At 66.8% G+C, this 57,671-nt stretch carries 50 protein-coding genes and 1 pseudogene (1 of these 51 running past the window's edge); 20 read left to right on the forward strand and 31 right to left on the reverse strand.

Going from position 1 to position 57,671, the window contains the following annotated elements; genetic code table 11:
* Window positions 1–59: 59 nt before the first annotated feature.
* Entirely contained in the window at window positions 60–1,595 is a 1,536-nt protein-coding gene (locus tag IEW22_RS10920; protein ID WP_188586644.1) for a CoA-acylating methylmalonate-semialdehyde dehydrogenase, read from the reverse strand.
* A gap of 137 nt (window positions 1,596–1,732) precedes the next feature.
* Between IEW22_RS10920 and IEW22_RS10925 the strand changes: the two genes are divergently transcribed.
* Window positions 1,733–3,442, forward strand: coding sequence for an AMP-binding protein (locus IEW22_RS10925; protein ID WP_188586645.1), 1,710 nt, complete (start codon window positions 1,733–1,735; stop codon window positions 3,440–3,442).
* 16 nt (window positions 3,443–3,458) lie between these two features.
* Here the strand turns inward: IEW22_RS10925 and IEW22_RS10930 are convergent, their stop codons facing one another.
* The 5 genes from IEW22_RS10930 to IEW22_RS20395 form a co-directional block, all read right to left on the reverse strand.
* The gene (locus tag IEW22_RS10930) at window positions 3,459–4,001 is read right to left on the reverse strand and encodes a DUF3558 domain-containing protein (protein ID WP_188586646.1); all 543 of its coding nucleotides are present in this window, start codon (window positions 3,999–4,001) and stop codon (window positions 3,459–3,461) included.
* A 16-nt stretch (window positions 4,002–4,017) separates the two neighbouring features.
* Window positions 4,018–4,632, reverse strand: coding sequence for a DUF3558 family protein (locus IEW22_RS20475; RefSeq protein ID WP_308421386.1), 615 nt, complete (start codon window positions 4,630–4,632; stop codon window positions 4,018–4,020).
* Window positions 4,633–4,642: 10 nt separating this feature from the next.
* Window positions 4,643–5,014 carry an RNA-binding S4 domain-containing protein gene (locus IEW22_RS20480; RefSeq protein WP_188586647.1) on the reverse strand — a complete coding sequence of 124 codons (372 nt, stop codon included), beginning with the start codon at window positions 5,012–5,014 and terminating at the stop codon, window positions 4,643–4,645.
* 69 nt (window positions 5,015–5,083) lie between these two features.
* Window positions 5,084–5,794 carry a citrate/2-methylcitrate synthase gene (locus IEW22_RS20390; RefSeq protein WP_268235479.1) on the reverse strand — a complete coding sequence of 237 codons (711 nt, stop codon included), beginning with the start codon at window positions 5,792–5,794 and terminating at the stop codon, window positions 5,084–5,086.
* Window positions 5,680–6,528, reverse strand: coding sequence for a citrate synthase (locus IEW22_RS20395; RefSeq protein WP_308421387.1), 849 nt, complete (start codon window positions 6,526–6,528; stop codon window positions 5,680–5,682). The genes IEW22_RS20390 and IEW22_RS20395 overlap by 115 nt, the downstream gene beginning before the upstream one ends.
* Before the next feature lie 26 nt (window positions 6,529–6,554).
* On the opposite strand from IEW22_RS20395, the gene IEW22_RS20485 reads away from it, so the two are divergent.
* Window positions 6,555–6,950 carry a citrate/2-methylcitrate synthase gene (locus IEW22_RS20485; protein ID WP_308421388.1) on the forward strand — a complete coding sequence of 132 codons (396 nt, stop codon included), beginning with the start codon at window positions 6,555–6,557 and terminating at the stop codon, window positions 6,948–6,950.
* The gene (locus tag IEW22_RS10950; RefSeq protein ID WP_308421389.1) at window positions 6,872–7,684 is read left to right on the forward strand and encodes a citrate/2-methylcitrate synthase; all 813 of its coding nucleotides are present in this window, start codon (window positions 6,872–6,874) and stop codon (window positions 7,682–7,684) included. Before IEW22_RS20485 ends, IEW22_RS10950 begins: the two co-directional genes overlap by 79 nt.
* Before the next feature lie 18 nt (window positions 7,685–7,702).
* Here IEW22_RS10950 and IEW22_RS10955 read toward each other — a convergent pair whose 3' ends face one another.
* Window positions 7,703–8,359: a TetR/AcrR family transcriptional regulator gene (locus IEW22_RS10955; RefSeq protein WP_188586648.1), complete on the reverse strand. Its 657-nt coding sequence runs from the start codon at window positions 8,357–8,359 to the stop codon at window positions 7,703–7,705.
* 142 nt (window positions 8,360–8,501) lie between these two features.
* Between IEW22_RS10955 and IEW22_RS10960 the strand changes: the two genes are divergently transcribed.
* The 4 genes and pseudogenes from IEW22_RS10960 (at window position 8,502) to IEW22_RS10970 (ending at window position 11,078) form a co-directional block, all read left to right on the forward strand.
* Window positions 8,502–9,017 carry an SDR family NAD(P)-dependent oxidoreductase gene (locus IEW22_RS10960; protein WP_188586649.1) on the forward strand — a complete coding sequence of 172 codons (516 nt, stop codon included), beginning with the start codon at window positions 8,502–8,504 and terminating at the stop codon, window positions 9,015–9,017.
* A gap of 124 nt (window positions 9,018–9,141) precedes the next feature.
* Window positions 9,142–9,729, forward strand: a pseudogene (locus tag IEW22_RS20090) (oxidoreductase).
* Window positions 9,726–10,292: a beta/alpha barrel domain-containing protein gene (locus tag IEW22_RS20095; protein ID WP_229742475.1), complete on the forward strand. Its 567-nt coding sequence runs from the start codon at window positions 9,726–9,728 to the stop codon at window positions 10,290–10,292. Before IEW22_RS20090 ends, IEW22_RS20095 begins: the two are co-directional and overlap by 4 nt.
* A 39-nt stretch (window positions 10,293–10,331) precedes the next feature.
* Window positions 10,332–11,078 carry a uracil-DNA glycosylase gene (locus IEW22_RS10970; RefSeq protein ID WP_188586650.1) on the forward strand — a complete coding sequence of 249 codons (747 nt, stop codon included), beginning with the start codon at window positions 10,332–10,334 and terminating at the stop codon, window positions 11,076–11,078.
* A 26-nt stretch (window positions 11,079–11,104) separates the two neighbouring features.
* On the opposite strand, the gene IEW22_RS10975 is transcribed toward IEW22_RS10970, so the two are convergent.
* On the reverse strand, window positions 11,105–11,902 hold the full coding sequence (locus IEW22_RS10975) for a carbon-nitrogen hydrolase family protein (protein ID WP_188586651.1): 798 nt from the start codon (window positions 11,900–11,902) through the stop codon (window positions 11,105–11,107).
* A gap of 44 nt (window positions 11,903–11,946) precedes the next feature.
* Window positions 11,947–13,632 carry a flavin monoamine oxidase family protein gene (locus IEW22_RS10980; protein ID WP_188586652.1) on the reverse strand — a complete coding sequence of 562 codons (1,686 nt, stop codon included), beginning with the start codon at window positions 13,630–13,632 and terminating at the stop codon, window positions 11,947–11,949.
* 149 nt (window positions 13,633–13,781) lie between these two features.
* Here IEW22_RS10980 and IEW22_RS10985 point away from each other — a divergent pair, with 149 nt between their 5' ends.
* The gene (locus IEW22_RS10985) at window positions 13,782–14,228 is read left to right on the forward strand and encodes a flavodoxin domain-containing protein (RefSeq protein ID WP_188586653.1); all 447 of its coding nucleotides are present in this window, start codon (window positions 13,782–13,784) and stop codon (window positions 14,226–14,228) included.
* A 27-nt stretch (window positions 14,229–14,255) separates the two neighbouring features.
* Complete coding sequence (locus IEW22_RS10990) at window positions 14,256–15,626, forward strand: FAD-binding oxidoreductase (RefSeq protein ID WP_188586654.1); 1,371 nt, start codon at window positions 14,256–14,258, stop codon at window positions 15,624–15,626.
* Here the strand turns inward: IEW22_RS10990 and IEW22_RS10995 are convergent.
* Both IEW22_RS10995 and IEW22_RS11000 read right to left on the reverse strand, forming a co-directional pair.
* Complete coding sequence (locus IEW22_RS10995) at window positions 15,604–17,040, reverse strand: dihydrolipoyl dehydrogenase family protein (RefSeq protein WP_188586655.1); 1,437 nt, start codon at window positions 17,038–17,040, stop codon at window positions 15,604–15,606. The genes IEW22_RS10990 and IEW22_RS10995 overlap by 23 nt on opposite strands.
* A 103-nt stretch (window positions 17,041–17,143) precedes the next feature.
* Complete coding sequence (locus IEW22_RS11000; protein WP_188586656.1) at window positions 17,144–18,016, reverse strand: DMT family transporter; 873 nt, start codon at window positions 18,014–18,016, stop codon at window positions 17,144–17,146.
* A gap of 277 nt (window positions 18,017–18,293) precedes the next feature.
* Here IEW22_RS11000 and IEW22_RS11005 point away from each other — a divergent pair, with 277 nt between their 5' ends.
* Both IEW22_RS11005 and IEW22_RS11010 read left to right on the forward strand, forming a co-directional pair.
* Window positions 18,294–20,690, forward strand: a complete 2,397-nt coding sequence (locus IEW22_RS11005) for a phosphoketolase family protein (protein WP_188586657.1) — start codon at window positions 18,294–18,296, stop codon at window positions 20,688–20,690.
* A gap of 211 nt (window positions 20,691–20,901) precedes the next feature.
* On the forward strand, window positions 20,902–21,381 hold the full coding sequence (locus tag IEW22_RS11010; protein WP_188586658.1) for an ArsR/SmtB family transcription factor: 480 nt from the start codon (window positions 20,902–20,904) through the stop codon (window positions 21,379–21,381).
* A 2-nt stretch (window positions 21,382–21,383) separates the two neighbouring features.
* Here IEW22_RS11010 and IEW22_RS11015 read toward each other — a convergent pair whose 3' ends face one another.
* The gene (locus tag IEW22_RS11015; protein WP_188586659.1) at window positions 21,384–22,478 is read right to left on the reverse strand and encodes an NAD(P)/FAD-dependent oxidoreductase; all 1,095 of its coding nucleotides are present in this window, start codon (window positions 22,476–22,478) and stop codon (window positions 21,384–21,386) included.
* 85 nt (window positions 22,479–22,563) lie between these two features.
* Here IEW22_RS11015 and IEW22_RS11020 point away from each other — a divergent pair, with 85 nt between their 5' ends.
* From IEW22_RS11020 to IEW22_RS11045, 6 genes are all read left to right on the forward strand, one after another.
* Complete coding sequence (locus IEW22_RS11020; RefSeq protein WP_188586660.1) at window positions 22,564–22,872, forward strand: hypothetical protein; 309 nt, start codon at window positions 22,564–22,566, stop codon at window positions 22,870–22,872.
* An 80-nt stretch (window positions 22,873–22,952) separates the two neighbouring features.
* Window positions 22,953–23,420, forward strand: coding sequence for a SixA phosphatase family protein (locus IEW22_RS11025; protein WP_229742477.1), 468 nt, complete (start codon window positions 22,953–22,955; stop codon window positions 23,418–23,420).
* Between the two features lie 256 nt (window positions 23,421–23,676).
* The gene (locus IEW22_RS11030; protein ID WP_188586662.1) at window positions 23,677–24,714 is read left to right on the forward strand and encodes an alpha/beta hydrolase family protein; all 1,038 of its coding nucleotides are present in this window, start codon (window positions 23,677–23,679) and stop codon (window positions 24,712–24,714) included.
* 90 nt (window positions 24,715–24,804) lie between these two features.
* Window positions 24,805–26,040, forward strand: coding sequence for a low temperature requirement protein A (locus IEW22_RS11035; RefSeq protein WP_188586663.1), 1,236 nt, complete (start codon window positions 24,805–24,807; stop codon window positions 26,038–26,040).
* Between the two features lie 82 nt (window positions 26,041–26,122).
* On the forward strand, window positions 26,123–26,854 hold the full coding sequence (locus IEW22_RS11040; protein ID WP_188586664.1) for a TetR/AcrR family transcriptional regulator: 732 nt from the start codon (window positions 26,123–26,125) through the stop codon (window positions 26,852–26,854).
* Between the two features lie 299 nt (window positions 26,855–27,153).
* Complete coding sequence (locus IEW22_RS11045) at window positions 27,154–28,134, forward strand: alpha/beta hydrolase (protein WP_229742479.1); 981 nt, start codon at window positions 27,154–27,156, stop codon at window positions 28,132–28,134.
* A 333-nt stretch (window positions 28,135–28,467) separates the two neighbouring features.
* Here IEW22_RS11045 and IEW22_RS11050 read toward each other — a convergent pair whose 3' ends face one another.
* The 13 genes from IEW22_RS11050 to IEW22_RS11110 all read right to left on the reverse strand — a co-directional run bounded on the left by IEW22_RS11050 (window position 28,468) and on the right by IEW22_RS11110 (window position 48,655).
* Window positions 28,468–32,424: a DNA-directed RNA polymerase subunit beta' gene (locus IEW22_RS11050; protein WP_188586665.1), complete on the reverse strand. Its 3,957-nt coding sequence runs from the start codon at window positions 32,422–32,424 to the stop codon at window positions 28,468–28,470.
* Between the two features lie 99 nt (window positions 32,425–32,523).
* Window positions 32,524–36,036, reverse strand: coding sequence for a DNA-directed RNA polymerase subunit beta (gene rpoB, locus IEW22_RS11055; RefSeq protein ID WP_188586666.1), 3,513 nt, complete (start codon window positions 36,034–36,036; stop codon window positions 32,524–32,526).
* 357 nt (window positions 36,037–36,393) lie between these two features.
* Window positions 36,394–37,272, reverse strand: a complete 879-nt coding sequence (locus IEW22_RS11060) for a hypothetical protein (RefSeq protein ID WP_188586667.1) — start codon at window positions 37,270–37,272, stop codon at window positions 36,394–36,396.
* 173 nt (window positions 37,273–37,445) lie between these two features.
* On the reverse strand, window positions 37,446–38,201 hold the full coding sequence (locus tag IEW22_RS11065; protein ID WP_188586668.1) for a hypothetical protein: 756 nt from the start codon (window positions 38,199–38,201) through the stop codon (window positions 37,446–37,448).
* 96 nt (window positions 38,202–38,297) lie between these two features.
* Window positions 38,298–39,542: an MCE family protein gene (locus IEW22_RS11070; RefSeq protein ID WP_188586669.1), complete on the reverse strand. Its 1,245-nt coding sequence runs from the start codon at window positions 39,540–39,542 to the stop codon at window positions 38,298–38,300.
* On the reverse strand, window positions 39,539–40,867 hold the full coding sequence (locus IEW22_RS11075; RefSeq protein WP_188586670.1) for an MCE family protein: 1,329 nt from the start codon (window positions 40,865–40,867) through the stop codon (window positions 39,539–39,541). The genes IEW22_RS11070 and IEW22_RS11075 overlap by 4 nt, the downstream gene beginning before the upstream one ends.
* On the reverse strand, window positions 40,864–42,135 hold the full coding sequence (locus IEW22_RS11080; RefSeq protein ID WP_188586671.1) for an MCE family protein: 1,272 nt from the start codon (window positions 42,133–42,135) through the stop codon (window positions 40,864–40,866). The genes IEW22_RS11075 and IEW22_RS11080 overlap by 4 nt, the downstream gene beginning before the upstream one ends.
* Complete coding sequence (locus tag IEW22_RS11085) at window positions 42,132–43,163, reverse strand: MCE family protein (RefSeq protein ID WP_188586672.1); 1,032 nt, start codon at window positions 43,161–43,163, stop codon at window positions 42,132–42,134. Before IEW22_RS11085 ends, IEW22_RS11080 begins: the two co-directional genes overlap by 4 nt.
* 16 nt (window positions 43,164–43,179) lie before the next feature.
* Window positions 43,180–44,250: an MCE family protein gene (locus IEW22_RS11090; RefSeq protein ID WP_188586673.1), complete on the reverse strand. Its 1,071-nt coding sequence runs from the start codon at window positions 44,248–44,250 to the stop codon at window positions 43,180–43,182.
* Window positions 44,247–45,587 (reverse strand): MCE family protein, encoded by a 1,341-nt coding sequence (locus IEW22_RS11095; RefSeq protein WP_188586674.1) that lies wholly within the window; start codon window positions 45,585–45,587, stop codon window positions 44,247–44,249. The genes IEW22_RS11090 and IEW22_RS11095 overlap by 4 nt, the downstream gene beginning before the upstream one ends.
* A gap of 6 nt (window positions 45,588–45,593) precedes the next feature.
* On the reverse strand, window positions 45,594–46,454 hold the full coding sequence (locus IEW22_RS11100; protein WP_188586675.1) for an MlaE family ABC transporter permease: 861 nt from the start codon (window positions 46,452–46,454) through the stop codon (window positions 45,594–45,596).
* A gap of 12 nt (window positions 46,455–46,466) precedes the next feature.
* On the reverse strand, window positions 46,467–47,273 hold the full coding sequence (locus tag IEW22_RS11105) for an MlaE family ABC transporter permease (RefSeq protein ID WP_188586676.1): 807 nt from the start codon (window positions 47,271–47,273) through the stop codon (window positions 46,467–46,469).
* A 92-nt stretch (window positions 47,274–47,365) separates the two neighbouring features.
* Window positions 47,366–48,655: an ABC transporter ATP-binding protein gene (locus IEW22_RS11110; protein ID WP_188586677.1), complete on the reverse strand. Its 1,290-nt coding sequence runs from the start codon at window positions 48,653–48,655 to the stop codon at window positions 47,366–47,368.
* A gap of 296 nt (window positions 48,656–48,951) precedes the next feature.
* On the opposite strand from IEW22_RS11110, the gene IEW22_RS11115 reads away from it, so the two are divergent.
* Complete coding sequence (locus IEW22_RS11115) at window positions 48,952–50,415, forward strand: amidase (RefSeq protein ID WP_188586678.1); 1,464 nt, start codon at window positions 48,952–48,954, stop codon at window positions 50,413–50,415.
* A 58-nt stretch (window positions 50,416–50,473) separates the two neighbouring features.
* Here the strand turns inward: IEW22_RS11115 and rplL are convergent, their stop codons facing one another.
* Window positions 50,474–50,863: a 50S ribosomal protein L7/L12 gene (rplL, locus tag IEW22_RS11120; protein ID WP_188586679.1), complete on the reverse strand. Its 390-nt coding sequence runs from the start codon at window positions 50,861–50,863 to the stop codon at window positions 50,474–50,476.
* Window positions 50,864–50,968: 105 nt separating this feature from the next.
* Window positions 50,969–51,496 carry a 50S ribosomal protein L10 gene (gene rplJ / locus IEW22_RS11125; RefSeq protein ID WP_188586680.1) on the reverse strand — a complete coding sequence of 176 codons (528 nt, stop codon included), beginning with the start codon at window positions 51,494–51,496 and terminating at the stop codon, window positions 50,969–50,971.
* A gap of 610 nt (window positions 51,497–52,106) precedes the next feature.
* On the opposite strand from rplJ, the gene IEW22_RS11130 reads away from it, so the two are divergent.
* Window positions 52,107–54,107 (forward strand): CocE/NonD family hydrolase, encoded by a 2,001-nt coding sequence (locus tag IEW22_RS11130; protein ID WP_188586681.1) that lies wholly within the window; start codon window positions 52,107–52,109, stop codon window positions 54,105–54,107.
* Window positions 54,108–54,135: 28 nt separating this feature from the next.
* On the opposite strand, the gene IEW22_RS11135 is transcribed toward IEW22_RS11130, so the two are convergent.
* Together IEW22_RS11135 and IEW22_RS11140 are read right to left on the reverse strand one after the other, a co-directional pair.
* The gene (locus tag IEW22_RS11135) at window positions 54,136–54,594 is read right to left on the reverse strand and encodes a TIGR04338 family metallohydrolase (RefSeq protein WP_188586710.1); all 459 of its coding nucleotides are present in this window, start codon (window positions 54,592–54,594) and stop codon (window positions 54,136–54,138) included.
* Between the two features lie 47 nt (window positions 54,595–54,641).
* Window positions 54,642–55,472, reverse strand: a complete 831-nt coding sequence (locus IEW22_RS11140; protein ID WP_188586682.1) for a DUF2786 domain-containing protein — start codon at window positions 55,470–55,472, stop codon at window positions 54,642–54,644.
* A 181-nt stretch (window positions 55,473–55,653) separates the two neighbouring features.
* On the opposite strand from IEW22_RS11140, the gene IEW22_RS11145 reads away from it, so the two are divergent.
* Complete coding sequence (locus tag IEW22_RS11145) at window positions 55,654–56,175, forward strand: hypothetical protein (protein WP_188586683.1); 522 nt, start codon at window positions 55,654–55,656, stop codon at window positions 56,173–56,175.
* Window positions 56,176–56,184: 9 nt separating this feature from the next.
* Here the strand turns inward: IEW22_RS11145 and IEW22_RS11150 are convergent, their stop codons facing one another.
* Window positions 56,185–57,066: a 3-hydroxyacyl-CoA dehydrogenase NAD-binding domain-containing protein gene (locus IEW22_RS11150; protein WP_188586684.1), complete on the reverse strand. Its 882-nt coding sequence runs from the start codon at window positions 57,064–57,066 to the stop codon at window positions 56,185–56,187.
* Window positions 57,067–57,075: 9 nt separating this feature from the next.
* Window positions 57,076–57,671 carry the 3' portion of an L-lactate dehydrogenase gene (locus IEW22_RS11155; RefSeq protein WP_188586685.1) on the reverse strand. It continues 364 nt past the right edge of the window, so 596 of the gene's 960 nt are visible here — the last part of the coding sequence; the start codon falls outside the window, past its right edge — the gene reads right to left on this strand; its stop codon occupies window positions 57,076–57,078.

Raw genomic sequence — 57,671 nt, forward strand, 5'->3', positions numbered from 1 at the left:
CCGATGGAACCCTGAGCAAGTCCCATTCTGTCACTCAGACAGGGCATTTCGTCTATCCCTCATCCCCCGGACAGGTACAAATCGGTGGATCGAGGCTTAGTGTAGAACTCGATCGACGACGGGCCGTGCTGGTTGAGATCACCGAAACCTGAACGCTTCCAACCGCCGAAGGTGTGATAGGCCACCGGCACCGGGATGGGTACGTTGACCCCGACCATCCCGACCTGCACGCGTGCGGTGAAGTCGCGTGCGGCGTCACCGTCGCGGGTGAAGATCGCCACGCCGTTGCCGTATTCGTGTGTCGACGGCAACGACAGGGCTTCCTCATAGTCGTCGGCGCGCACGATACACACCACCGGCCCGAAGATCTCGTCGGTGTAGATCGACATGTCGGTGGTCACGTGGTCGAACAGGGTGGGCCCGATGAAGTAGCCCTCGGCCAGGCTCTCGTCGGCGAAAGACAGATCGTCGGCGCCGCGCTCGCGCCCGTCGATCACCAGCTCGGCTCCCGAATCCTGCCCGGCGGCAATGTAGTCGCGAACGCGCTCCAACGCAGCGGAGCTGACCAGCGGACCGTAGTCGGCCTTGGGGTCCAGGCTGTGTCCCACTCGCAGTGCGGCGATCTTGTCCACCAGACGAGCACGCAGGCGCTCGGCAGTGTCCGCACCGACGGGCACCGCGACGCTGATCGCCATGCATCGTTCGCCCGCACTGCCGTATCCGGCCCCCACGAGCGCATCAGCGGCCTGGTCGAGATCGGCGTCGGGCATGATGATCATGTGATTCTTCGCTCCGCCGAAGCACTGCGCGCGTTTGCCGTTCGCCGCCGAGCGGGCGTAGATGTACTGCGCGATATCCGATGATCCGACGAAGCCGACCGCTTCGATCTGCGGGTGGTCGAGGATCGCGTCCACGGCCTCTTTGTCACCGTGCACCACCTGGAAGAGGCCCGCGGGCAGTCCGGCCTCCTCGAACAGCTCGGCGAGCCGAACCGGCACCGACGGGTCACGTTCGGACGGCTTGAGGATGAACGCATTGCCGGAGGCGATCGCCGGGCCCGCCTTCCACAGCGGGATCATGGCCGGGAAGTTGAACGGCGTGATGCCCGCGACCACACCGAGTGGCTGACGGAGTGAATAGACGTCGATGCCTGCACCGGCACCCTCGGTGTACTCACCTTTGAGCAGGTGCGGGATGCCGATCGCGAATTCGATGACCTCGACCCCGCGTTGGATGTCGCCGTGCGCATCGGCCACGGTCTTGCCGTGTTCGATGGCCAGCAACTCGGCGAGGTCGTCGGCGTCACGGTTGACCAGGTCGACGAACCGCATGAGCACCCGCGCACGTCGCTGGGGATTCCAGGCGGCCCACTCCCGTTGTGCGCGTGCGGCGATCTGTACCGCGGTGTCCACCTCACCGGCGTCGGCCAGCGGCACGCGCGCACCGACCGCGCCGGTACTCGGGTTCATCACGTCGGCGAACCGCCCCGATGTACCGGGCACCGCCTCACCGCCGATGTGGTGGGAGATCGTCCTGATGTCAGACGATGCGGCACCGGTCGCCTCGACACCGGTCCCGTTGGCAGACTTGGGCATTTCCCGTTCCTCTTCTGATCGAACCATGTTCTGATCGAACCACGCCGATTGTGTCCTGGGTCACTCTATACTTGGATATCCTAGCAAGATAGTTGGATATGCAAGCAAGTTCCGCACACGACCACAGGAGCACGACCATGGGAGCCGCCGAGACCACCGCCGCCGGGACCAACACCGCCGGGATCAACACCGAGCGGTTCCGCGCTGCGCGCGACTCCCTGCTCACTCACGCCGAGGACTACGAGAAGGCGGTCAGCGGCTTCTCCTGGCCACAGTTCGACGAGTGGAACTGGGCACTGGACTGGTTCGACGCGATCGCCGAGGACAACGACTCGCCGGCGTTGTGGATTGTCGAAGAGGACGGCTCCGAACAGATCCTCAGCTATGCACAGCTGGCGCAGCGGTCGTCGCAAGCGGCGAACTGGTTGACCGACAGCGGGATCGGGCCGGGTGAACGCATCCTGCTGATGCTCTCGAATCAAGTGGAGCTGTGGGAGATCATGCTCGCTGCCTGCAAGATCGGCGCCGTGGTGATCCCGGCGACCACATTGCTCAGTGCCGCCGATATCGACGATCGGCTCACCAGGGGCGAGGTCTCGCATGTGATCGTACGCAGCGAACTCGCCGCGACGGTCGACCAACTGGGCGCCGAGCACACCCGTATCGCGGTCGGCGCATCGGTGCCCGGCTGGCTCGACTACGCCGACTCATCTTCTGCACCAACAATTTTTATACCGTCACGAGCAACCCATGCCGACGACACGCTGCTGCTCTACTTCACCTCGGGCACCACGTCGAAACCCAAACTCGTCGAACACACCCACGTCTCCTATCCGGTGGGGCATCTGTCCACGATGTACTGGATCGGCATCCGACCCGGCGACATCCACCTCAACGTCTCCTCACCCGGGTGGGCCAAACACGCCTGGTCGAACTTCTTCGCCCCGTTCAATGCCCAGGCCTGTGTGTTCATCTACAACTACACGCGCTTCGATGCCCAGGCACTGATGACACAGATGCAGCGCTGCGGCGTGACCAGCTTCTGTGCACCACCGACGGTGTGGCGCATGCTGATCCAATCCGATCTGACGACTCTGACCAACCCGCCGCGCACTGTGGTCGGGGCCGGTGAACCACTCAACCCCGAGGTGATCGAGCGCGTCGAGCGCGCATGGGGTGTGACGATCCGCGATGGTTTCGGTCAGACCGAGACCACCGTACAGATCGCCAACAGCCCCGGGCAGCCCGTCAAGGCCGGTTCGATGGGTCGACCGATGCCCGGCTACCGCATCGAATTGGTGGACCCGGCCACCGGTACAGCCGGCGTCGACGAGGGCGAGATCTGCATCGACCTGCGCGAACGGCCGATCGGACTGATGGTGGGCTACCACGGCGATCCGGACAAGACCGCCAGCGCCATGTCGGGCGGGTATTACCACACCGGCGACGTGGGATCGCGTGACGCCGACGGCTACATCACCTACGTGGGCCGCACCGACGACGTGTTCAAATCCAGCGACTACCGGATCAGTCCGTTCGAGCTCGAGTCGGTGCTCATCGAACACGAGGCGGTGGTCGAGGCGGCCGTGGTACCCGCCCCCGATCCGCTGCGTCTGTCGGTCCCCAAGGCCTATATCGTTCTGGCCGAGGGCTTCTCGCCGGACGCGCAGACCGCGCGTTCGATCTTCGCGCACAGCCGCGCGAATCTCGCCGGTTACAAGCGCATCCGGCGGCTGAGCTTCGCGGAGCTGCCCAAGACGATCAGCGGCAAGATCCGTCGCGTACAGCTACGCGCAGCCGAGAACTCTGGCGACATCAGCGAGGAATTCACCGAAGACGGTGTGTGAGCACCGACCGCGGCGGTCACTGTCCGCCGCGCAGCATCAGCTCCATCAGCTTGGTGGGCGCCTGGCACGGGTCGGCGGGTGCGGCACCGCGCGGCTCGACCCACCAGCTGATGATGCCGCGGCTCGGCGAATTCGCCGTCACACCACAGACTCCCGGGCGCTTGGGGTCGCGCTGGGTGAACGCTGCCGCACCGGCGATGGTGACGTTGTCGGTGGTGTAGCCCAGTCGCTGTGAGGTGCGCTTCTCCACCTCCATCGTCCCCCACTCGAACCAGGTGAGGGTGACGTCGGCGGTCACGTCTCCGCTGACGAGCCACCGGCAGATCGCACCGTTGAACGTGGTCTGCGCGGTCACTCCGCCGACGATGGTCGCGATCTGCTGCGCGGGCACCACCTGACACTCCAACAGCAGCCGGTCGTACTTGTCGGTGTCGACATTTCCCGAGCTCCCGGGGGTGGTGGCCGTCCCGGAGATCTCCTGCGAGCAGCCGGCCAGCGCGATCATCGCGGCCGCCGGCAGGGCAGCGATCGCGGCGAGTCGTCGAACCCTGGTGGTCATTGTCGGGCTCCGTAGGTCATTTCTGGCTCCGCGAGATGGTCAGTGTGCCCAGCTGTTTCACGGCATCGCACATCTTCTCGGTGGCGGCATCGGGCGCTTGCCCCTGCCCGGGTGCGGGCGCCCCGGGCGATGGCTGGCCGGAGCCACCGCCCGCGGTGGCGCCGACACTGGCCGACCACTCGAAGAAGTCAGCACCGAAGGCGATACCGAGTTCGCACAATCCGGTGGTCGAGGCGAGAAAGCCTTTGCCGCCGGAGATCTCGATGTCGGTGACGGAGTCGCGGGTGAGCTGTTCGGTGGCCCGTTCGCGACCGATCGGGCTGCCCCGGTACCAGTTGAACGACACCTGTGGGCCGATGTCACCCTCCGGGGTGACCCATTCGCAGACCGACGGATTGCGCACCGTGTTGGTCAGGCCGTCGAAACCGGTGGCCTTCGACACCTCGGCCACCTCCACCCCGCCGCAGTTGCCGAAGAACGGACCGGCACCGGCCGCACCGGGGGCCGCCTCCCCCTGCGTGGTCTGTGGAGACGAATCCTTCGAGTCGTCGCCACACGAGGCGACGAGCGACAACGCGGCCACCGCCGCGACGACGGCGATCGATCGGCGATGGATCACGCGGGTGAACACGGTCGCGAGTCTAGATGCCCGATCCGCGGCCTCGCAGTCGGTCGATCTCGCGACGCTCACGCTTCGTGGGCCGGCCGGCTCCCCGATCGCGGACGGGCACCGCCACGAACAGCTCTTTCGGCGGCGGCGGTGGACTGCGGTCGATCAGACATTCGGCAGCGACCGACGCGCCGACCCGCTTGGCGATCGGCCGAGTCACCTCGACGATCCGTTCACGTCCGTCGAGTCGTAGGCGTACCTCATCGCCCACCGACACCTGCTGGGCGGGTTTGGCGGTGACCCCATTGACCCGCACATGGCCTGCGCGGCATGCGGCCGCCCCCGCTGATCGCGTCTTGACCAGCCGCACCGCCCAGATCCAGGCGTCCACGCGCACACTCATGACGTGCTCCTCAGCATGACAATCCACTGTAGGCGTGCGGGGCAGCCTGTGGGCCGGGGCCGTTGCCGTTCAGCTGCGAGCGCCCACATAGATGCCCTGGGGCCGGAAGCGCAGCGGCGCCTCACCGTACTCTTCGATCGCATGGGCGGCCCACCCGGAGATCCTCGCGACCGCGAAGATCGTCTCCGCGGCGTGCGGAACCATCGAGAACCGCAGCGCGATGCCGGCGAGCAGCATGTCGGAGTTCACGAAGTCGCGCTGTTCGGCCACCATGTCGGCGATGTCGTCGATCGCGGGGAGAACACGGCGATCGCCTCCGCCGATCTGACCCATCGCCGACCGCAACACCTCGGCTCGCGGGTCTCGGCGTTGATACACCCGATGACCGGTACCTGGAACACGGCGACCGTCCGCCCGGGTGGCCAGCACTGCCGACCGAGGGTCGTCGAGCGCCGAACGCAGGAACTCCTGCGCCAGGGTGGCCGCACCACCGTGCACCGGTCCGTCGAGTGCACCCAGGCCCGCGCCGATCACGGCATACGGACCGCCGCGGGCACTGGCCGCCACTCGCGCGGCCACCGCACCGGCGCTCATGTCGTGGTCGGCCAGGCACACCAGTGCGCTGTTGAGCAGGCGCAGCCGTGGGCGGGTGGCGGGCAGCGTCGTCAGTCGCGGCCACAGACTTGCCGCGATCGAGGAGGTCGTCGGTGAGCGGGGTGCAGCAGCGGTCGAGGGCACTGCGGCGGTCGAGGGCACTGCGGCACCGCCGAGTATCGGCAGTGTCTGCACGGCATTGACGATGACGGCGGCAGCCGTATCTGCACCTGTGCGGGCCGGGTCTCGTGTCGTCCCGGGTCGCGGGCACCGAGGGTGTCGGTGACCATCCGGATGACGTCGACTCCCCGCGCACCGGCCACGAGACGCCGAATGGCCCGGCGGTCGCGTTCAGTGAGCGAACGCCGACCCCGCACCGCCCACTGCGCGGGGACACCCCACAACAGTTCGGCGACGTCCTCGAAGGCCTTCTCACCGGCGAGTTCGGCGACGTCGACGCCCCGATAGTACTGAGAGTCGTTCTCCAGCAAGGTGATATGAGTGCGAATCCGCTCCACCACACCGAGCGGAGGTCGTGGTGCGCCGCGGCCGGCGAATGCCTCGATGTCCGCGAGTGCGAACACACTGCCGTTGATGCCCTCGATGCGCGTGCTCTGGATCCGGCCTCGACTGACGTAGGCATACAGGGACGCCGGCTTGACTCCGAGCACCCGCGCCGCCTGTGCAGTGGTGAGGAACTCCCGGCCGTCATGCCGGATGGGCGTCGGCCACCGGCGCCGGTGACGCCGGTGGCCGGCACCCTGCTCTCCGGGACCCGGGTCTTCCGACCGTGGACTCGCAGACCGCGGTTGCCGTGACGCCACATTCGCCTCCTCGGACTCGTCCCCCCGGACTCCCTTACGTGACCGGACCGCTGGCCGACTCCACCTCGATATTGATCCGATCAACATTGACAGCATGTCATGGCAGCTCAAAAGTGACTGGCATGACTGTGATTGCACCCCGTGGTCTGCGCGATGTGGTGGTCGCCGACACCGAGATCGGGCGCGTCGACGGCGACGCCGGCTTCTACCAATATCGCCAGTACTCCGCGATCGACCTCGCCGAACACGCCACATTCGAGCAGGTGTGGTTCCTGTTCGCCCGTGGGCATCTCCCCGACGACGACGAGTTGTCCGAGTTCGTCGCCACCATCACACCATTGCGCGAGGTGCCCCCGGCCACGATGAGCCTGCTGCACCAGGTGGGACAGTCGCTGACCAGCCGTGGGATGCTCGGTGGTTTGCGGACAGTCTGTCCGCGTTGGGCACCGGCGCGACGCCGCTGTGGGATGCCACCGAGGCGGACAGGCAGGCCGATGCACTGCGGGTCTCCGCGGTGACCCCGACCATCCTGGCTGCCCTGCACCGCATCTCCCGCGGCGTGAATCCGGTGGCACCGCGGCCGGATCTGGGTGTCGCGGCGAACTGGCTCTACATGGTGACCGGCGAGGTCGCCGACGCGGCGCTGGTGCGTGCGGTGGAGAAGTATCTGATCGCCACGATCGACCACGGCTTCAACGCGTCGACGTTCACCGCCCGCGTGATCGCCTCCACCGGGGCCGATGTGTTCTCAGCGGTGTGCGGGGCAATCGGCGCGTTCAGCGGACCATTACACGGCGGTGCACCCGATCGCGCACTCGAGGCGCTCGACGAGATCCGGTCGACCGGACGCGACCCGGCCGAGTGGGCCCGCGATGAGATCGCTCATGGCCGACGGATCATGTGCTTCGGACATGCGGTGTACCGCACTCGCGATCCCCGTTCGGAGATGCTCAAAGGCGTGGCGCTCGAACTGGGCGGGGCCACTGTGGAATTCGCCGTCGATGCCGAGGAGAAGATCGTCTCGGCACTACGCGAAGCGCACCCGGACCGGCCGCGCTATGCGAATGTCGAATTCTATGCCGGCGTCGTGATGGACCGGTGCGGACTGCCTCGCGAAATGTTCACCCCCACCTTCGCGGTCAGCCGGGTGGTGGGATGGTCGGCGAACATCGTCGAACAGTCTGCGATCCGCACGATCATCCGACCCGACGCCCGCTACGTCGGCCGGCCGCTCACACCGGCCACGCCGTGACCTCGTTGCGACGCCACCTCATCTGCCCGAACGGATCCGCGGCGCGAACGCCGCGGTGACCGCGGCGCGCAGCCGCTGTGCAGGGAATCGCTGGGGATCTGCGATCATCACACGCGCGAACTCCCAGAGGGTGGCGACGTAGCTGTGCGCGATCATCTCGACGTCGGTGTCGGCGTCGAATACGCCCGCCTGGGTCAGCGCCTCAGCCATCCCCGCCACCAGTCCGGCGCGAGCCCGGTCGATGCGGGCGTGCAACTGGGGAGTCGAACTGTCGGCGACGAGCAGGATCGCCCGCCACCGGTCGGGGTGATCGGTCACCGCCTCCAGGAAGGCCTGTGTGAGACGGTCCAGCGCCTGGGTCAGCGCATCGCGGCGGGTATCGGCGTCACCGTGTGCGGTGTCGATTCGCAGGTCGAGCGCGGTTCCCAGTTGCGCATAGGCTCGCTGCTCCTCGCGGCGCAGCGAATGGCGCAGCAGGTCGTTCGCATCGGCGAACTGCCCGTAGACCACCGGACGTGTGACGCCTGCGCGCTGTGCGACCGCGTCGACGGTCACCGCACCGACGCCCCGATCGACGATCACCGCCAGCACCGCATCCAGGAGCTGGTCGCGCCGCTGGGCCGTCGGCATCCGCGCGGCATAGGGCCGGTTCTTCCGCTCGCTCGTCCGCTGCACCCGCGCCTTCCTTCCGGCAAGACCTCGTCGCCGCGATCTCTCGCTTTACAAGCTACATCAGTGTAGCTATGGTCGAGCCAAAGCTTCACATGTGTAGCTTTGGCTCACCGAGATCGGGCATCTCAGCCGAGGAGGCTCCGCCATGAACACGTCGACGGGCCGACTCGCGGTCATCACCGGGGCCTCGTCGGGAATCGGCGAGGCGCTGGCACAGGGGCTCGCCCGCGACGGCCACAACCTGCTCCTGGTGGCCCGTCGCGAGGCTCGGCTGCGTGCGCTCGGCGCGACAGCGGGCAACCAACCCGGCCCCGGCAACGCCACATATGCGGCGACCAAGGCGTTCGCCAACACCCTCGCCGAATCGTTGCACACCGAACTGCGCACCACCGGGGTCACCTGCACACTGCTGGCCCCCGGCCCGGTGCGCACCGAGTTCGCCGAGGCGGCCCACCTCGGGAATCTGGACGCACTTGTCCCCCAGGGATTCTCGATGAATGCACAGAAGGTCGCCGACGAGACGCTGGTCGGGATGGCGCGCGGGCAGCGCCGGGTGGTACCAGGGGTGTTCGCCAAGGCGCAGACGATCGCCGGACGCGTCACCCCTCATGCGCTCAGCTCCCGGCTGCTGCACGCCGCCTATCGACGGGCGGTGCGATGACGCTGCCGCCCGCCCCGACCCCAGAACCCCGACGAGAGTGCTCGAGATGATGGCCCCGGATCTGAATCAACCGCTCGTACTCCCTTGCGGCGCAACGCTGTCCAATCGGATCGCGAAGGCCGCCATGAGTGAGCAACTCGCCGATCGCCACGGTCATGTGACCCGCGAATTGCGACGGCTCTATGACATCTGGGCGCGCAGCGGCGCGGCGCTGCTGATCACCGGCAATGTGGTGACCGACCGCAACGCCCTCGTCGAACCCGGCAACGTCATCGCCGACAACGCGGCGGCACTGTCGGGCCTGCGGCTGCTGGCGCGCAGCGCACATGCGGCGGGCGGGGCCGTGTGGATGCAGATCAATCATCCCGGACGCGTGGCGACCGTACCGTTCAACCGCCGCCCCCGCGGCCCGTCGGCGCGGCGCGAACCCGTGCCGGGCTTCAACATCCGCAAACCCTAGGAACTCTCGTCAGCGCAGATCGTGTCGATCGTCGACGGTTTCGTCCGTGCCGCGACAATGGCCGTCGACGCCGGATTCGACGGTGTCCAGATCCACGCCGCACATGGATACCTTCTGGCACAGTTTCTCTCACCGCTGGCCAACACCCGCACCGACCGCTACGGCGGCTCCCCGACCGCACGCCGACGGATGCTGCTCGACACCGTGCGTGCGGTCCGATCAGCCATCGGACCTCCGCAGCACTGTCGGTGAAGCTCAACTCGACAGATTTCCAACGCGGCGGCCTGAGCATCGAGGATTCGTTCGACGTCGCCAGTGCGCTCGGCGGCGCAGGCATCGATCTGCTCGAGATCTCCGGCGGCAACTATGCGATGCCCGCCATGGAGGGCGTCGCACATCCCGCAGGCACCACGAGCGGATACTTCCTCGACTATGCCGTCGAGCTGGGCAGGCGTGTCGAGACACCCTTGATGCTGACCGGCGGTCTGCGCACCCGCGCCGACATGGAAGGTGCACTGGCACGCGGCATCGACATGGTCGGTATCGCCAGACCGATGGCATCCGTTCCCGACTATCCGGCACGGATCCTCGCCGGCGAACCCGAACCCACGCTGCCCCGCGACCCACGGCGGACCGGCTACCGGCCGATCGACGGCTACCTCCAGCTCGCCGCACACAATGACCAGCTCCATCGGATGGCCCATGGGCTCGCGCCGAAGAACTCAGCGGGGCTGTCGACCGCGGTGCCGGCCATCGCCCGCACCGGCCGCGCCGCGCTCCGGCAGGCGCGTACGACCGCCGCCGAAGTGGTGTGAGAGTCGTGCATCGTGCGGTGGGGTCATAGAGTCGAACCCATGCCCGCCGCGTCGCCGCCGTCCTCGCCGAAGCGTTATCGGAGTATGGCCGCACTCGATGCGGCGCTGACCACCTGTCGGGCGTGTCCGCGGCTGGTCGCCTGGCGAGAACTGGTCGCGACCGAGAAGCGTGCCGCATTCGCCGACGAAACCTATTGGGGCAGGCCAGTTCCCGGACTGGGTCCGGCTGACGCACCGCTGGTGGTGGTCGGGTTGGCCCCGGCGGCACATGGCGCCAACCGCACCGGGCGGATGTTCACCGGCGACCGCAGCGGCGACTTCCTGTTCGCCGGGCTCTACGACCTGGGACTGGTGAACCAGCCGGCGTCGAGGTCGGTCGACGACGGCCTCACGCTGCACGGCGTGCGGATGACCGCACCCGTGCACTGTGCGCCGCCGGCGAACAAGCCGACCCCCGACGAGCGGCACACCTGTGCACACTGGCTGGCCGCCGAGTTCACCCTGATGATGCCCACGATGCGCTCGATCGTGGCGCTCGGCGCCATCGGATGGGCTGCGGCACTACAGGCGCTGCGTGACTCGGGCTGGCAGATCGCCCGCCCCGCACCGAAATTCGGTCACGGAACCGAGGTGAGGCTGGTCAGTCCGCGGGATCGGTCCGTGCGCCTGTTCGGCTGTTATCACCCGAGTCAGCAGAACACGTTCACCGGGCGCCTGACACCGGCCATGCTCACTGAGGTCTTCGGCCGCGCCGCGCAGGCGGCGGGTCTGCCGACCGGTGACTGATGGGGATTCCCCTCGGATTCCGCCGATCAGTACAGCTCAGGACGCCGGTCGAGCAGATACGGGAAGGTCGCGCGCGACTTGTCGAGCTCGTCGCGGTCGATCTCGGCGATCACCGTCTCGGGCCCGGTTCCGGCCCGGACCACCACGTCGCCGCCTGGACCGGTGACGGTCGACAAGCCGCCGTACAGCAGGCCGTCGTCGTCACCGCAGTAATTGGCGTAGGCGACGAACACCTGATTCTCCAGCGCACGCGCGGGCAACAGCACCGTCTGCACCACGCTGAACTCGGCCATGTTGGCCGTGGGCACACACACCAGATCGGCGCCGTCGACAGCGAGGCCGCGGACCAGTTCGGCGAACTCGACCTCGTAACAGATGGCCAGACCGATTCGCCAGCCTTCGAAATCGACGACCGTGCCACGTTCATGCGACTCGGCGACCATCTCCCGGTCCAGCGCACCGAACAGATGCGTCTTGCGGTGCACCGTCAGCGTCGTACCGTCGCGGTCGACGAAACGCACTGCGTTGTAGACGCTCTCGCCGATGTCGGAGTCGTCGCCGGACAGTTCGGGGAATCCGTAGATCACCGCGACGCGATGCTCGGCCGCGATCGCCGAGATCCGTCGATGGGTGGGTCCGTCGACCGGTTCGGCCAGCCGCGCCGCTGCGGCCGGCCCGATGTTGTAGCCGGACAGGAACATCTCCGGGGCGATCACGAGGTCGACATCGTCGGCGGCGGCCGCGGCGATGAATCCCGTCAGGCGCTCGACGTTGACTTCCACGTCGCCACCCAGCGACTCACACTGGCACAACATGATTCGCATGGCGCAACCCTCCCGGTAGTCCTGGTGCCCCGGCGTCGGGACCTTCAGTCTCCCACGTCGATCGGACCGATGTCGGCGTAGACGTCTCCGGGGCCAGGATTGTCGACCGGCGTCTGGCCTCCGAAGTGGTGCATGACACCCCACACCGAGTTCAGTCCGCTCTGCACCGCACCCTCGACCCACGCCGGCATGAACGCGACATCGTCGCCCGCGAGGAACAGGCCACGCTGATGAGCGGGCAGGTCGTCCTGTATGAAGTGGCCGTACATGCGGGTGTTGTAGCGGTAGTGACCGGGCAACGACCCCTTGAACGCGCCGAGAAAGGACGGATCTGCCTCCCACGACACGGTTATCGGACGGCCGACGATATGCGACTTGATGTCGACCTCGGGATAGATGTTGTCCAGGGCGCGAAGTGCGAGCTCCACCCGCCGCTCGACCGGATGCGGCAACATCTTCAGCGAGTCGGTCATCCAGGTGTAGCTCAGGCAGATCACGCCGGGGCGATCGGGACCGTTGTCGAACAGGTAGGTACCGCGGGTGAGGCGATCGGTGAGCGTCATACTCATCACCTCCCGACCGGTCGCCGGGTCCACGTCGCGCCAGAACGGGCGGTCGGTCATCACGAAGGTCTTCGACGACTGCATGTAGCGCGTGCGGTCCAGCGCCATCCACAGGTCCATCGACAACAACGATTCCTCGCAGTCGATCTCGGTGGTGAGCAGCCATGCCTGACAAGTCACGATGACCGCCTTGTACTGCTTGGCGACCCCGTAGGAGTCGACCACCTCGAGATGGTCGGCATCGGCACGGCGGATGGCCTTCACCCCGGCGCGCGGCGAGCCGTTGTGCAGCGACGACAGGCTCGTCCCCACCGGCCAATGCGTGATGCGATAGGGCGTGTCCGACCAGAGTCGACGCGGAACCTGTTCTGCCCCACCGACGATCAGGTGCTGGTCGGTGTCGCAGTTGGTGAGCACCACGCGCAGGATCTCCAGCATCGAGTTCGAGAAATCCGAATCCCAACCGCCGGTACCGAATCCGACCTGGCCGAACAACTCGCGATGCCGGAAACTGAGTTTGCCGAACTCATCGGAGGTGGACAGGAAGTCGTAGAAGCTGCGGTCATCCCAGTCGTGGACGAGCTGATTCCACCGGCGCTTGATCTCGGGTGCGTCACGCCGGGCGATCGCATCCTGCATCTGAGAGAACCCCGCGATGCGTTCGAGTGCGTTGTCCCAGGCCGCCGCGATCTCGGCGTAGATCTCCGGTAGATCCTCGAGTGTGCGCGCGTAGAGGCTCTCACCGTTCATGTCGACCACTGTCGAGCCGGCGGCCTCGGTCAGCGGGTTGGGGAAAGGCCTTGTGCGCAAACCGAATTTGTTCACGTAGTGGTAGAAGGAACTCGACGAGATCGGGAAACGCATCCCGCCGAGCTCGGCGACCTCGGGTTCGCCGGGAACAAACGGCTCCGACCGCAGGCGCCCGCCGATCCGGTTGGGCTCGTAGACCACCGGCCGCAGCCCGATCTTCATCAGCTCGTAGGCGGCGACCATCCCGGCCATGCCGGCGCCGATGATCGCGACCTCCTGCCCGTAGGCCTCCGGCCCGATCGCACCGATCCCGGACGGATGGGAGATCCAGTCGTCGTAGGCGAAGGGGAAGTCCGGCCCGAAGATGGTGACCGGCGGGGCATCGGGGGAGGTAGAGACGTCGGCGGAGTCGTTCACCGGCTCAGGGTAGCCGGGGTCGAAGGTACCGGCAGGCCGTCGGACGCAGCGTCCACCGGCGTCGGTCCAGCCGGCGAGCGCACCTCTAGTTAGTTGAGGCTAAGGTACATTGGACCCGCACCGCATGACAACGACCGGAGAGGCCAACCATGTCCGTGATGATCCTGTTCGGCACCGAGACCGGCACCGCGGAGAACGTCGCCGAGGAGATGGCCGATGTGGTGATGGCCGACGGCGTCTACGACATGACCGACTTCGACATCGACGATCTCGCCGAGGTCTCCCTGCTGATCGTGGTGTGCTCCACCTATGGGTCGGGCGAACTACCCACCGGGGCAGAACCTTTCGCCGCCGCACTCGATGCGCGCACCCCCGACCTGTCACATCTGCGCTTCGCGGTGTTCGGCCTCGGAGATGTGGTCTACGAGGACACCTACAACCGCGGCGGCGAGATCATGGCCGAGATACTCACCGAACGGGGCGCCACCCAGGTCGGCGAACACGGCCGCCACGACGGCTCGTCGGACATCAAGCCCAGGGTGGCCGGGCGTGCCTGGGCACAGGATCTCACCGAACTTCTCGAGGCGACCGCGTAGCGGCGGAGGCGGTCCTAGGATCGCGCCATGACCACCACGACCGCCCTGCCCGAACTGCTCGACACGCTGCCCGCGGGCATGGTCGTCACCGATCCCGACATCCTCGAGTCCTATCGCCGCGACCGGGCGATGGATCCCGACGCCGGCACCCCGCTGGCCGTGGTCCGGCCGACCAGCACCGAGCAGGTGCAAGCCGTGGTGCGCTGGTGCGCCCGCCACCGCATCGGGCTGATCACCCGCGGCGCAGGAACCAGCCTCTCGGGCGGGTCCACCGCCGTGGACGGCGCGATCGTGCTGTCCACCGAGGCGATGCGCACACTGCACATCGACCCGGTCACCCGGGTCGCGGTGACCCAGCCCGGACTGCTCAACGCCGAGGTCAAAGCCGCTGCAGCACAACAGGGTCTGTGGTACCCGCCGGATCCGTCGTCGTTCGAGATCTGCTCGATCGGCGGCAATGTGGCGACCAACGCCGGTGGTCTGTGCTGCGTGAAGTACGGGGTCACCACCGACTACGTGCTCGGCATGCAGGTGGTGCTCGCCGACGGCACCGCCGTACGCCTGGGCGGTCCGCGGCTCAAGGATTCGGCCGGACTGCCGTTGACCAAGATGTTCGTGGGCAGCGAGGGCACCCTGGGCATCGTCACCGAGGTGACGCTGCGACTGCTGCCCCCGCAGCCGCCCGCGTGCACGGTCGTGGGGACCTTCGAGACGGTTCATCAGGCCAGCGAGGCGGTCCTGGAGATCACCGCACGGATCCGGCCCGCGATGCTGGAGTTCATGGACTCGGTGGCGATCAACGCGGTCGAGGACATGCTGCACATGGACCTCGACCGCACCGCCGGGGCGATGCTCGTCGCGCAGACCGATGCACCGGGAGCCGCCGGTGCCGCCGAGGTCGCCGTCATCACCGAGGCCTTCACCCGATGCGGCTCACAGGAGGTGTTCGCCACCGACGACCCGGCCGAGGGTGAGGCGTTCACCGTCGCCCGCCGCGTGGCGATCCCGGCGGTCGAGCGGATCGGACCGCTGCTGCTCGAGGATGTGGGTGTTCCGCTGCCGCAGCTGCCCGCACTCGTCGACGGCATCGCCGCGATCGCCGCGGCCCGCGACGTCATCATCTCGGTCATCGCTCACGCCGGCGACGGCAACACCCACCCGCTGATCGTCTACAACCCCGACGACGCCGACCAGTACACCCGCGCCCAGCGCGCGTTCGGCGAGGTCATGGATCTCGCCATCTCGCTGGGCGGCACCATCACCGGCGAACACGGCGTGGGACGTCTCAAGAAGGACTGGCTGCCCGACCAAGTGGGGCCGGACGTGATGGCCCTGACGCGCCGGATCAAGGACGCGCTCGACCCGGAGGGGATTCTCAATCCCGGGGTGATCCTGTAGCCCGGCCGGTGACCGTGACGTGCGGGCGGCCACCGGAGTCGGACGGCGGCGGTGTGAGCGCCTTCTCCACCAGATTCAGCCACACCTCGCTGGCGGTCGGGTATGCCGCCACCGCATGGCGCAGCCGGGTCAGCGGCACCTCCGCCACGATGGCGATGGTGGCGGCGTGCAGCAACTCCCCCACACCCGGCCCGACGAAGGTCGCCCCGACGATCACGTCGCGCTCGTCGTCGATCACCAACTGGGCGGTACCCGCGGCGTTGTCGCGCTGCAGGGCGAAACCGGCGACCGCACCGAGATCGGTCGACACGCTGCGGTAGCCGTCACCGGCGGATTCGGCGGTCCGGCCGACCGAGGCGACCTGCGGATCGGTGAACACCACCTGCGGCACCGGCGGGTGGATCAGCGGTTCGGCGACGATCTTGCCTTCGGCACGCGCGGCGATCTCGGCGCCGACCATCCGGCCCTGATACTTGCCCCAGTGGGTGAGCGCCGGTCCACCGGATGCGTCACCCACCGCGTAGAGCCAGTCGTGCTCGTCAGGGTCGGCGCCGATCGGTGCCGGACGGCGACCGGTCGCGACCAGGATCTCCGCGGCGGTGATCGGGGAACCACCGGAGACCTCCACGGTCACCGGACCGCCGTGGGGAACGCCCACCCCCGCGTCGTTGAACACCTCGTCGCGTGAGACCGCACCGGTGTGGGTGTAGGTGCGCACGTCGACGCCGGCGGCGCGTAACCCGTCGGCCACCTGCTCGCCGACCCATCCGTCGAACGAACCGAGCAGACCGTGACGTGACACCAGGGTCACGTGCGCACCGAGTGCCGACAGCCAGGTGGCCGACTCACATGCCACCACGCCGCCGCCGATCACGACGATCGACTCGGGGATCGTGGTGACACCGGTCGCATCCCGCGATGTCCAGGGGTTGATCGCGGCGTAGGCGTCCGGGATCACCGGCACGCTCCCGGTTGCCACCACCACCGCGTGGCGAGCGGTGAGCAGCCGCGTCTGTGTCGCGGAGGTGACGCGCACGGCGCGATCGCCGTCGACCAGGCCCGCACCACGGATGACCGCGATACCGGTGTCGGTCGCCCAGCTCACCTGCGACGAGTCGTCATAGTTGTCCACCCAGGAGTCCCGACGAGCGAGCAGTTCGGTCGGTGACACACCGACGTGGGGCTCGACACCCTGCAGGTCGTCGGCGGTGGTGGCCGCGGCGATCGGCACCAGCAGCGCCTTGCTCGGCATACACGCCCAGTACGAACACTCACCACCGAGACGTTCCTGTTCGATGATCGCAGCGGTGCGCGACGAGCCCGCGATGGCGTACTGGGCAGCGACCTCACCGGCGGGACCACCACCGATCACGATCACATCGAAGACATCGGCGGTGGGGTCAGGAGTGCTCATGACATCCAGACTGCCCGCTGCTGGAAAATCGTGCCGCCGAATCATGCCGACGGTATGTGCCGGGGCAACCGGCCGGGCCCACCACGACTCCGCAGCGGCCCGCTCAGGCGGCCCGATCGACGGGTGGCAGTTGCAGCGGCCCGTCGGGGCTGTGCTCGTGCTCCACTTCGCGTTCGGCGGCGTGGCGTGCGAGCACGATGATCGCCCACAGCATCATCACCCCGACCACCGCGACGATCACACCCTCCCAGGCGTTGACGTTGGCCCGCTCCCCGAGCAGCACCACACCCAGCGCCATCGCGACCACCGGCTCGGTGGCCGTCATCGCCGGGAAGGAGGTCTGCAGATCGTGGGCGGCGAAGGCGAACTGCTGGCTGATCACCGACAACAGCGCCACCACGAGGATCAGATAGAGCTGCGCGTGGGTGAACACCGACACCACGCTGTCGGTGAGCTGGCCGGTGACGACCTTGACCAGATAGGCCTGCACTCCGGTGAACAGGCCGGAGGCAGCACCGAAGATCAGCGCCCGGTAGTGCCGGGGGACGAAACGCGTGCTGGCCACCAGCAGGATCACGATGGCGATGAGCACGCCCGCGGTGATGCCCAGTGTCTCTCCGGACCCGCGGCCCGGGCCCGGCGACGGCATGGTCAGGAGCACGAAACCGGCGACGCACAGAGTGAGGATGATCCCCCACTTCCACTCCGCGAAGGTCAGCCGCCGCTTGTCGAGGTAGGCCTCCATCGGCAGCGCGAACAGCACCGACAGGATGATCAGCGGCTGTACGAGAAGCAGGGTGCCCAGCGCGAGGGCGACCGCCTGCAGTGCGAAACCGATGACCGCGATGCCCACTCCGAGCCACCACCGGCGCGTGATCCCGCCCGCCGACGTCGACGACCGTTGCCGCACCAATGTGCCCGTCGCGACGAGCAGCGCCGACACGATGGCCAGCACTGCGGGCAGGAAGAGGTGCACCGGGCACAGATTACCGGCACTCCCAGGCCCTAGACCGGGCGACGACGAGACGGGCGAATGCCGCGAGGCTCCCACAGGTCTGTCCGATACGTCCGACCTGCAGCGATCCGACACCGAATGTATCGGCTTTGTTCCTTCGCGGCCCCGAATTGTGGTCCACAATCGAAGGGCGTGCTCCACCATCCCATGAGGAAGTTTCGCCACGAGTCAACCGCATTCGGTGGCTGCCTTGAAAACCGAGGGCAACAGCCGAGGCGAGGACGCCGGAGGTTCATCAGTGACCGACATTCAGACGACCGCGAGCTACACCGACACCGAGCTCGACGCTGACCTGAGGTGGTGGGCGGCGGCGAACTATCTCACCGTGGCGCAGATCTACCTCCAGGACAACGTTCTGCTGCGCAAGCCACTGATCCCCCAGAACATCAAGCCGCGACTGCTCGGCCACTGGGGAACCTCACCCGCGCTGTCGATGATCTACCTGCAGGTCAACCGCCTGATCAAGGAGACCGACACCGACTGGCTCTACATCACCGGCCCCGGTCACGGTGGTCCCGCACTGGTCGCCTCGGTGTATCTCGAGGGCACATACAGCGAGATCTATCCGAAGATCTCCGGGGATGCCGAGGGTGTGCGGCGACTCTGCCGACAGTTCTCGACCCCCGGCGGTATCCCCAGCCACGTGAGTGTGCAGACACCAGGCAGTATCCACGAGGGCGGTGAGCTGGGCTACGCGCTCATCCACGCCGCCGGCGCGGCATACGACAACCCCGACCTGTTGGTCGCCTGCGTCGTCGGTGACGGTGAGGCCGAGACGGGCCCGCTGTCGGGATCGTGGAAGATCCCGGCATTCCTCAACGCCAAACGTGACGGTGCGGTACTGCCGATCCTGCAGCTCAACGGCTACAAGATCTCCGGTCCGACCGTGCTGGGCCGATCGACCGACGAGGAGATCACCGAGTACCTGCACGGACAGGGCTGGGATCCGGTGTTCGTCGAGGGCGACGACCCCAACAAGGTGTTCCCGGCGTTCCGCGAGGCGCTGGTCGACTCCTACGACAAGATCCGTGAGATCCAGGCCGCCGCGCGCGCCGACGGCGGCGACGGGGCGACCGACCAGCACTGGCCGGCGATCATCCTGCGCACCCCCAAGGGCTGGACCGGCCCCGACAAGGTGGACGGCAAACAGATCGAGGGCACCCACTGGGCCCATCAGGTCCCGCTGTCGGGGGTCAAGACCAACCCCGAACACCTCAAGCAGCTCGAGGGCTGGCTGAAGTCGTACAAGCCCGACGAGATCTTCGACGACGACGGCGTGGTGGTCGAGTCGATCACCACGCTGGCCCCCGAGGGGGACAAGCGGATGGGCTCGTCGCCGTACGCCAACGGCGGCCGGCTCACCCGACCGCTGAAGATCCCGGCGATCGAGCAGTACGCGATCGACGTCGACACCGATCAGCGTGGACACATCGCCTTCGAGACGACCCGCGTGTTCGGCGAGCTGATGCGCGACATCTACCGCGCCGACGAGACGCCCGACCACGGCGGCACCTTCCGGCTGTTCTGCCCGGACGAGACGGCCAGTAACCGTCTGCAGGCGGTCTTCGAGGCCACCGACCGCTGCCTGCAGCTGCCCACGATCGATCTCGACGACAACTTGTCGAAGGACGGACGTGTGATGGAGGTGCTCTCCGAGCACCTGTGCGAGGGGTGGCTGGAGGGCTACGTGCTCACCGGTCGCCACGGTGTGTTCGCCACCTACGAGGCGTTCGCAATGGTCAGCGCGTCGATGCTGATCCAGCACACCAAGTGGCTCCAGCACGCGCTCGACCTGCCCTGGCGTGAGCCGGTGCCCTCGCTCAACGTCCTGCTGACCTCCACATGCTGGCGCAACGACCACAACGGATTCAGCCATCAGGGTCCAGGACTCATCGACGCGGTGCTGCCGCTCTCCCCCGGTGTGGCGCGCGTGTGGCTGCCGCCGGACTCCAACACCCTCCTGTCCATCGCCGACCACTGCCTGCGCAGCCGCGACCACGTGAACCTGATCGTGGTCGACAAACAGCCGCACCTGCAGTACTTGACGATGGAGGAGGCCAACGAGCAGTGCGCGGCGGGCGCCTCGATCTGGGAGTGGGCGAGTAACGAGACCCGTGACGACGAGCCGGACATCGTGCTCGCCGGCGCCGGTGACGTGCCCACCCAGGAGATCCTCGCCGCGGCTCAGCTGATCCAGGAGTGGCTGCCCTACCTGCGGGTGCGCGTGGTCAACGTGATCGACCTGATGACGCTGCTGCCGGAGAACGACCATCCGCACGGGATGAGCGACGAGCGCTTCGACAGCCTGTTCACCACGGACACACATGTCGTGTTCGCCTTCCACGGGTATCCCCGCGCGATCCACCAGCTGCTGCACGGTCGGTCCAACCCGGGACGATTCCACGTGCGCGGCTTCATGGAGCAGGGCACCACGACGACCCCGTTCGACATGGTGGTGCTCAACAAGGTCAGCCGCTACCACCTCGTCCTCGAGGCACTGCGGCGTTCCTCGCGGGTCGCCGAGAAGACCGGCGAGCTGCAGGACTACTGCCACGAGCAGCTGGCCAGGCATCATGACTACGTCCGCGAGCACTTCCAGGACCTGCCCGAGATCCGCGACTGGACGTATTCCTGAACGTCACCGTCGTGCGGTCGTGAACGTCTGACCCGACGGCGATGCGCTCGCACGCCCAAGCGCCCCGGCACCGATGTGGCGCCGGGGCGCTTCAGTGTGCGGGGCGGCCCGATGCGAGCGTCTCGTGGGTCACATCTGCCGCGGGCGGCGACAGTGATGAGTTAATCTATGGATCTATCATTTCCTCAATCCATACATCGTGAGGTGCTCGATGACTCGACAGATCGCCGACCCAGCCCTGACCGAGACGACCACCCCCGGCACGCAGTACGGCCGCACCCCGACGGCATCGGAGTCGGCCGACGACTTCGACCGGCCGCTGTACGAGATCAAGGCCAACTTGTTCAAGGGCCTTGCACATCCGATCCGCATCCGCGTCCTGGAGATCATCGTCGCCGGTGGCGACGATCCCACACCGGTCAGCGAACTGCTGCGGATCACCGGCACCGAACCCACCCTGCTGTCCCAGCACTTGGCGGTCCTCAAACGCAACAACGTCGTCACCTCGACTCGCGTGGGCAACGCCGCGTACTACCGTGTGGCGCATCCGATGATCCCCGAGCTGCTGGTCATCGCCCGCCAGTTCCTCGCCGACAGCCTCGGCGCCAGCCGCGACCAGCTCGGCGCGATGAAGTCGCTGCCCCCGCTCTCCGGTGGCACGAGCGGGCTGGCGACCAGTCGCCGCCGCTGATGTCAGTCGCCGGATGACCCCAAACGGTCGTCCGGTGTGAACGGGGTGGGCACCGCACCGACATCCACCGACGATGCCAGCGCCTCCCCGAGGATCGGGGCGTGTTTGAACAGGTTGTGACCGGCCAGCGCGAACACCGGTCCGTCCTGCCAGATCGCCACCCCGTCGTCACCCCAGGGCAGCGTGGTCACCCAGCAGTGCACGATGCCGATCGGGTCCGGGTCCAGCCCGGGCAGCGCCCTGGTGACGTACTCGATCGCACCGTCGGCGTAGGCGGCGAGGGCCTGCGCGTCGATCGCACCCGCGGTCCCGGCGTCGACCGAATCCGCCAGTCCCAGTCCGTATCCCGACCGGTCCGGATATGCCGCGGCGTAGACGCCGGTGAACCCGAAGGCGCCGCTGCCGTCCTGAAGGGTGGGTAGCCGTCCCTGCGGCAGTCGCGGTGCAAAGGACACGCGCACATGCGCGCCGATCTCCACCGGCAGATCCATCCCCACCCCCGCAGCCAGCCGCACGGTACCGCGCCCCGCACAGATCACCGCCGCGCCGTGATCGGAAACGACTGTGGGACAACGGACCTGTACACCGTCCCCGACCTTCGCCAGCGAGATGACCTGTTCGTTCACCAGGTTCGGTGCCAGCGAGCGCGACAGCAGTTCGATGGCGGTACGGGTGTGTATCGATCCGGCCGAGGGGTCGAACACCGCCGGTCCGTCGTAGTCGGCGAGCACCCCGAGCAACGCGTGCACGTCGTCGGAATCGATCTGCCTGGCGCCGATCTCGGGGAACGCCTGCATCGCCGGCAGCCGCTTCACCGCGACGTCACCGAGTGCGAGTCCCCCGTCCTGCGAGATCAGCGGCGCCCCGAGCTCGTCGGACCATCGCCGCCAGTGCGCACGCGCGCGGACGGCGAGTTCGACCAGCCGGGGGTCGTCGTGGGCGTGGCGGAAGATGCGCGACTGTCCGGCCGACTGCCCGAAACCCGGTGTCCCCGTTTCGTAGACGGTGACGGTCATCCCCTGCTCGACGAGCTGATAGGCGGTCGACAGACCGATGATTCCGGCACCGATCACCGCGACATCCGAGATAGCTGTCATGGTCCGAGAGTACGTACACCGACCGCCGGCGGTCATGGTGTCGTGTCGGTTGAACGTCACGCCGGTGTGCGCGTTACCGTGGGGCATGGCCGTCTCCGACACCACCGCCCTGCGCGTAGAACTCGAGCGACTGCTGACGCTGGATTCCGACCAGATCGACCTCGTGTGCGCCGGTGACGCACTCGACGACCTGATCGAGTTCGGCCACGACGAGCACGCGGAACTGTGCGAGCGCGCCGACGCCGACTTCGCCCGCGGCGACACCGACGCCGCGCAGTATCACGAGCAGGAGGCCGCGGCCTGGCGGCACACCCTGCGGATCCTCGTCGGCCTGCGCGCCGCACGACGCACCGCCGGCGCGACCGGGCGTTCCCGCCGATTCGGGGCGGCCTGAGGCGCCCACCGACGCCGACCGGGTGACCTCACCGGGCCTCATCGGCAATGATCGTCACCATGGCCCGCACACTGGTGTTGATGAGACATGGCAAATCGGACTACCCGGCCGGCGTCGCCGACGTCGCGCGTCCACTGGCCGAACGCGGGCGTCGCGAAGCCGCACTCGCCGGGGTCTGGATGGCCGACGACGGGCTGTCATTCGATCACGTGATCTGCTCGAGTGCCACGCGCACCCGCGAGACCCTCGATGCCACCAGCATCACCGCACCGACCGACTACGCCGATTCGATCTATGCCGCCACCGCCGAGCAGGTGTGCGAAACCATTCGCGAACTCACGCCACCGGACGCCTCGACCGTCCTCGTCGTCGGCCACGAACCCGGAATGCCCGACACCGCACTCACTCTCGACCCGCACGCGCAGATCACGCGCTTTCCCACCTCGACCTATGCGGTGCTGACGGTCACCGCGAGCTGGGATCGTCTGGGCCTGTCGGCCGACGACGAGTCGACGCTGGTCGCCGTGCGCGTGCCGCGCAACGACTGAGCCCGGCCGCCCGCCCGTCGATCCCGGCGGCCGCGAGTGCCGGTGACCCGCGGGCGAACTGCAGAGGAAATGTGACGGTGACAACCGCCTCGCCCACCCCATGTGCCGGTGCGCGCGCGGTAATGTGCAACGTCGGTCACATCACGAGTCACGCCGACCATGCCGGAATGATCGGGCACGCAGGAATGATCACCTGTGCCATCGCATCATCACCGCACGAAGGATCACCACCGAAGATCAAGGGAGAACTGAGTCGATGACCGTGTCGGGTCTCGGGTGGAACACACGCTCGCGCACACGCGCCGTCTGCCTGGCGGCATCCATCGTCATCGGCATCGGCGGCGTGTCGGCCTGCAGCAGCGACAACCACGCTCACGAGGACACCCCGACCGCGCACACCACCGTCGCGGCGCCGCCCGCCGACGCGGCCTATGCGACGCCCGCGGCTGCCGTCGTACACGCCGCCGTCACCGAGACACGGGTGCCCTACGCCACGAGCACGATCGGCGATCCCAGCCAGAACTACGGCGACCTGTATCTGCCCGCCGGTGCCCAGCGCACCGACTCGATCCCGCTGGTCGTCCTGATCCACGGCGGCGGATGGCGCGCCAAGTATCACGCATCCTCCTTCGACGGACTCTCGCGCACACTCGCCGAACGCGGCGTGGCCGTCTACAACGTCGAGTACCGGCGGGTGGGGTCCGGCGGCGGCTGGACGCACACCTTCAGCGACGTGGTCGACGCATACAACTCGATCCCCGATCTCATCGCCGCCTACCCGCAGCTGTCGTCGCAGAACGTGATCGCCGTCGGTCACTCGGCAGGCGCACAGCTGGCCGTGTGGGCGGCCACCGATCGTCGCGACAACGTCGCGCTGGGCATCCCCGAGACCACCTTCCGCCCCGAAGCGGTGATCTCACTCGCCGGCCCCCTCGACCTGGTGCACGCCTTCAAGGCCGACCACAACGCCGCCGAACAGGTCCTCGGCGGAACGCCCGAGCAGCAGGCCGAGCGCTACACCGCCGTCGACCCGATTCAGAACATCGACCCGACCGTTCCGGTGCTTGCCGTCGCCGGGACCGCCGACACGACGGTGTCGCCGACGCAATCGACGGCCTACGTCGCGGCGGTGGACCGCGATCACGGCGTGGCCACCCTCGAGCTGATCCCCGGCGCGACCCACCAGTCGCTGGTGACCCCCGGCCGGATCGGCGCGACACGAGTCCTCGATCTCATCGTCAACGCCGCCGGCGATCCCGAATTGGTGGCCAGCGGCGCCCTGCAGGGCAGCTGACCGCAACATCTGCGGTCGCGCACCCCATTTTTCGCCTCGACCGCTGAGATGATGCTTGCTATGGCGCGGTTCTACCACAGGCTCGTCTCGATGACCGGGCGCGATCCCCACCAGCGCGGTCGTGTGGCGACCACACTCGAGCTCTTCTTCGACCTCACCTTCGTGGTGGTGTTCTCCCTCGGCGGCGTCCAACTGGCGCACTACCTGTCGATCGGCCACTTCAGGACCGCGACGCTGGCCTTCGCCTTCTGCGCGCTGGCCGGAATCTGGGCGTGGATCAACTTCACCTGGATGTCATCGGCCTTCGACACCGACGACTGGCTGTTCCGACTGGTGACGATGCTGCAGATGGTGGGCGTGTGCATCCTGGCGCTGGGTATCGAGCCGGTGTTCCGAACGGTCGACGCCGGCACCTTCGTCGACAACGAGATCATCGTGGCCCGATATGTGGTCATGCGCGTGGCGCTGCTGTTCCAGTGGATGCGCGTGGCGGTGCAGAGCGAGGAGTACCGAGCCACCGCGATGATCTACATCGCCTCGATCACCGTCGCCCAGATCGGCTGGATCATCAGCGCGGTCGCGCATCTGTCGCTGGGGAAGATGGTGGTGGCCGCGGCGATCCTGTGGGTCGTCGAGCTGGCCGGGCCGGTACTGGCCGAACGACGGAAGTCCACGCCGTGGCATGCCCACCACGTGGCCGAGAGATACGGACTGCTGGTCATCATCACCCTCGGTGAGGGCATCGTCGGGACGGTGACCGTGCTGCAGGCCGTGGTCGGCGACTACGGCTGGTCGGTGGACGCCGCGGTCTTCGGTCTCACCGGCATCGCCATCAACTTCTGCATGTGGTGGATCTACTTCGCGATACCGACCGCTGACATCCTGCACGCGCACCCGGAGAAATGCTTCCCGTGGGGGTACGGCCACGCGGTCGTCTACCTGGCGATCGCGGCCTTCGGCGCCGGGCTGCATGTGGCGGCGTTGCAGATCGAACACGAGGCGACGATCTCCACCTGGGTGGTCACCGCCACGATCGCCGGACCGGTGGCGGTCTATCTGCTGTCGATGCTGGCGATGTACGGCTACCTGGTGGGCGCGAGTGTGCGCACCACCGCCGTGTTCGTGGCCGCACTGGCGTTCCTCGTGCTCTCGGTGGCGATCACCTACTGGGGCACGTCGGTGGTCGCGGCGATGATCGTGATCGTGATCGCGGCGGCACTCGTGGTGCTCTACGACGAACTGACCGAGGCGCACGACCGTGCGGAGAAGTTGTCACCCGAATTGTCCTCGGCCGGCGCGTCGGGAGTCTCCTCGGCCGACGGCTGAACCAGTCACCGGCCGGGTGATCTGTTCGGCGACGTGGCGGCGTGATTTGACGGCAACCGTCGTGGTCTATTGACTTTTCAGGGTGACACGCAGATTATCGGCGGCCGCACGCCGCGCGCAGCTCGTCGAGACCGCCATCGGCATCGCCGAGGATTCCGGTGTCGCGTCCATCCGGTTGCGCGATGTCGCCACCAAGGCGGACGTGTCGCTGGGGACACTGCACCATTTCTTCCCCTCGAAATCCGAGCTGATGACCTCGGTCGCGCGTGCGCTGACCGACCAGCTGTCCGCCGCCATCACCTCGGCCGACTGGTTCGACACCTGGGGCGTTCGTGGCGTCGAGGGCCTCAACCAGCTGATGTCGATGTCGCTGAGCGCGCTGTGGCAGACCGTGGAACAGACCCCGAACCGGCAGCTGGTCACCTACGAGATGACCACCTACGCACTGCGCGCCGGCGATGAGACCGATGTGGCCGGCATCGCCCGCCAGCAGTACGCCGACAACACCACCGAAGTCGCGCAGATGCTGGCGGCGATGGCCGAGGTCACCGGGACACGGTGGACGGTGCCCCTCGATCATCTCGCCCCGCTGGTACTGACCTTCATCGACGGCATGGTGCTGCGGTGGCTGGTCGACCACGACGCCGCCACCGCCGAGACCATGCGGGCGATGGTCGCGCGGTTCATCGAGTCGCTCGCGGTGATCGACGAGTCGGCAGCACTCGATGCCGACGACACCTTGTCGCCGCAGTCGCCCGCCGAGGGCGGACTCGGGCCGACCATCGGCTCCGATCCCGACGACTCGTATCTGTGATCCGCCGGGCTCGGCCGGCTGGCTGGTCTCAGGTGTGACCGCACCCACGTTGACCAGCGATTGGTCACCGTCACCGCGCTCGACCGCCCCGGTGATCAGCGGTCACGATCTGCCAACGATCCGGATTCGGGTGAACTCCATAGTCCAGACAAGGTCTTGATCGCACTCTCACCATCGGCCACACTGACTGACTGGTAGGCCGGGAAACCGGACCGGGGGTCACTATTTGATAACGAAAACGGGTATCGTACGACTCGATATCTGATCAGGTACATGAAAGTGACGTGACAATGCAGTTGGTGAGCACTTCACCCCGTCGGTCCATCCGGCTGGCCACCATGGTGGTGGCCCTGGTCGCGGCGATTGCGGCCGCGCTGGTCGGTGCCGGCACAGCCTCGGCATGGGGACCGCCCGCCAACCAGGCCCCGACCTTCCGTCAGGACTACATCAACGGCTACGGCATGCCGAGTCCGCTGATCCGCACCTGGGCGGCCCAGGGCGTCGACCGCACCAAGGCACCGACGGTCATCTTCCTCGACGGCCTGCGCGCCACCAACGACTTCAACGGCTGGGAGCGCGACAGCAACGTCGCCTACCTGTCCAAACACGGCTACAACGTCGTGATGCCGGTGGGCGGGCAGTCGAGCTTCTACGCCGACTGGCAGCGCCCGAGTTCGAGCGCCGGTCAGAAGTACGCCTACCGCTGGGAGAGTGTGCTCACCGGGAGCCTGCCCGACTATCTGACCAGGCGCGGCTTCTTCAACCGCACACTCGTCGGACTGTCGATGTCGGCCTCGCAGGCGGTGATCGTCGCCAACAACAACCGCGACAAGTACGCCCGCGTCGTGTCGATGTCGGGCTTCCTGCACACCACCGCGCCGACCATGCCGTCCCTGCTGCGTGCCGCGGCGTGGGATTCGGGCCACTACAACCTCAACGACATGTGGGGGCTGTACCCGAACATCGACTCGTTCACCCACGATCCGACCCTCAATCTGTACAAGATGGGCGGGCTGCACATGTGGATCTACGCGGGCACCGGCGTATGGGGCAACCACCAGCCTCCGGGGGCCAACAACCTCGACTTCCTGACCACCGGGCTCAACTCGACGGCGATCGAGTCGGTCTCGCGTGAGCAGTCGGGTACGTTCGCCACGATCGCTCCGGCAGCCGGCGTCATCCTGCGCACCTCCTTCCCCGGAGTGGGCACCCACGCCTGGGGCTACTGGCAGGACCAGATCTGGTACATCGCCAGCACCGGGTGGTTCTACAACGGCTGACCTGTCACCGCCGGCCACCCACCCGGCAGACTTCCCCGACGTCCCGAGGGCTCTCTTCACAGAGGCCCTCGGGACGTTTTTTTGGCCTGTGCCTGTCCACATCCCGGGGTGTGCCACGGGCTGCCCGTCCCCATCCAGTGCACGCACCCCCGCCACACGAGCCCCCCAGAGACGAACCCCCACCACACGAACGCCCAGCACACGAACGCCCCAGCACACGCATGAGGGGCGCCACCTGAATGAACAGGTGGCGCCCCTCCGTGCTGCCTGTGCAGCGGGCTACCTACGTGGGCTCGGCTCGCTCAGGGAATTCCCCTCGCTCAGCCGATTCCCTCAGCGGTAGTCGCTGGAGAACCCGTAGTCGTCGAGCGGAACCGCAGCACCCGACGGAGCTCCGAAGGTTCCGTCCGGGCTGTAGTAGGTGTCGTCGTAGGACGGCACCGCGTACGCCGCGGCACGTGCCTCTTCGGTCGGCTGGACCTCGATGTTGCGGTACCGGTTGATGCCGGTACCGGCCGGGATCAGCTTGCCGATGATCACGTTCTCCTTCAGACCGATCAGCTTGTCGCTGCGGCTGTTGATGGCCGCATCGGTCAGGACACGCGTGGTCTCCTGGAACGACGCCGCTGACAGCCACGACTCGGTCGCCAGCGAGGCCTTGGTGATACCCATCAGGACCGGACGTCCGGCTGCGGGCTCGCCACCCTCGGTGACCACCTTGCGGTTCTCCGCCTCGAACTCCGCGCGCTCGACGAGCGAGCCCGGCAGGAATTCGGTGGCTCCGTGATCGATGATCGTCACGCGACGCAGCATCTGACGGACGATCGTCTCGATGTGCTTGTCGTGGATCGACACACCCTGGCTGCGGTAGACCTCCTGGACCTCGTTGACCAGGTGCACCTGCACCTGACGCGGACCCATCACGCGCAGAACCTCGTGCGGGTTGGCCGAGCCCTCCATGAGCTGCTGGCCCACCTCCACGTGGTCGCCGTCGGCGAGCAGACGCTCGGAGCCGTCCTCGTGCTTGAACACACGCAGACGCTGGCGCTTGGAGATCTTGTCGTAGACGACCTCTTCGGATCCGTCATCGGGGATGATCGTGATCTTGTAGAAGCGATCGTCGTCTTCCAGACGCACCCGTCCGGAGACCTCGGCGATCGGGGCGACGCCCTTGGGGACACGCGCCTCGAACAGCTCCTGGACTCGCGGCAGACCACCGGTGATGTCGTCACCGACGCCACCCTGGTGGAAGGTACGCATCGTCAGCTGGGTGCCGGGCTCACCGATCGACTGGGCGGCGATGATACCGACGGCCTCGCCGATGTCGACGAGCTTGCCGGTGGCCATCGAGCGGCCGTAGCAGTGCGCACACACACCGGTGCCGGTGGCACAGGTGAGGACCGAACGCACCTTGACCTCGGTGATGCCCGCATTGAGCAGCGCCTCGATCGCCGGGTCGCCTAGGTCGTGTCCACGCTCGACGATGACGTTGCCGTTCTCGTCGACCGCGTCGGCGGCCAGGGTGCGGGCGTATGCGGAGGTCTCCACATGCGCGTCGCGGACCATCGAGCCGTCCGGCTGCTTCTCGCCGAGGGTGACGAGGATGCCGCGCTCGGTGCCGCAGTCGTCCTCGCGGACGATGACGTCCTGGCTGACGTCCACCAGACGACGGGTCAGGTAACCCGAGTCGGCGGTACGCAGTGCGGTGTCGGCCAGACCCTTACGAGCACCGTGGGTGTTGATGAAGTACTCGGCCACGGTCAGGCCCTCACGGAAGGAGGACTTGATCGGACGCGGGATGAACTCACCCTTCGGGTTGGTCACCAGACCCTTCATGCCCGACAGGTTGCGCACCTGGGTCATGTTTCCGGTCGCACCGGACTTCGGGATCATGGTGATCGGGTTGTCGTCGGGGTAGTAGTCCTCCATCGCCTTGCCGACTTCCTCGGTGGCCTGCTTCCAGATTTCCACCAGGGCGTCGCGACGCTCGTCGGGCGTGAGGGCACCGCGCTGGAACTTCTTCTCCAGCCCGTCGGCGCGAGCCTCGTAACGCTCGAGGATCTCGGCCTTCTGCGGCGGCACGAGCACGTCGGCCATCGACACGGTCACACCCGAGCGGGTGGCCCAGAAGAAGCCGACGTCCTTGAGCTTGTCGACGGTCTGGGCGACCACGATCATCGGGTAGCGCTCGGCGAGATCGTTGATGATCGCCGCCTGACGCTTCTTCGGCATCTGCTCGTCGATGTAGGGGTAGTCAGCGGGCAGCAGCTCGTTGAACATCACGCGACCCAGGGTGGTCACGGTCTCCCAGGCATCGCCGTAGGTCCAGCCGTCGGGGAACTGCTCCGCCTCGACGTCGGCCGGCGGGCGCTGCTCGGTCAGGCGCACCTTGATGCGCGACTGCACGGTCAGCACGCCACGGTCGACGGCCATGATGGCCTCCGACGGGCTCGAGTAGACACCGCGCTCGATGTCGTCGTCGGTCGCCTCGGTGTACTCACCTGCCGCACCCTCCTTGAGGGTGGTCAGGTAGTACAGACCGGTCACCATGTCCAGACGCGGCATGGCCAGCGGGCGACCCGAGGCCGGCGACAGGACGTTGTTGGAAGACAGCATCAGGATGCGTGCCTCGGCCTGCGCCTCCGCACTCAGCGGCAGGTGCACGGCCATCTGGTCGCCGTCGAAGTCGGCGTTGAAGGCCTCACACACGAGCGGGTGCAGCTGAATGGCCTTGCCCTCGACCAGCTGCGGCTCGAATGCCTGGATACCCAGACGGTGCAGGGTCGGAGCACGGTTGAGCAGCACCGGGTGCTCGGCGATGACCTCTTCGAGGACATCCCACACGGCCGGACGCTGACGCTCGACCATGCGCTTGGCGCTCTTGATGTTCTGGGCCTGGTTGAGATCGACCAGACGCTTCATCACGAACGGCTTGAACAGCTCGAGCGCCATCAGCTTCGGCAGACCGCACTGGTGCAGCTTGAGCTGCGGACCGACCACGATGACCGAACGGCCCGAGTAGTCGACGCGCTTGCCGAGCAGGTTCTGACGGAAACGACCCTGCTTGCCCTTGAGCAGATCGCTCAGCGACTTCAGCGGGCGGTTACCCGGACCGGTGACCGGACGACCACGACGGCCGTTGTCGAACAGCGCATCCACCGACTCCTGAAGCATGCGCTTCTCGTTGTTGACGATGATCTCGGGCGCACCCAGATCGATCAGTCGCTTGAGCCGGTTGTTGCGGTTGATGACGCGGCGGTACAGGTCGTTGAGGTCCGACGTCGCGAAGCGGCCACCGTCGAGCTGGACCATCGGACGCAGCTCCGGCGGGATCACCGGAACGGCGTCGAGGACCATACCCAGCGGCGAGTTGCCCGACTGCTGGAAGGCGGCAACCACCTTGAGTCGCTTGAGCGCACGGATCTTCTTCTGACCCTTGCCCGAGCGGATGGTCTCGCGAAGCTTGTCGGCCTCGGCGTCGATGTCGAAGCTCTCCAGGAGCTTCTTGATCGCCTCGGCACCCATCGCACCGGTGAAGTACTCACCGAAACGGTCCTCGAGCTCGCGATAGAGCTTCTCGTCGATGATCAGCTCACCGGGGGCGAGCTTGACGAACTTGTCCCAGATCTCGTCGAGGGTGTCGAGTTCACGCTGTGCGGAGTCGCGGATACGACGCATCTCACGCTCGGCCGCATCGCGGACCTTGCGCTTGGCGTCGGACTTGGCGCCTTCCTTCTCCAGCTCGGCGAGGTCCTCTTCGAGCTTCTGCGAACGCTCGTTGAGGTCGACGTCGCGCTGATCGGCGACAGCCTTCTTCTCGACCTCCATCTCGGCCTCACGGGTCGAGAGCTCGGCATGACGCAGCTCGTCGTCGACGGAGGTGATGACGTAGGCGGCGAAGTAGATGATCTTCTCGAGATCCTTCGGAGCCAGGTCGAGCAGGTAGCCCAGGCGCGACGGGACGCCCTTGAAGTACCAGATGTGAGTGACCGGGGCGGCCAGCTCGATGTGGCCCATCCGCTCACGGCGGACCTTCGAGCGGGTCACCTCGACGCCACAGCGCTCGCAGATGATGCCCTTGAAGCGCACACGCTTGTACTTGCCGCAGTAGCACTCCCAGTCGCGAGTCGGTCCGAAGATCTTCTCGCAGAACAGGCCGTCCTTCTCGGGCTTGAGCGTGCGGTAGTTGATGGTCTCGGGCTTCTTGACCTCACCGAACGACCAGTTGTGGATATCGTCGGCCGTGGCGAGGCCGATTTTCAGTTCATCGAAAGAGTTGACGTCGAGCACTATGTACCTTTCAGTTGCTCAATCAGTCGAAAAAAGAAGGTCAGCGGCTGATGCCGTGCGCGGGCGCTCCCCCAACGGGTTGTGCGCCCGCGCCCTGCATCAGTTGGCCAGATCGTCGACGGTGGCCGACTCGTTGCGCGAGAAGTTGATGCCCAGGTTGGCGCTCACGCGCTCCGGGTAGTCATCGTCACCGTCACGCATCTCGATGGCCGCACCGTCGGAGGAGAGCACCTCGACGTTCAGGCACAGCGACTGAAGTTCCTTCAGCAGCACCTTGAACGACTCCGGGATACCCGGCTCGGGGATGTTCTCGCCCTTGACGATCGCCTCGTAGACCTTCACGCGGCCGACCACGTCGTCGGACTTGATGGTCAGCAGCTCCTGCAGCGTGTATGCCGCACCGTAGGCCTGCATCGCCCAGCACTCCATCTCACCGAAGCGCTGGCCACCGAACTGGGCCTTACCGCCGAGCGGCTGCTGGGTGATCATCGAGTACGGACCGGTCGAACGGGCGTGGATCTTGTCGTCGACCAGGTGGTGCAGCTTGATGATGTACATGTAGCCGACCGACACCGGGTACGGGAACGGCTCGCCGGAGCGACCGTCGAACAGCGTCGCCTTGCCGTCGCCGTTGACCATCACCTCGCCGTCGCGGTTCGGGAGCGTCGAGGACAGCAGTCCGGTCAGCTCGCCCTCGCGGGCACCGTCGAACACCGGGGTGGCGGTGTTCGTGTTCGGCGGGACCTCGTACATGTCCTCACTCAGGCCGTTGGCCCACTCCGGGACACCATTGGCCACGTCGATCTTCCAACCGCTCTTGGCGATCCACCCGAGGTGGGTCTCCAGGATCTGGCCGATGTTCATACGACGCGGCACACCGTGGGTGTTCAGGATGATGTCGACCGGGGTGCCGTCGGGCAGGAACGGCATGTCCTCCTGCGGGAGGATCTTGCCGATGACGCCCTTGTTGCCGTGGCGGCCGGCGAGCTTGTCGCCGTCCTGGATCTTGCGCTTCTGGGCCACGTACACGCGGACGAGCTCGTTGACACCCGGGGGCAGATCGTCGTCGTCGTCGCGTGAGAACACGCGGACGCCGATCACCTTGCCGGTCTCACCGTGGGGCACCTTCAGCGAGGTGTCGCGCACCTCGCGGGCCTTCTCGCCGAAGATGGCGCGCAGCAGGCGCTCCTCGGGGGTCAGCTCGGTCTCGCCCTTCGGGGTGACCTTGCCGACCAGGATGTCGCCGTCGCGGACCTCGGCGCCGATGCGCACGATGCCACGCTCGTCGAGATCGGCGAGGACCTCGTCGGAGACGTTCGGGATGTCACGGGTGATCTCCTCGGCACCGAGCTTGGTGTCGCGGGCATCGATCTCGTGCTCCTCGATGTGGATCGAGGTGAGGGTGTCCTCCTCCACGAGCCGCTGGCTCAGGATGATCGCGTCCTCGTAGTTGTGACCCTCCCACGGCATGATCGCCACGAGCAGGTTCTTGCCCAGGGCCATCTCGCCCTCGTCGGTGCACGGACCGTCGGCCAGCACCTGACCGGCCTCCACACGCTGACCCTCGTCCACGATCGGACGCTGGTTGGCGCAGGTGCCGTGGTTGGAGCGGGCGAACTTGCGCAGACGGAAGGTGTCACGGCTGCCGTCGTCGGCCATCACGGTGACGTAGTCGGCGGAGACCTCCTCGACCACACCGGACTTCGAGGTCACGATGACGTCGCCGGCGTCGACCGCGGCACGCAGTTCCATACCGGTGCCGACCAGCGGCGACTCGTTACGGACCAGCGGCACGGCCTGACGCTGCATGTTCGCACCCATCAGGGCGCGGTTGGCGTCGTCGTGCTCGAGGAACGGGATCATCGCGGTGGCGACCGAGACCATCTGGCGCGGCGAGACGTCCATGTAGTCGACCTGGGTCGACGACACGAACTCGACCTCGCCACCCTTCTTGCGCACCAGGACGCGCTCGTCGGTGAGCCGGTCGTCGGCGTCCATCGGCGAGTTCGCCTGGGCGATGACGTGACGGTCTTCCTCATCGGCGGTCAGGTAGTGCACCTCGTCGGTGACCTGGCCGTCGACGACCTTGCGGTACGGGGTCTCGATGAAACCGAACGGGTTGACCCGCGCGTACACCGACAGCGAACCGATCAGGCCGATGTTCGGACCCTCAGGGGTCTCGATCGGGCACATGCGGCCGTAGTGCGACGGGTGCACGTCGCGCACCTCGAGGCCGGCACGCTCACGGCTCAGACCGCCGGGGCCCAGCGCCGAGAGACGACGCTTGTGGGTCAGACCCGACAGCGGGTTGTTCTGGTCCATGAACTGCGAGAGCTGGCTGGTTCCGAAGAACTCCTTGATCGCGGCCACCACGGGGCGGATGTTGATCAGGGTCTGCGGGGTGATCGCCTCGACGTCCTGGGTGGTCATGCGCTCACGCACGACACGCTCCATACGCGAGAGGCCCACGCGGATCTGGTTCTGGATCAACTCGCCGACGGTACGCAGACGACGGTTGCCGAAGTGGTCGATGTCGTCGACCTCCACCGGGACCTCCACGCCGCCGGGGACGGTCATGTAGGTGGTGGTGTGCGGATCGGCCTCGTGCAGGCGGACCAGGTACTCGACGGTGGCGACGATGTCGTCCTCGGTGAGCACGGTCGAGCCGGTCATCGGGTTGTCGGTCAGACCGAGCTTCTTGTTGAACTTGTAGCGACCCACGCGGGCGAGGTCGTAGCGCTTCTCCTTGAAGAACAGGTTCTCCAGCAGGGTCTGCGCGGACTCCTTGGTCGGCGGCTCACCCGGACGCAGCTTGCGGTAGACCTCCAGCAGGGCCTCGTCGGTGCCTGCGGTGTTGTCCTTCTCCAGGGTCGACATCATGATCTCGGAGAAGCCGAAGCGCTCGGTGATCTGCTCGGCGGTCCAGCCGAGGGCCTTGAGCAGCACGGTGACCGACTGGCGGCGCTTGCGGTCGATGCGCACACCGACGGTGTCGCGCTTGTCGACGTCGAATTCCAGCCATGCACCACGGCTCGGGATCACCTTGACGCTGTGCAGCGTCTTCTCGGTGGCCTTGTCGATGTTGGAATCGAAGTACACACCCGGGCTACGGATCAGCTGGCTCACCACGACACGCTCGGTGCCGTTGATGATGAAGCTGCCCTTGTCGGTCATGATCGGGAAGTCGCCCATGAACACGGTCTGCGACTTGATCTCACCGGTGTTGTTGTTGATGAACTCCGCGGTGACGAACAACGGCGCCGCGTAAGTCATGTCCTTGTCTTTGCACTCCTCGACAGAGGCCTTCACCTCGTCGAAGCGAGGATCGGAGAAGGACAGCGACATCGACCCGGAGAAATCCTCGATCGGCGAGAGCTCGGAGAGCACGTCTTCGAGGCCACCGGTCGGGTTCTCGTCACCGCGCGAGATGGCGCGGGCACGCCACTCGGGGGAGCCGACGAGCCATTCGAACGACTCGAGCTGCAGGTCGAGGAGACCGGGAACCTCGAGGGGCTCGCTGATCTTGGCGAACGAAGCACGGCGCGGAGCGCCGGGAATGCTATGGGTTGAGGTGGACTGGCGGGTGACTGCCAAGATGCGTCCTTCCAACACGAACGTTGTTTACCTTGCGGTTGTGGCTTGATGTGCCGTTCGCTGCTGTTCGACCTTGGCATTCACACTCGAACCGTGGGATTCCCGAATCCGACTGCTGGGCAGGAGACGGAATCCACCGGTGGTCCGGTACTGATCGTGAGATGGACAGGAGGCAGCCAGCGCAACGTCCAACTGTACCAGAAGAAACACGGGACTTGTCAACACCGTGCGGAGAATGGATGACCGCAAGTGGCTGCCTGCGCTTGTCATCGCTGGCAATAGCGTGGACCGCGCGGCGCCGATCGTCAAGAGGAACGCGCCACTTTCCACCAAAATTTCCTCAGACGCCCCTCAGGAGGCCCGACAAACGCCTGGTCAGAACTGATCGAAGTCGCTGACGAGCCACTTGCCGTCGACCTTGGTCATCGTCGCCTGCACGCGCACCACGCCACTCTGACCGGAGATCCCGTTCGCCGAGGCGCTCACCACCATGTTGGACAGCACAGTCGCGGTGTCGCCGGTGATGGACCGGACACCGACGGTGTCGACATGGCAATCGACCTGTCCGGCGGTGTTGCCGTTCTTCTTGAGCAGATCGCGATAGGCGGGCAGGTAGGTCTCGAGGTTCTTGGCGGCCTTGCCGACGAGGTTGGCCCGCGCACTCGCGGCCCACTTGTCGAAGTCGCCGTAGTTGACCCCGAACACCGAGCAGATGCGGGTGGCCGCCTGCCCGGCTACCTCACTGGTCAGCGACCGGTCGACGAAGGCAGTGTTCTTGGGCTCGTCGACGCCGGGCTTGAATGCCAGCACGATCGCGGCGACCGCGGCGAGCACTGCGACGGTCGCCACCACGGCGAGGCGCTTGACCGTCCAGAACGGTGTGCGCTCGCGGGACCTCCCCGACTTCCCGGCACGTGCGGTGTCTTTGGCCGAGCCGGACGCCGCGGTACGGGGGGTCGGGCTGATGGTCGCCGCCTTCACCGGGGGACGGCGCTTACCGCTCGGGCGGCTCGCAGTCGCGGCAGTCACGGCCTCGGCCTCGGTGACGTCGGGGGTGTCGGTGACGTCGGGGGTGTCGATGGTGCCTGTCGCGTCTGCGGCATCGGTACCGTCGGCACTCTCGGCGCTGCTGGAGATGTCTGCGGTGGTCGCGGACTCGGAGTCGGGGCTATCGGTGTCCGGTGTCCGGGCCGCCTGAGCCGGCGGTGCCGGAGCCTGGGGTGCCTCAGACTGCGGTTCCGACGTCTGTGGCACCTGAGTCTGGGGTGGTTGGGTCTGTGGCACCTGAGTCTGGGGTGCCTCATCAGCCGACGCGCCTGACCGGGAATCGCCGCGCCCCTGCCGATTCGCCCCGGCCGCGGGCCCACCGCGCCCGGCGACCCGCGGGGTGCGGCGGGGCGGCTCGTTGTTCTTCCGACGTCCGGCCATCAGTTGCCCCCTCCCGTCGTATCGCCCTGGGACGTATCACCCTGGGTGGTATCGCCCTGGGACGAATCACTGGTGGCCGGGGCCGGGCTCGCAGGTGTGGCGCCGGTCGAGGAATCCGATCCGCTGTCGTCGGTGGGCGTGGTGTCGTAGCCGTCGAGGCTGGTGATGGTCTTGGCCTTGTAGATGCCGCCGTCGCGCTGCACCGCGACCAGGAAGCCCATCGTCTGGCTGGTGCTCGCCTGGTTGGGACGTTGTGCGGTCACGTTCACATAGACCAACGCCTTGCCGGTGTGGTTGCCGTGGTCGAACTCGGTGAGTCCGCTGCGCGCGACGGTCGAGGTCAGCGTCCCCGCATTCGGGCCCGCCTTGGCCAGCTGGTCGAGTCCGCTCTGGGACAGCTGCTCGGTCACGTCGCCGATCAGGGTCGAGGCGGCACGCTTCCTGAACCCATCGACATCGCCGGGGTTGATGTTGGTGACGTTGAGCATCGCCTGCTCGGCTCCCTGCAGCGCCGAATCGCGGTCGTCGGCCACCGAAACGGTGTTGCGGGCGTCCACATAGTCGTAGATGGCGTAGCCGAGGCCGGCGAGCGCCGCGAGCATCGCGATCGTCACCACCACCCCCGCCGCGGTGAGCCGCGATCGCTTGGAGCGCGTCGAACCGGACTGGTTCTCGCCCTCGCGCGCAGAGGTGTCCCAGGCGCTCGTCGTGGCCGTATCCGGCGCAGACTTCTCTCGCCTTCTTCTAGCAAACATCGTGGGCCACCTTAACGAGCCGATCTGAGTGGATTCTGTGTGGGCGCGCACCGGCCGGGACTCCCCGCCCGTCCGCGACCCGTGGCGCAGGCCGTGTCACTGAGCCGGACGCACACCCAGCAACGCCGACAACTGTGTCGCGATCGGGTTGAGGTTCAGTGCGTCAGGCGCCTTCTTGGGCGTGGAATCCCACGGCTGGGCGTAGTTCGGATTGGCCAGCACGGCACGTTTGGCGCCGCGGACATCGGTCGGATTGCCCTGGGCCACCTGACAATTGGCGTTCGTGTTGAACGGGAAGTCATCGTAGTTGATGTCGAAGTCAGGGTTCTTGGCCTTGATCTCGTCGATCATCTTCGTGGTTCCCTCATACCCGTAGGTACACGTCGGCGGATTGTTGGTCTCGAGGACCACACCAAAGTGGATGGTGCCATCACCGGGCGCGGTCGAGTAACTGCCCGCCGACAGGCCGGCCAGCATCGACAGGAGCGGTCCGACCGCGAAGTAGGTCGGCGCGGTCTCACGCACATCGGCGGCGAGATCACGAACAACGGTGGTGATGTCGCCACCCGAACGCTCCAGCAGCGCCGAGAGCTGCGTCGCCGACAGGGCGCCGGTGGTGAGCAGACGGCGGATGTCGGGATCACTCGACGACAGCTGCCGCGCGACCAGATTGATGTTCTTCGACCAGCTGAGGATCTCGTCGGATTGATCGGCCTGCGTCGTCAGAGCGGTGTCGCTGTTGCGCAACAGCGAGATGGTGGCGGGCAGGTTGTCCAAACCGGCCTTGGACAGGTTCGACAACGAGTCGACCAGCTTCGAGAGGTTCTCCCCCTGGCCGCCGATCCCCTTGGACAGCTCGGTGACAACGGTGTGCAGGTCGTCGACCGGCACCGACTTCGACAGGTCGATCGCCGACTTGATCACGTCGTCGAGCGGCGTGGGGATCTGCGTGTCGGTGATGAGCGACCCGCTCTTGAGGTAGGGCCCCTGGGCAGACTTCGGCCGCAGGTCGACGAACTGTTCACCGACCGCCGACCGGTTGGCCACCACGGCCATCGCCGAGGCCGGGATCTTCGGCCCCGACGAGTTCAGGTCGAGGTCGGCCCGCACGCCGTCGGAGGTCAGATGCAGTTGCCCGACACGTCCGACCGGCACACCCTGGTAGGTCACCTCGGCGTTGGTGAAGATACCGCCCGAATCCTTGAAGTCGGCCTTGACCGTGTACACGGTGAGCCCGGTGATGCGCCCCACCTGCACATACGTCAGCGCCGCGTACACGATCGCCACGATGCCGACGATCGCGAAGATCACCAGCTGCCACTTCGCCAGACGCGAGATCATCGGCCGCCACCCCCGCCCGTGAGCATCGCCAGCGGACCGGTCAGGAAGGACGTGTCACTGGCGGGCTTGGGCAGCAGCTTCGCGGCCTGGCCGTTCGTCCTGTTGGGGACGGTGGCCTTGCCGGGCGTGGCGTTGGGGATCGGCAGCAGCGTCACCGTCGGCCAGCCCTTCCGCGGCCCGTTGCCGTTGATGTAGGGGTTCGACGGGTCGACGGCGGGTTCGGGGCCCGAGCCCACCGTCTGATAGCGCGGCTCACCCTGTCCGACGCCGAGCGCCTCGAGCGAGTTGAGCAGCCGCAGGTCCACCGACAGGAAGACGTTGGCCGAGTCGCCCTTCACACCCGGCAGCAACGCGTCGGGGAACGGGTAGGTCAGCAGCAGCGGACTCGCCGTGATGATGTCGGGTGCCGACTGCGCCAGTGCCTGCAGGGTCGGACGCAGCGCCCGCAGATCGGTGATGAGCTCCTCACGCGAGCGCGCCAGGATGTCGGTGCCCACCTGTCCGAGCTTGTCGAGCTTCTGCAGCAGGGTGACGAATTGCGGACGCTGACTCTCCAGCACCGCCACGCCTGCGGGCAGCTGGTCGAGGATGCGGTCGATCTGGGCCGTCTGCGCGGCGGTCCGGGTGGACAGCTGCGCCAGCCCGTCGATCGCGCCGACGATGTCGTCCTTCTGCTTGTTCAGCCCGTCGATCAGTGTGGCGGTCTGGTTCAGCAGCGACCGGGCACGGTCGGCCCGGCCGTCCAGAGCGGTGTTGAGCTCCTTGATGATCGGCGTCAGCTGCGCCAGACCACCACCGTTGAGCAGCAGCGACAGCGCACCGAGCACCTGCTCGATGTCGGTGGCCGTACGGGTGCGCTCGACCCCGATCGGCTCACTCGCGTCCTGACGCGGCAGGCCGGCATTGGACTTGGGGTCGACCAGCGCCACGAACCGCTCGCCGAGCAGGCTGGTCTGCTGGATCTGCGCCTGCGCCTTGTCGGAGAGGTCGATCTTGTTCTTGACCTTGACGGTGACCTGCGCCGACCAGCCGTTGGGTGCGACGCCGATCTTGGTCACGCGACCCACCGGCACACCGTCGACCTTCACCGATGACTGCGGCACGAGGTCGAGGACGTCGTCGAACTGCAGCGTGTAGGTGCGGGGGTTGTCACCCACATCCACGCCGCCGGGCAGCGGCACCGAGTATATGCCCTGACTACACGAGCTGAGCACGGCGACCAGCGCCACCAGTAGTGCACCGGCTGCCGCCCGGATCCCGAGGTCCCGGCGGGAGCGACCGCGCAGGCGCGCGAGCGGCGCGGCGCGGCGGATCGGCGTGCTCATCGCGTACCCACCTCTCCCTGCAGGTTCGGATCCGGGTTACCCGGGACTGTTCCGGGCACGCCGGGCTTCTGGTTGTTCTGGTAGTTGCTGCCGATGCCGAAGGGCAGGTTCAGCGACGGGATGTCGACCCCGTTATTGATCTGCTTGGCCACCCCGGCGCACTGGTCGAGGATCGGTCGCAGCGTCTTGGAGAACTGCGCGAAGGCGGGGTCGCCCGGCTTGAGCCTGCCCAGGTCGAGCAGGTTGCAGGTGGCGCCGGGGAGATCCTGCAGATCCGGGATGTTCACCCGCATCGCGAGGGTGCCCGACTCCGCGTCGTAGGCGTTGATGAGGTTGTTCACCACCAGCGGCAGTTGGGTGAGGATCTCCTTCTGGTACGACTTCGTGTCGGCCAGCGTCTGCGCGGTCGGGATCAGTTCCTTCACCCGATCGCCCAGCGCCTCGCGGTTGTCCTGCACGAAGGTGGCCACATCACCGAGCGCCACCGACAGGCGATTGAGCGCGGTGCCCAGGTCTTGGCGTTCGGAGGCCAGGAAGCTGTTGAAGGAGGCCATCTGGGTGTTGAACTGACGTACCTGCGCATCGTTACGTGCGAGCATCCCGACGAAGACGTTGAGGTTCTTGACGGTGTCGACGATGTTTCCGCGCGATTCACTGAGGGTGTTGGCGGCCTTGGTGAGCTGTTCGATCGTGGTGCCCAGCGCCTCGCCGTTGCCGGACAGGTTCTTGGCACCGGTGCTCACCAGATCCGACAGAGCCCCGTCGGAGTTGGCACCCTGCGGACCGAGTGCGGTCGAGAGCTTGTCGACGCTGGCGTAGAGCTCGTCGACCTCGACCGGGATCATCGTCTGGTCGAGCTGCAGGGTGATGTTCTTGGGCGCCACCGGCTGTCCCGGCTGCCATACCGGGGTCAGCTGGATGTAGCGGTCGGCCACGATCGACGGCGTGACCTGCACGGCCCGCACGTCGGCGGGCAGCTTGATGTCGTTGGCCACGTTCATCTTCACCCGCACTCGGTCACCCTGCGGGGTGACCTCGTCGACCGAACCGACCTTCACACCCATCAGCCGGACGTCGGATCCCTCGTAGATTCCGATGCCGCGCTGGAAGTAGGCGGTGATGTGGGTGCGGTTCATCGCGGTGAACACCCACCACAGCACGCCCGCCGCAATCAGCGCGACGATCAGCGTGATCACCAGGACGACGATGTGGCGCGGGGTGAACCAGCGGCCGGGTCCGGCGACGGCACCCGATTCGGTCCTTCTCATCCGGCAGTCGCCTCCGTTCCGCCGTTATTGAGCAACTTCGTCTTCACCGGCGGGCGCGTGGTGTTCTGCTGTGGCAGTGCCGGCGGGAGGATGTTGGTGACCACCGACTCGAACCAGCGCCCGTTGCCGAGCACGTTGGAGTAGAGCCGGTAGAACGGCGCCATGTAGGTGATCGACTGTTTGAGGTTGTTGTTCTGCCGTTGCAGCAGAGCGGTGACCTGCTTGAGGGAGTCCAGCGTCGGCCCGATCTGCGCCTGGTTGTCGGCGACGATCCCCGAGAGCTGATTCGACAGCGTGATGGTGGAGTCGAGCAGCCGCGAGATGGCCTGCTGGCGCGTGTTGAGCTCGGCCAACAGATCCCCCGCCCCGGCGATCAGCTTCTGGAACTCCTGGTTGCGGTCGGCGAGGATCTTCGAGGTGTCCTTGGTGGCCTCGAGCAGCTTCTGCACCTGCTGGTCGCGGCTGGCGATGGTCTCCGAGAGCCGGGTCAGGCCGTCGAGTGCCGGTGCCACCGACTGCGGGGTGTCGGAGAATGCCTCCGAGAGCGCCTTGAAGCTGCCCGCGAGCTGATCGGTGTCGATGTCCTGCACCTGGTTGGCCACGTCGGAGAACACCGCGATCACGTCGTAGGGCGAGGTGGTGCGGGTGATCACGGTCGTGGGGTCGGCGAGCTTGTCGCCGGCCGGGTCGAGCGCCAGATACTTCTGTCCCAGCACGGTCTTGATCTGGATCGACGCCGAGGTCTGGTTGCCGATCCAGGTGTTGTTGACCCGGAACTTCACCGCGACACGGGTGTTGTTGCCGTTGAGCCCCACCGAGGAGACCTCGCCGACCTTCACACCGGCCACGCGGACCTCGCTGCCCGACTGCAGACCCGCCGCCTCGCTGAAGTCGGCGGTGTAGGTCACCCCGGCCCCGACGTAGGGCAGTTTGGCGAGGTAGAACGCCGACACCGTCACCATCAACAGGATCAGGATGCCCAGGAACCCGATCGTGACCGGGCTGCGCTGTGTACGTAGTGCTGCCATTGCGTGCTACCTCCCCTCAGCCGTTCGGGTTTCCGTTGGCCCAGCACCGGGTGGCGGCGCTGGTGTACAGGACGTGATTGATGTTGGGCAGCGGGATCAGCGGCTGCGTGAGGAGGGTGGACTTGCCGTTGCCCGCCACGATGTCGATACCGCACAGATAGAACTGGAACCACGAGCCGAACGTCGCCGCACGGCCGATCTTCTGCAGCTTCACCGGCAGGTTGGTCAGCGTCTGCTCGATGTCCTTCTGACGGGAGTTGATCACGCCCGAGAGCTGGTTGAGCGCCGAGATCGACCCCTGGATCGACGGCCGCACCGGCCCGAGAATCGATTGGGTGACCGTGGTCAGATTCGACACCGACGTGATCGCCGATCCCACCGAATCGCGCTGCGCGGCCAGGCCGCTGATGAACTTGGAGGTGTTGTCGAGCAACGACGTGAACTGCTTGTCGTGGTCGTTGATCACCCCGAGGACCTTGGTCAGGTTGGTGATGAGCTCACCGATCACCTGATCCTTGTCGGCGATCGAGCTGGTCAGGCTCGCGGTGTCCGACAGCAGCTCCGACAACGACCCGCCCTCGCCCTGGAACACCTTGATGATCTCACTGGAGAGCTTGTTCACGTCGTCGGCCGAGAGCTGCTGGAAGAGCGGCTTGAAGCCGTTGAACAGTTCGTTGAGGTTCAGCGCCGGATGGGTCTGGGCCAGCGGGATCTCCGACCCGCTGTGCAACATCGCACCGGCGATCTGCGGACCCTGCTGCAGCGACACGTAGCGGATGCCGGCGACGTTCTTGAAGCGGATGTAGGCCTGTACGCCGGCGGGCAGCGAGCTGCGGTTGAGGTTGAACGACACCTTGGCGAGATTGCGGTCGTAGACCTCCACGTCGGTGACCTGACCCACGCGCACACCGGCGATGCGCACGTCGTCGCCCTTGTCGAGCAGGGTCGCGTCGGAGAACACCGCGGTGTAGTCGTGGTCGCCGCCGGCGCCGGAGTTGGCGATGGACACCCCGAGCATCGCCGTGGCGAAGACGGTGACCACACCGAAGATGACGAGTTTGATCAGTGGCGAGAGAACCTCTTTCACTTGATCGTCACCTCCGCTCCGCTCATCGCCGGGGCCATCAACGTCCCGATCCAATCCGGTACCTGTCCGGGGTCCTCCCCCGCTTCCGTGGCCACGATCGCCTTCATCGCCAGCCGATTACGCGGGTCGCTGTAGACGCTCTGGCTGACCGTGCCCGCCGGGGTGGGCGAGAACTGCGGCGACTGCAGAGACGGCATGGTGCGCGGTCCCGGGTTGCGCGAAGGCGGCTGGTAGGAGCCGTCGTTGAGCGATCCACCCGGATACTGCGGGAACGGGTGGCCGTTGGTCGGCGGCGAGTAGCAGGTGGGTGGCCGTTCGGTGTCGAATATCCGCGGCTCGTCCTGGTTGGGCAGATACCGTCCGCGCGGGTTCACGAACTGCAGGTTCACGTGCACACCCGGGTTCTTGGTCCCCGACCCGACGATGCGTGAGGCCTCGGGGACCAGGCCCGCGAAGTTCTTGAACGTGCAGCCGAACGCCGGCGAGTACTTGGCCAGTGCGGTCAGCAGCGGTTCGGACTTGATCGTCAGATCCAGCAGATCGGTGCGGTTGGTCTGCAGGAAACCGGTGGTCTCCACCGACGCCTTGGTCAGCGACGAGATGAGGTTGCGCAGGTCGTTCTGCTTGGCCACCAGCGTGTTCGAGGTGGTGCGCAGGGTGTCGAGTGCGTCGATCACATCCGGCAACGCCGTCGAGTAGGTCTTGGAGAAGCTCGCCAGACCACGCAACGTGCCCTGCAGTGCGGGCATGTTCGCATTCACCCGGGAGAAGATCGTGTTCAGCTGATCGATCGTCACGCCGATCTTCTCGCCGTTGCCGTCGAGGGCCTGTGACAGCGCACCGAGGGTCACGTTGAGATCCTGCGGCGGGATCGCCTGCAGCACGGGCAGCAGCTCGTCGAACAGCTCCTGGATCTCGAGCGCGTTGCCCGAGGCGTCCTCACGGATCGTCGAACCGCTCGACAGGTGATCCGACCCGGTGCCCTCCTGGCCGGTGGGCACCTGCAACGCCACATAGCGCTCGCCGAACAGCGTCTTGGGCAGGATGCGCGCGGTGGTGTCGCGCGGCAGCAACGTGGCCTTGTCGGGGTCGAGTTTGAGCTGGACGGTGACCTGGCCGGTGTTCTCATCGGTGCTGATGGTGCCGACCTGACCGACGATCAGCCCTCTGGCCTTCACATCGGCCTTGGGCGGCAGCGAGTTACCTGCCGTGTCGGTCACGAGATCGACCTTGGTGTAGCTGGTGAACGTGTTGTTGAACTTCAGGATGGTGCCCGCGATGAACAGGGCCACCACGACGAAGAACAGCACGCCCAGCAGACGACGACGAACGACCACTGCCCGCTACCCCGCCACTCGCACGGTCGTGGTGGTCCCCCAGATCGCCAGACCGAGGAAGAAGTCGAGCACCGCGATGAGCACCAGCGCCGAGCGCACCGCACGACCCACGGCGACACCCACGCCGGCGGGACCGCCATGCGCGTTGTAGCCGTAGTAGCAGTGCACCAGGATGATCACGAAGGCGAATATCAGCACCTTGCCGAACGACCAGAGCACGTCTTGCGGTGGTAAGAACAGATTGAAGTAGTGGTCGTAGGAACCGGTCGATTGCCCGTTGAACACGGTGTTGATGGTTCTCGACGCGAAGTAGGCGGCCAGCAGACCGAGTACGTAGAGCGGGATGACGGCCACGAAACCGGCGATCACGCGGGTGGTCACCAGGAACGGCACCGACGGCACCGCCATCACCTCGAGCGCGTCGATCTCCTCGGAGATCCGCATGGCGCCGAGCTGGGCGGTGAAGCCGCATCCCACCGTCGCCGACAGCGCCAGCCCGGCGACCAGCGGCGCGACCTCACGGGTGTTGACGTAGGCCGACAGGAAGCCGGTGAGCGCCTGCGAACCGATCTGGTTGAGCGCCGAGTAGCCCTGCAGGCCCACCACGACGCCGGTGAACGCCGACATCATGATCATGACGCCGACGGTGCCCGCGATCACCGCGAGGCCACCGGTGCCGAAGGCGACCTCGGCGAGCAGCCGCAACGTCTCTTTCGGGTAGTGCACCAGGGTGCGCGGGATCCAGGCGATCGCGCGCCCGTAGAACGACATCTGGTCGCCGGCGCCGTCGAGCACCTTCAGCGGCGCCTGCGCGGTCTTGCGTGCTCGGTAGGCCAACAGGTCCGAGCGGCTCTTTGCGATAGTCATCGTCGGGCCACCTCACGAACCCTTCGGCGGGACGATCTGCAGGTAGACCGCGGTCAGGATCAGGTTGGCGAAGAACAGCAGCAGGAACGTGATGACCACGCTCTGGTTCACCGCATCGCCCACACCCTTGGGTCCGCTGCCCGGGTTGAGGCCCTTGTAGCAGGCCACCACGCCGGCCAGCACACCGAAGATGACGGCCTTGATCTCGGCGATCCACAGGTCGGGCAGCTGCGCGAGTGCGGAGAACGAGGCCAGGTAGGCGCCGGGGGTGCCCTGCTGGACGACCACGTTGAAGAAGTAGCCGCCGCCGATGCCGATCACCGACACCAGGCCGTTGAGCAGCACGGCGATGAGCACCATCGCGAGCACACGCGGGACCACCAGACGCTGCACCGGGTTGATACCCAGCACCCGCATGGCGTCGATCTCCTCGCGGATGGTGCGCGCACCGAGGTCGGCGGCCACCGCAGAACCGGCGGCACCGGCGATCAGCAGCGACGTCACCAGCGGGGCACCCTGCTGGATCACCACCAGCACACTCGCTGCTCCGGTGAACGCCTCGGCGCCGAGCTGCTTGATCAGCGAACCGGTCTGCATCGACACGATCGCACCGAACGGGATGGCCACCAGCGCGGTCGGCAGAATCGTCACGCTCGCGATGAACCAGGCCTGCTGGATGAACTCACGCCACTGGAAGGGGCGCACGAAAGTCTGGCGTGCCACATCGACGGCGAGCTGCACCATGTTGCCGGTCTCGGCGAATGCCGACGATCCTGCATGGGCGATCTTGTCGATGCCACGCGTGGTGGCTGTGCTCATCGAGCGGCCCCCGACCGGCCGTTACCCACTGCCACGCTGCTCCTCACGACGTCACGCTCATCGGCTGTGACGTTCTCTCCCCCGTGCAACTCCTACCGCCCTTGGGACTTCTCGCCGGATCGATCGTCCCCGGTGGCCCCGTCACCGTGGTGACGTCCGCCGGCTGACGTCTCGTCCGACGACGAGCCGTCCTGATAGGCCGGAAACTGTTCGGTCACCGCATCCGACGGGCTGTGCCCGTTGTCGACCGAGGTGAACTGGTCGGTCTGCCCGCTCGTGTCAGCTCCGGCGGGAGCGTTGAGATCGGCCTGCGTCTCGGCACCTGCCTCGGAGCGAGCGTGTGCACCCACCCCGGCCGGCACCTGAGCGGACTCGCCGCGGTTGCGCGCGGCGACCTCGTCTTCTTCGGCCATGCTGCGGCGGATGGCCTCCTGGGCCGACTCCGGCAGCGACGGAAGCAATTCCTTGACCCGCTCGCGGTGACGTTTGATGGCCTTGCGCTCGGGCATCCCGGGATTGGGCTGCACCTGCGGCTGGATGATCGAGAAGTCGTCCTTGGTGCCGCCGCCGGAGATTCCCGCGGCCTGCATCGCCGCCTCCTTGGCGGCCACGGCCTCGTCCTTCTCCTCGGACATGCCGATCGGACCGAAACGATCACCGGAGAGGAACTGCTTGACCACCGGCTCATGGGAGGTGAGCAGCACCTCGCGCGGGCCGAACATCACCAGCTCCTTGCGGAAGAGCATGCCGATGTTGTCGGGGATCGTGCGGGCAATGTTGATGTTGTGCGTCACGATCAGGATCGTCGCGTCGATCTGGGCGTTGATGTCGATGAGCAGCTGCGAGATGTAGGCCGTACGAACGGGATCCAGACCCGAGTCCGGCTCGTCGCACAGGATGATCTCCGGGTCGAGGACCAGCGCGCGGGCCAGCCCGGCGCGTTTGCGCATACCGCCGGAGATCTCACCGGGCAGCTTGTCCTCGGCCCCGGTCAGACCCACCAGGTCGACCTTCTCCATCACGATGCGACGGATCTCGTCTTCCTTCTTACGGGTGTGCTCGCGCAACGGGAAGGCGATGTTGTCGTAGAGGCTCATCGAGCCGAACAGTGCACCGTCCTGGAAGAGCACACCGAAGAGTTTGCGGATCTCGTAGAGCTCCTTGGCCGAACACTGGGTGATGTCGGTGCCGTCGACGATCACCGACCCCTGGTCGGGCTGCAGCAGACCGATCAACGTCTTCAGGAAGACCGACTTACCGGTACCGGAGGGACCCAGAAGAGCATTCACTTCGCCCGACGGAAGAGTGAGCGTGACGTCACGCCAAATCGTTTGCGAGCCGAACGACTTGGTCAGATGTTCAACGCTTACCTCGACACCCACCGACGAACCTCCGAACTCTGCCCCGAACGTGTGGCTGCGGTCACCCTAGCCTACGAGTAGTAGGCCCAGAACCGAACGCTGGCATTACGCGACGCGCCGTGGCGTCCTGCGGAGTACCCCCCAGACCGGACAAACCAGAAACGTCGCATCTCGTACTTACTGACGGGTAACGATGCCACACGAGTCGCCAAGAGTGAAACCGATCATAGAAATCCATTCGGTGTATCGGACGCCACCTGCGGATACATGATGAAGACCGAGGAACCGTGTCGTGCGGACGACCGATAGGGGTGGGAATGGGACATCGGGTTCACGCATTCGGCGACGACGCTCTCGGCCGTCTCGACGCAGTGGGGGTGGCTGCGGCGATCGCCGCCGGGGACGTCTCGCGCACCGAGGTGCTCGAGGCCGCGCTCGCACGCATCGACGCGGTCGAGCCGGAACTGCACGCCGTCGCGGTCGACGACCGGTCGGCGGCACGCCATCGCGATCGGGGCACGCACACCGCCGCGGGGTGCTTCGCGGGCGTGCCTTCTGTGATCAAGAACAACACCGCCGTGGCCGGTATCCCCACCCTGCACGGCTCGCGGGCCGTCCCCGCGACCCCCGCGACGCATGACGAACCGTTCACCACACAGTTCCGCGCCACGGGCGCGACGATCGTCGCCGCCTCGACGCTGCCCGCCTTCGGGCTGACGGCCAGCACTGAGTTCGTCGACCGCGAACCGACCCGCAATCCCTGGGACACCGATCGCAGCGCCGGCGCCTCCTCCGGCGGATCGGCGGCCCTGGTGGCGGCCGGCGCGGTGCCGCTGGCCCAGGGCAATGACGGCGGCGGGTCCATCCGTATCCCGGCCGCGGCCTGTGGTCTGGTCGGGCTCAAACCGACTCGCGGTCGCCTCGCGGCCGCACCGCAGTCCCGGTCGATGCCGATCGATCTGGTGTGTGAGGGGGTGCTCACGCGTACCGTGCGCGACACGGCCCGCTTCCTGGCCGAGGTCGAGCGCTTCGCCCCGGCCCGTTCACTGCCCCGGATCGGTCGGGTCGAGGCGCCGTCGTCGCGTCGCCTGCGGATCGCGGTGTTCACCGACCCGATCACCGGACCGCTCGACGCCGACACCCGCCTCGGTCTGTCGCAGACGGTGTCGGTACTCGAGTCGCTCGGCCATCGCCTCGATCCGGTCGACGTGCCCGTCGGCACCGAATTCGTCGACCAGTTCACCCTCTACTGGGGACTGATGGGTTTCGGCATCGACCATCTCGGGGCACGTCTGTTCGGCGCCGGCTTCGATCGCACCCGGCTCGACCCGTTCACTCGGGAGCTGTCGCGACTGTTCGCGCGCAACTTCTACCGACTCCCCACAGCGCTGCGGGGCTTACGGCGGGCCAACGCTCGATTCCTCGGATTGTTCGCCGATCACGACGTGATCCTCTCTCCGACGCTCGCCCACACTCCCCCGCCGCTCGGCCATCTGAGCCCGGCCGGCGATTTCGACACCGTCTTCGAGCGTCTGGTGCGGTTTCTGGCTTTCACTCCGATCAACAACACCTCCGGCGCACCGGGCATCTCGCTACCGCTCGCCTGGTCGGCCACCGGCGTGCCCATCGGGATGCACTTCTCGGCCCGGCCCGGCGACGAGCGCACCCTGCTCGAGGTGGCCTACGAGCTCGAGGAGGCGGTGGGCGTCACGCTTGTCTGCGATGCACGGTGTACCGACACCAAAGGACCGGTGCGGGACGAATCCCACACCGGTCCTTGAGGAGTCGACTCGTGATGAGTCAGGGGCTCTGCAGCCCCGAAGGCTTGTCAGCCCAAGATCACTTGAGGGTGACCTTGGCGCCGGCCTCTTCGAGCTTGGTCTTGGCAGCCTCGGCCGAGTCCTTGTCGGCCTTCTCGACGATGGCCTTGGGCGCACCCTCGACCAGGTCCTTGGCTTCCTTGAGGCCCAGGCCCGGGACGATCTCGCGAACGACCTTGATGACCTGGATCTTCTTGTCGCCGGCGCTCTCGAGCACGACGTCGAACTCGTCCTGCTCGGCAGCGGCGTCGGCACCGGCAGCAGCCGGGGCACCGGCAGCGGCAACGGCGACCGGAGCGGCCGCGGTGACCTCGAAGACCTCTTCGAACTTCTTCACGAAATCGCTGAGCTCCAGCAGGGTCAGTTCCTTGAACTGATCGATGAGCTCGTCAGCGGTGAGCTTCGCCATGATTGGCGTCCTTCCTGTCTGTCCCCGGTGTCGGGGGTCTTTCTCATCCCGCCCGGGGAATGGGTCTGGGATCGGTATCTTGTCGCGCAGTCGAGCAGGGGCGGATTACTCCTCCCCGGCCTCCTGCTTCTTCTCCTGCAGGGCAGCCGCGAGGCGTGCGACCTGCGAGGCGGGCTGGTTGAACAGCCCGGCAGCCTTAGCCAAGTTGCCCTTCATGGCACCGGCGAGCTTGGCCAGCAAGACCTCACGCGTCTCCAGGTCGGCGATCTGTTCGATCTCGGACACAGACAGCGCGCGGCCGTCCATGTACCCGCCCTTGATGACGAGAGCCTTGTTGTCCTTGGCGAAGTTCTTCATCGCCTTCGCCGCGACGACCGGCTCACCTTCGATGAAGGCGATCGCGGTCGGGCCGACGAACAGCTCGTCGAGTCCCTCCACGCCCGCATCAGCTGCGGCGCGCTTGACCAGGGTGTTCTTGGCGACGGAGTAGGTTGCACCCTCACCGAGGGAACGACGCAGCTCAGAGATCTGCTTGACCGACAGGCCACGGTATTCCGTGACCACAGTGGCGGTCGCACCCTTGAACTGCTCTGTGATCTCCGCGACTGCGGCGACCTTCTCGGACTTGGCCATACTTCGCCTCCTCTCATGTCCTCGAGTCGGTCATGAAAGGCCGGAAACGACAAACGCCCCGGGGCGCAGGGCCACGGGGCGTGAAGTAAGTTCGGCGATCAGCGCGGCCCATCCGAGGATGGACACCGATCACGGAAGAAAGCTCACACTTCCATGTTCTCCCTGCGTGGGCCGCCGATGTCGAATCGGTCCTTCGGCCGGGATGCTGTCGCATCCCGATGACCAACGGTCTCTGGTTGAACCGGTAGGAGCGGACATGCCGCTCACACCTCGATCAAGAGTACAGGTCAGCAGCCGACGAGCAAAATCGCCGCCACAATCTTCTCGATACCGCCGAACAGTTCACGCGGATAACGATTTGAGGTCATTGGCTGGCGGTATAGGGACCTACGACCGTAGATTGTGGTTCCGGCGGTCACGTGATCCACGCCACACCGGTGTCCGGCACCGATGTGGCAGTCACCGACCGACAACACCGGGCACACCGACGTGCCGCGGGCGGTCAGCGCACCGGGCGACCCATCGGCGACGACGGGACGACCCGCTACGTCAGACCCTTCGCGTCGCGGGGTGTGCACAGGCACCACACAGCGAAAGGTCAGGTGACGAGATGGTCGCGCCACTCGGGTCACCGACACCGTTCCCCCGGCCGGGCACCCGCACCGGGCGGACGGCCGGTGATCTCCCCCTCGGCGATCCGACGGGCGGAGCAGACGGCCGACGCTGGCGCCGACTCGTCGACGGACCTCTCGCCTTCCCCCGAGTCCACATCGACCGAGCCGTCCACATCCGCATGAGCGACGGGGTCACACTGCGGGCGACCCAGGTGCGCCCGGCCGATGAGCGCGGCCACACGGTGGCCGACACCCATCCGGCGATCGTCACGATCAACCCGTACAACCGCGCGCTCGTCGACGCGGTCGACACGTGGCGCACGATTCCCGCGGTGGTGCGCGGCGCGGCGACCGCACCGCTGCGGATGATCGCCTCGGTGACCGGCGACGCGGCGCAGATGCCGTTGACCGGTGGCGGGATCGCCGACGTCTTCGGCATCAACCGACGCCTCATACGCGCCGGATATGCACAACTGGTGGTCGACGTGCGCGGCACCGGCTCGTCACACGGCACCTGGCAGATCCTCGGCGAACGCGAACAGCTCGACTCGGTGGAGGTCATCGACTGGGCCGCGCGTCAGTCGTGGTGCAACGGCGTGGTCGGCATGACCGGCTGGTCGTATTCGGCGATCAACTCACTGCAGGCCGCAGACAAGCGACCCGACGCACTCGGCGCCATCTTCGCCGTGGAGGGCTGCGGCGACATCGTCCGCGACATCTACATCACCGGCGGGATGCCGTCGTTGTTCATCCCGATGTGGCTGTCGATCGTCAACGGGCTCAAGTGGATTCCCGATCCGCGCACCCTCGCTCACGATCTGCGCAGCGGCCACCTGCCGCGCTGGCTGGCGCACCGGATCTCCTCGCCCGCCACCGAGATGACCTCTCTGGCATGGGGTTTCCTCACCGGCCGGGACGATCGCATCCACGACGACCCCTACTTCGACGAACGCGACCCGCACGCCGAGCGCATCGAGGTGCCCACCTTCCTCTTCGGCGCCTGGCATGACCTGTTCGGTCGCAGCGCCTCACAGGTCTACAACCGGATCCCGGTGGAGCCCGGAGCCAAACAACTCGTGATGGCCGACGGCTATCACCTCGACGCCGGCGCAGGCTTCGGCGGTCCGCAGTCCCCGCCGCGGGTCGACGTCCTCGAGCGGGCATGGTTCGACCACTGGCTCAAGGGCATCGACAACGGGGTGCAGGAGTACGGACCGGTGACCCTGCAGCAGCAGGGCGGCTCGTGGAGTTGCGCGCCGGCCTTCCCGCGACCGACCGGGCACACCCATCACCTCTACCTGTCCGACACGTGGTCGAACAGCGCACATGAGGGCATCTTCGACGGAACACTCGACGACAACGGACCCGAGCGCCGGCGCGACCTGCACATCAGACCCGACCTGCGGGGCGCGGCGAGTCGCGACATGACGCAGGTGACCGCGGGCGCGTCGATGGGCCTGGGCAAGCACTTCACCACCGATGCACGCTTCCAGGAGCGCGGCGGTCTGGGCTTCACCACCGCCCCGATGCACACTCCCACCCACCTCAGCGGGGCGATGAACCTGCGCGTCTACGTGACCACCTCGGCGAACGAGGGCATCTGGGCGGTGACCGTCAACGACGTGGCCCCCGACGGGACGTCGACGGTGCTGAGCAACGGCGCACTGTCGATGTCCAACCGGGCCATCGATCCGCAGCTCTCGGAGTACGCCGACGACGGCACCGTACTGTTCGCCCACCACCACCTCAGTCGAGTGCGCAAACTGGCGGTCCCCTCCGACACGCCACTGGCACTCGACATCGACCTGGTGCCCACCGACGCCGTGATCGACATCGGACACCGGTTGCGCGTGAACGTCTACGCGGCGAGCTTCCCGCGCTACCTCACCACCGTGCCCGATCTGATCAAGGCGCGCGGCCGACGCCAGCACCTGGTGCTCGACCCCGAACGCCGCAGCAAGCTGACGGTGCGGGTGATCGGCGAACCGGGCTGGTAGTGCGCGACTGGCTGGTAGTGCGCGGCCCTCAGAGCAGCCCCGCATCGCCGAACAGCACCCGGTAGACGAACGCCGCCTCGGGTCCGATCACCACCTCCACCAGATCGATCAACGTCTGCACGAAATGGGGTCCGTGCGCCGGACCGCCGGAATCGTCGAGGTGGTGAGCGATCTCGTGCAGCACCACCAGCTCTCGCAACGCCCATCGGCCTTCCCTCGCCTCCGGGATCGCGATGGTGGGCACACGGTCGGAGCCCGGCGCGCGCGAGAACTCGTAGTGGGCCTCGCCGGCCCCGCGGCGCGACCGCACCGCGACCGGTACCCGGCTGCGTGAGAAGCGTTCGCGCACAACCGGCATCGTCACAACCCGCTCCACGTACTCGCGCACCGAGTCGATGGAGCCGAACCGCGCCTCCGGCGGGAGGGTCACCGTGGCACCCGCGAGCTGCAGGGTCGTGGACGGCTGATCGAACAGCCGGGCGATCATCCGCTCGGTGGAGTAGACCCGCGCTCTGGCGGAATCACGTGGGTGGCTCACCCGACGTCGCGTGGCAACCGTCGACGCGACGAGAGTTCGGGCTCCACACCGAGTCGCGCCCGACGCCCCGCCCGGTCACCGGCCTGCCGCGCCGCGTCGGAGTACCCCGAACTCGCACTCGACGACCGCCACGTTCCCCGCGCTGTGGACTCCTGGGAGTGGAAGTCGTTGATCTCGATCTCCTTGTCACGCAGGGCGATCGCGGTAGACGCGGTGGATGCGGCGCGCTCGGCCTCCTGCGCCTGCTGCCGGGCCTCCTCACGGGCGTCGGTGAGGCGTTTGCCGATCCGGTCGGCGAAGGCGGTCTGGAAGTTCAACCGTGCGGTGATCGCCGAGAGCGGCTTCTCCTCCACCACCCGCCGGCGCCGCCAGCCGTTGTCCCGGGTGACCACCCGGGCGGCGGTCTCCCCCTTGTAGGCGCCGGATTTGAGATAGGCATCGCTGGCGGCGACCATCTGCACCACCAGCGACGAATACAGCGTCTCCACGCTGTCGATGTCGCCGGGGAATCCGTAGGCGAGCACGTAGGTGGAGTTGTGGGCGACATCGACCTTCACGTCGTTGGCGTGGGCGATCGCCACGAACAGCAACACATAGGTCCGCAACCCGCGCTTACCGGCCTCCCCGATGGTGACCTGCCGACTGATCGGCACGGTCGCGGCGCGCGCCGCCGGATCGTGGGCGCGCGCCACGGCGATGTCGATCGACGCAGCGGTGGCCAGTCGCTGCGCGGCCTGCATGAAGGTCTGGGCCTCATGCTCGTTGTCGGTCCCCTCGGCCTGCCGGAGCAGTGCCGCGATCTTGCCGAGCAGTTTCTCGTCGCGCATACCTCTTAGACTATTGCGCGACCGATTCGGTTCCCGTCAACCGCAGATCCGCGCCCCGGGCGCAGTGTCACCGGCCCCGCGACGATGCCGACACTGCACGGGTGTGACATTGCAGATACTGACGAGTTCTTAACGCCCACAGACCTTCTCGTCCCCACATCGCCGGAGTAGACCTGGTGGTGTGACACTTTCCGAGATTCTCCCGTCCCTGGCCGCTGCGTCGGTCGAGCGCAGTTTCGGTCCCTGCACCTGGGGCGAACACGTGAGCGCATGCGGCCACGACATCCGGATCGGCGCGCTGTCGCTCACCGAGGCGCTCGCGGACCGACCGACCCCGTTCCGGGTCGGCGACCTGCTCATCTGCCGCATCACCGCGATCACCGCCGCACCTGCATCGACCGGGTCATCTATGGGGTGGCCAGAGACGGGGTCGCCGGAGACGGGGCGCAGGCATCTGCACATCGACGCCGACCTGGGCACCGACCGCGTCATCGACGACATCGCCTTCCCCGGCACGTGTCTGGCCGGCGCCCGGATGGGCGACGTCACAATCGTCGAGCGCGGCGGCATCCGGCGCACCGTGCACGCCGAACTGCCCCGAGAGCTCGGTGTCGGCGCCGCGATCCTGCTGGTCACCGCATCCACGTCGGTGCCGCCGCGTCCGCAATCGGTCGCTCACGTGGCGATGGCGGCCGATGTGTGAGCACCGAACTCAGGCCGGATCCGGGTCCTGCCCCACCTCGCGCAACGCCCGCAGAACCGCGGCGGTGCGCGCGTCACGGTCGGCTGCCAGCGCCCGATAGGCCTGCTCACCGCTGCCGTAGACGGCATCGACCTCGTCGAACACCTCGTCCATCGCGCTAGCGTCGACCGTCCCGGCCGAGAACCGCATCTGCGACCCGACATTCTCGTAGAGATGACGCATCCCGCCCGGCCCACCACCGAGCTGCTGCGACTCGAACGGCCCGATCGTCGACCAGCGCAACCCGAGTGAGGTCTTCACCAGTTCATCGAGATCACCGACGTCGATCACCCCCTGCTGCACCAGATAGGTCGCCTCCGCGTTGAACACCTTCTGCAACCGGTTGCCCACGAAACCGGGGATCTCCTTGTGCAGCCGGATCGGTACCCGGCCGAGCTCGGTGTACACCGACACCGCGTGGTCGACGATGTCGGTCCGCGTCTGCGGCAACGGCACCACCTCGATCAGCGGCATGAGCTGCGGCGGGTTGAACGGGTGGCCCACCAGGATGCGATCGGCGGCCGGATTGCCCTCGGCGATGTCAGAGGGGAGCAACGACGATGACGAGGACGCGAGCACCACATCGTCTCGGGTGTGCGCGGCGAGTGTCGCGAACAACTCCCGTTTGAGCTCGATGCGCTCGGGTCCGGCCTCCTGCACGTAATCGGTGCCCTCGGCGGCCTCCGCGAGATCCGCGGTGGTGGCGATGTCGAGTCCGGCGAGGTTGCGCGCCACGAGTTCGTCGAGGTCCGGGCGCGGATCGCTGATCCGCACCGACCACCCCGCGTCACCGAACAACCGCGCGAACGACTCGCCGATGACCCCGGCACCGACGATGGTGACCGTCGACATCACCGCCTCCTAGAGTCCGAGCCTCTTCTGCATGTCGCGCAACGTGTTCGCCGAATCGATGAGCCCTTGCCGCTCCGAATCCGACAGCGGCACACGGATCCGCTCCCCCGCCCCGCGACGGTCGATGAGCGTGGGCAGCGACAGGCACACATCCTCGATGCCCTCGTACCCCGCCCCGGTGGCGATCGTCGAGATGGGCATCACGCGATGCTCGTTACGCAGCACGGCTTCGGCGATCCGTGCCGTCGCCAGGCCGATCGCGTAGTTCGTGGCGCCCTTGCCGTCGATGATCGTGTACGCCGAGGACACCACGTCGTGCTGGATGTCGTTGCGTGCGTTCTCGTCGAGCGGGTCGAATCCAGGCAGCGGCTCCCATGCGGTGAGGGGCATGCCGCCGATGGTCGCCGACTCCCACAGCGGGATCTCGGAGTCGCCGTGTTCGCCGACGATGTAGGCGTGGACGTTCTGCACCGCGACGCCGCAGTACTGGGCCACCGAGAACCGCAGACGCGAGGAGTCCAGGACCGTCCCCGACCCGAACAGCTGGTTGCGCGGCAGACCGCTGTACTTCAGCGCCGCATAGGTCACCAGGTCGACGGGATTGG

This window comes from Gordonia jinhuaensis (assembly GCF_014639795.1).
Taxonomy (GTDB): domain Bacteria; phylum Actinomycetota; class Actinomycetes; order Mycobacteriales; family Mycobacteriaceae; genus Gordonia_B; species Gordonia_B jinhuaensis.

Coding starts and splice junctions, on each gene's coding strand:
- IEW22_RS20480 (WP_188586647.1), bottom strand. CDS start 5,014: ATGAGTGTGCGCGTGGACGCCTGGATCTGGGCGGTGCGGCTGGTCAAG.
- IEW22_RS20485 (WP_308421388.1), top strand. CDS start 6,555: ATGACTGTGATTGCACCCCGTGGTCTGCGCGATGTGGTGGTCGCCGAC.
- IEW22_RS11130 (WP_188586681.1), top strand. CDS start 52,107: ATGGTCGCGCCACTCGGGTCACCGACACCGTTCCCCCGGCCGGGCACC.
- IEW22_RS10930 (WP_188586646.1), bottom strand. CDS start 4,001: ATGACCACCAGGGTTCGACGACTCGCCGCGATCGCTGCCCTGCCGGCG.
- rplJ (WP_188586680.1), bottom strand. CDS start 51,496: ATGGCCAAGTCCGAGAAGGTCGCCGCAGTCGCGGAGATCACAGAGCAG.
- IEW22_RS11030 (WP_188586662.1), top strand. CDS start 23,677: ATGACCGTGTCGGGTCTCGGGTGGAACACACGCTCGCGCACACGCGCC.
- IEW22_RS11080 (WP_188586671.1), bottom strand. CDS start 42,135: ATGAGAAGGACCGAATCGGGTGCCGTCGCCGGACCCGGCCGCTGGTTC.
- IEW22_RS11035 (WP_188586663.1), top strand. CDS start 24,805: ATGACCGGGCGCGATCCCCACCAGCGCGGTCGTGTGGCGACCACACTC.
- IEW22_RS11065 (WP_188586668.1), bottom strand. CDS start 38,201: ATGTTTGCTAGAAGAAGGCGAGAGAAGTCTGCGCCGGATACGGCCACG.
- IEW22_RS11105 (WP_188586676.1), bottom strand. CDS start 47,273: ATGAGCACAGCCACCACGCGTGGCATCGACAAGATCGCCCATGCAGGA.
- IEW22_RS10920 (WP_188586644.1), bottom strand. CDS start 1,595: ATGCCCAAGTCTGCCAACGGGACCGGTGTCGAGGCGACCGGTGCCGCA.
- IEW22_RS10975 (WP_188586651.1), bottom strand. CDS start 11,902: ATGCGAATCATGTTGTGCCAGTGTGAGTCGCTGGGTGGCGACGTGGAA.
- IEW22_RS11100 (WP_188586675.1), bottom strand. CDS start 46,454: ATGACTATCGCAAAGAGCCGCTCGGACCTGTTGGCCTACCGAGCACGC.
- IEW22_RS11085 (WP_188586672.1), bottom strand. CDS start 43,163: ATGGCAGCACTACGTACACAGCGCAGCCCGGTCACGATCGGGTTCCTG.
- IEW22_RS11020 (WP_188586660.1), top strand. CDS start 22,564: ATGGCCGTCTCCGACACCACCGCCCTGCGCGTAGAACTCGAGCGACTG.
- IEW22_RS20395 (WP_308421387.1), bottom strand. CDS start 6,528: ATGCTGTCAATGTTGATCGGATCAATATCGAGGTGGAGTCGGCCAGCG.
- IEW22_RS11070 (WP_188586669.1), bottom strand. CDS start 39,542: ATGATCTCGCGTCTGGCGAAGTGGCAGCTGGTGATCTTCGCGATCGTC.
- IEW22_RS11150 (WP_188586684.1), bottom strand. CDS start 57,066: ATGTCGACGGTCACCATCGTCGGTGCCGGGGTCATCGGCGAGTCGTTC.
- IEW22_RS11025 (WP_229742477.1), top strand. CDS start 22,953: ATGAGACATGGCAAATCGGACTACCCGGCCGGCGTCGCCGACGTCGCG.
- IEW22_RS11115 (WP_188586678.1), top strand. CDS start 48,952: ATGGGACATCGGGTTCACGCATTCGGCGACGACGCTCTCGGCCGTCTC.
- IEW22_RS11015 (WP_188586659.1), bottom strand. CDS start 22,478: ATGACAGCTATCTCGGATGTCGCGGTGATCGGTGCCGGAATCATCGGT.
- rplL (WP_188586679.1), bottom strand. CDS start 50,863: ATGGCGAAGCTCACCGCTGACGAGCTCATCGATCAGTTCAAGGAACTG.
- IEW22_RS10995 (WP_188586655.1), bottom strand. CDS start 17,040: ATGAGCACTCCTGACCCCACCGCCGATGTCTTCGATGTGATCGTGATC.
- IEW22_RS11135 (WP_188586710.1), bottom strand. CDS start 54,594: ATGATCGCCCGGCTGTTCGATCAGCCGTCCACGACCCTGCAGCTCGCG.
- IEW22_RS10925 (WP_188586645.1), top strand. CDS start 1,733: ATGGGAGCCGCCGAGACCACCGCCGCCGGGACCAACACCGCCGGGATC.
- IEW22_RS10960 (WP_188586649.1), top strand. CDS start 8,502: ATGAACACGTCGACGGGCCGACTCGCGGTCATCACCGGGGCCTCGTCG.
- IEW22_RS11010 (WP_188586658.1), top strand. CDS start 20,902: ATGACTCGACAGATCGCCGACCCAGCCCTGACCGAGACGACCACCCCC.
- IEW22_RS10985 (WP_188586653.1), top strand. CDS start 13,782: ATGTCCGTGATGATCCTGTTCGGCACCGAGACCGGCACCGCGGAGAAC.
- IEW22_RS11075 (WP_188586670.1), bottom strand. CDS start 40,867: ATGAGCACGCCGATCCGCCGCGCCGCGCCGCTCGCGCGCCTGCGCGGT.
- IEW22_RS10970 (WP_188586650.1), top strand. CDS start 10,332: ATGCCCGCCGCGTCGCCGCCGTCCTCGCCGAAGCGTTATCGGAGTATG.
- IEW22_RS10990 (WP_188586654.1), top strand. CDS start 14,256: ATGACCACCACGACCGCCCTGCCCGAACTGCTCGACACGCTGCCCGCG.
- IEW22_RS11140 (WP_188586682.1), bottom strand. CDS start 55,472: ATGCGCGACGAGAAACTGCTCGGCAAGATCGCGGCACTGCTCCGGCAG.